At 68.6% G+C, this 56108-nt stretch carries 55 protein-coding genes, 1 tRNA gene and 1 pseudogene (1 of these 57 running past the window's edge); 35 read left to right on the top strand and 22 right to left on the bottom strand.

Features of this window, described 5'->3' with window-relative positions:
• Positions 1 to 173: 173 nt before the first annotated feature.
• The 11 genes and pseudogenes from AB0M95_RS06415 to AB0M95_RS06465 form a co-directional block, all read left to right on the top strand.
• Positions 174 to 1175 (top strand): LuxR C-terminal-related transcriptional regulator, encoded by a 1002-nt coding sequence (locus AB0M95_RS06415; RefSeq protein ID WP_363760341.1) that lies wholly within the window; start codon positions 174 to 176, stop codon positions 1173 to 1175.
• A gap of 19 nt (positions 1176 to 1194) precedes the next feature.
• The gene (locus AB0M95_RS06420; RefSeq protein WP_363760344.1) at positions 1195 to 3027 is read left to right on the top strand and encodes a S9 family peptidase; all 1833 of its coding nucleotides are present in this window, start codon (positions 1195 to 1197) and stop codon (positions 3025 to 3027) included.
• Between the two features lie 217 nt (positions 3028 to 3244).
• Complete coding sequence (locus tag AB0M95_RS06425; protein WP_363760347.1) at positions 3245 to 3784, top strand: hypothetical protein; 540 nt, start codon at positions 3245 to 3247, stop codon at positions 3782 to 3784.
• A 33-nt stretch (positions 3785 to 3817) separates the two neighbouring features.
• Complete coding sequence (locus AB0M95_RS06430) at positions 3818 to 4603, top strand: helix-turn-helix transcriptional regulator (protein WP_363760350.1); 786 nt, start codon at positions 3818 to 3820, stop codon at positions 4601 to 4603.
• Positions 4600 to 5802: a M20/M25/M40 family metallo-hydrolase gene (locus AB0M95_RS06435; RefSeq protein WP_363760353.1), complete on the top strand. Its 1203-nt coding sequence runs from the start codon at positions 4600 to 4602 to the stop codon at positions 5800 to 5802. The genes AB0M95_RS06430 and AB0M95_RS06435 overlap by 4 nt, the downstream gene beginning before the upstream one ends.
• A gap of 131 nt (positions 5803 to 5933) precedes the next feature.
• A complete protein-coding gene (locus tag AB0M95_RS06440) occupies positions 5934 to 7040 on the top strand; it encodes an NAD(P)-dependent oxidoreductase (protein ID WP_363760356.1) in 1107 nt (368 codons plus the stop codon).
• Positions 7037 to 7819, top strand: a complete 783-nt coding sequence (locus tag AB0M95_RS06445; RefSeq protein WP_363760359.1) for a methyltransferase domain-containing protein — start codon at positions 7037 to 7039, stop codon at positions 7817 to 7819. The genes AB0M95_RS06440 and AB0M95_RS06445 overlap by 4 nt, the downstream gene beginning before the upstream one ends.
• Entirely contained in the window at positions 7816 to 8487 is a 672-nt protein-coding gene (locus AB0M95_RS06450) for a class I SAM-dependent methyltransferase (RefSeq protein ID WP_363760362.1), read from the top strand. Before AB0M95_RS06445 ends, AB0M95_RS06450 begins: the two co-directional genes overlap by 4 nt.
• Positions 8484 to 9629, top strand: a complete 1146-nt coding sequence (locus tag AB0M95_RS06455) for a hypothetical protein (protein ID WP_363760365.1) — start codon at positions 8484 to 8486, stop codon at positions 9627 to 9629. Before AB0M95_RS06450 ends, AB0M95_RS06455 begins: the two co-directional genes overlap by 4 nt.
• Positions 9630 to 9641: 12 nt before the next feature.
• Positions 9642 to 10025, top strand: coding sequence for an S-adenosylmethionine decarboxylase (locus AB0M95_RS06460; protein ID WP_363760368.1), 384 nt, complete (start codon positions 9642 to 9644; stop codon positions 10023 to 10025).
• Between the two features lie 266 nt (positions 10026 to 10291).
• Positions 10292 to 11398 (top strand): annotated as a pseudogene (locus AB0M95_RS06465) (SUMF1/EgtB/PvdO family nonheme iron enzyme); the annotation flags it as partial.
• 354 nt (positions 11399 to 11752) lie between these two features.
• Here AB0M95_RS06465 and AB0M95_RS06470 read toward each other — a convergent pair.
• The 6 genes from AB0M95_RS06470 to AB0M95_RS06495 form a co-directional block, all read right to left on the bottom strand.
• Positions 11753 to 12190: an NUDIX hydrolase gene (locus AB0M95_RS06470; protein ID WP_363760806.1), complete on the bottom strand. Its 438-nt coding sequence runs from the start codon at positions 12188 to 12190 to the stop codon at positions 11753 to 11755.
• Between the two features lie 1269 nt (positions 12191 to 13459).
• Entirely contained in the window at positions 13460 to 15085 is a 1626-nt protein-coding gene (locus AB0M95_RS06475) for a serine/threonine-protein kinase (protein WP_363760371.1), read from the bottom strand.
• Between the two features lie 32 nt (positions 15086 to 15117).
• Entirely contained in the window at positions 15118 to 18258 is a 3141-nt protein-coding gene (locus AB0M95_RS06480; RefSeq protein WP_363760374.1) for a DEAD/DEAH box helicase family protein, read from the bottom strand.
• A complete protein-coding gene (locus tag AB0M95_RS06485) occupies positions 18255 to 19334 on the bottom strand; it encodes a restriction endonuclease subunit S (RefSeq protein ID WP_363760377.1) in 1080 nt (359 codons plus the stop codon). Before AB0M95_RS06485 ends, AB0M95_RS06480 begins: the two co-directional genes overlap by 4 nt.
• Positions 19335 to 19522: 188 nt before the next feature.
• Entirely contained in the window at positions 19523 to 21496 is a 1974-nt protein-coding gene (locus AB0M95_RS06490) for a class I SAM-dependent DNA methyltransferase (protein WP_363760380.1), read from the bottom strand.
• The gene (locus AB0M95_RS06495; protein ID WP_363760383.1) at positions 21493 to 23277 is read right to left on the bottom strand and encodes an N-6 DNA methylase; all 1785 of its coding nucleotides are present in this window, start codon (positions 23275 to 23277) and stop codon (positions 21493 to 21495) included. Before AB0M95_RS06495 ends, AB0M95_RS06490 begins: the two co-directional genes overlap by 4 nt.
• 457 nt (positions 23278 to 23734) lie before the next feature.
• Between AB0M95_RS06495 and AB0M95_RS06500 the strand changes: the two genes are divergently transcribed.
• The 4 genes from AB0M95_RS06500 to AB0M95_RS06515 all read left to right on the top strand — a co-directional run bounded on the left by AB0M95_RS06500 (position 23735) and on the right by AB0M95_RS06515 (position 27891).
• Positions 23735 to 25486 (top strand): DUF6119 family protein, encoded by a 1752-nt coding sequence (locus AB0M95_RS06500; protein WP_363760386.1) that lies wholly within the window; start codon positions 23735 to 23737, stop codon positions 25484 to 25486.
• A gap of 157 nt (positions 25487 to 25643) precedes the next feature.
• Positions 25644 to 25934 carry an ATP-binding protein gene (locus tag AB0M95_RS06505; protein WP_363760389.1) on the top strand — a complete coding sequence of 97 codons (291 nt, stop codon included), beginning with the start codon at positions 25644 to 25646 and terminating at the stop codon, positions 25932 to 25934.
• 637 nt (positions 25935 to 26571) lie between these two features.
• Positions 26572 to 27345 carry an endonuclease domain-containing protein gene (locus AB0M95_RS06510; protein WP_363760392.1) on the top strand — a complete coding sequence of 258 codons (774 nt, stop codon included), beginning with the start codon at positions 26572 to 26574 and terminating at the stop codon, positions 27343 to 27345.
• 276 nt (positions 27346 to 27621) lie between these two features.
• Positions 27622 to 27891, top strand: coding sequence for a hypothetical protein (locus AB0M95_RS06515; protein WP_363760395.1), 270 nt, complete (start codon positions 27622 to 27624; stop codon positions 27889 to 27891).
• An 88-nt stretch (positions 27892 to 27979) separates the two neighbouring features.
• Here AB0M95_RS06515 and AB0M95_RS06520 read toward each other — a convergent pair whose 3' ends face one another.
• A complete protein-coding gene (locus tag AB0M95_RS06520; protein ID WP_363760397.1) occupies positions 27980 to 29212 on the bottom strand; it encodes a hypothetical protein in 1233 nt (410 codons plus the stop codon).
• 221 nt (positions 29213 to 29433) lie between these two features.
• On the opposite strand from AB0M95_RS06520, the gene AB0M95_RS06525 reads away from it, so the two are divergent.
• On the top strand, positions 29434 to 29793 hold the full coding sequence (locus AB0M95_RS06525; RefSeq protein ID WP_363760400.1) for a hypothetical protein: 360 nt from the start codon (positions 29434 to 29436) through the stop codon (positions 29791 to 29793).
• A gap of 40 nt (positions 29794 to 29833) precedes the next feature.
• Here the strand turns inward: AB0M95_RS06525 and AB0M95_RS06530 are convergent, their stop codons facing one another.
• Positions 29834 to 30127, bottom strand: a complete 294-nt coding sequence (locus tag AB0M95_RS06530) for a hypothetical protein (RefSeq protein WP_363760403.1) — start codon at positions 30125 to 30127, stop codon at positions 29834 to 29836.
• Between the two features lie 402 nt (positions 30128 to 30529).
• Positions 30530 to 31177, bottom strand: coding sequence for an ATP-binding protein (locus AB0M95_RS06535; RefSeq protein ID WP_363760406.1), 648 nt, complete (start codon positions 31175 to 31177; stop codon positions 30530 to 30532).
• 160 nt (positions 31178 to 31337) lie between these two features.
• On the opposite strand from AB0M95_RS06535, the gene AB0M95_RS06540 reads away from it, so the two are divergent.
• Together AB0M95_RS06540 and AB0M95_RS06545 are read left to right on the top strand one after the other, a co-directional pair.
• On the top strand, positions 31338 to 32159 hold the full coding sequence (locus AB0M95_RS06540; protein ID WP_363760409.1) for a helix-turn-helix transcriptional regulator: 822 nt from the start codon (positions 31338 to 31340) through the stop codon (positions 32157 to 32159).
• Positions 32146 to 32373 carry a DUF397 domain-containing protein gene (locus AB0M95_RS06545; RefSeq protein WP_363760412.1) on the top strand — a complete coding sequence of 76 codons (228 nt, stop codon included), beginning with the start codon at positions 32146 to 32148 and terminating at the stop codon, positions 32371 to 32373. Before AB0M95_RS06540 ends, AB0M95_RS06545 begins: the two co-directional genes overlap by 14 nt.
• 315 nt (positions 32374 to 32688) lie before the next feature.
• Here AB0M95_RS06545 and AB0M95_RS06550 read toward each other — a convergent pair.
• Positions 32689 to 32762 (bottom strand) — tRNA-Lys (locus tag AB0M95_RS06550).
• Between the two features lie 98 nt (positions 32763 to 32860).
• Positions 32861 to 33463, bottom strand: coding sequence for a hypothetical protein (locus tag AB0M95_RS06555; protein ID WP_363760415.1), 603 nt, complete (start codon positions 33461 to 33463; stop codon positions 32861 to 32863).
• 106 nt (positions 33464 to 33569) lie between these two features.
• Between AB0M95_RS06555 and AB0M95_RS06560 the strand changes: the two genes are divergently transcribed.
• A complete protein-coding gene (locus AB0M95_RS06560; protein ID WP_363760418.1) occupies positions 33570 to 34112 on the top strand; it encodes a DUF1360 domain-containing protein in 543 nt (180 codons plus the stop codon).
• Positions 34113 to 34367: 255 nt separating this feature from the next.
• Positions 34368 to 34517, top strand: coding sequence for a GPGG-motif small membrane protein (locus tag AB0M95_RS06565; protein ID WP_358512255.1), 150 nt, complete (start codon positions 34368 to 34370; stop codon positions 34515 to 34517).
• Between the two features lie 181 nt (positions 34518 to 34698).
• On the opposite strand, the gene AB0M95_RS06570 is transcribed toward AB0M95_RS06565, so the two are convergent.
• Together AB0M95_RS06570 and AB0M95_RS06575 are read right to left on the bottom strand one after the other, a co-directional pair.
• The gene (locus AB0M95_RS06570; protein WP_363760421.1) at positions 34699 to 35433 is read right to left on the bottom strand and encodes a metallophosphoesterase; all 735 of its coding nucleotides are present in this window, start codon (positions 35431 to 35433) and stop codon (positions 34699 to 34701) included.
• On the bottom strand, positions 35430 to 35711 hold the full coding sequence (locus AB0M95_RS06575) for a BON domain-containing protein (protein WP_358512249.1): 282 nt from the start codon (positions 35709 to 35711) through the stop codon (positions 35430 to 35432). The genes AB0M95_RS06570 and AB0M95_RS06575 overlap by 4 nt, the downstream gene beginning before the upstream one ends.
• Positions 35712 to 36040: 329 nt before the next feature.
• On the opposite strand from AB0M95_RS06575, the gene AB0M95_RS06580 reads away from it, so the two are divergent.
• The 4 genes from AB0M95_RS06580 (at position 36041) to AB0M95_RS06595 (ending at position 40196) form a co-directional block, all read left to right on the top strand.
• Positions 36041 to 36337, top strand: a complete 297-nt coding sequence (locus tag AB0M95_RS06580) for a hypothetical protein (protein ID WP_363760424.1) — start codon at positions 36041 to 36043, stop codon at positions 36335 to 36337.
• Positions 36338 to 36369: 32 nt separating this feature from the next.
• Complete coding sequence (locus tag AB0M95_RS06585) at positions 36370 to 37368, top strand: SDR family oxidoreductase (protein WP_363760427.1); 999 nt, start codon at positions 36370 to 36372, stop codon at positions 37366 to 37368.
• A 262-nt stretch (positions 37369 to 37630) separates the two neighbouring features.
• The gene (locus AB0M95_RS06590; protein WP_363760430.1) at positions 37631 to 38809 is read left to right on the top strand and encodes an ROK family protein; all 1179 of its coding nucleotides are present in this window, start codon (positions 37631 to 37633) and stop codon (positions 38807 to 38809) included.
• A 229-nt stretch (positions 38810 to 39038) separates the two neighbouring features.
• A complete protein-coding gene (locus AB0M95_RS06595; RefSeq protein ID WP_363760433.1) occupies positions 39039 to 40196 on the top strand; it encodes a DUF5931 domain-containing protein in 1158 nt (385 codons plus the stop codon).
• Between the two features lie 151 nt (positions 40197 to 40347).
• On the opposite strand, the gene AB0M95_RS06600 is transcribed toward AB0M95_RS06595, so the two are convergent.
• Both AB0M95_RS06600 and AB0M95_RS06605 read right to left on the bottom strand, forming a co-directional pair.
• Complete coding sequence (locus AB0M95_RS06600; protein WP_363760436.1) at positions 40348 to 40932, bottom strand: transposase; 585 nt, start codon at positions 40930 to 40932, stop codon at positions 40348 to 40350.
• Positions 40907 to 41053, bottom strand: coding sequence for a hypothetical protein (locus tag AB0M95_RS06605; protein WP_363760438.1), 147 nt, complete (start codon positions 41051 to 41053; stop codon positions 40907 to 40909). The genes AB0M95_RS06600 and AB0M95_RS06605 overlap by 26 nt, the downstream gene beginning before the upstream one ends.
• Before the next feature lie 124 nt (positions 41054 to 41177).
• Here AB0M95_RS06605 and AB0M95_RS06610 point away from each other — a divergent pair, with 124 nt between their 5' ends.
• Positions 41178 to 41810 (top strand): response regulator transcription factor, encoded by a 633-nt coding sequence (locus AB0M95_RS06610; protein ID WP_358513022.1) that lies wholly within the window; start codon positions 41178 to 41180, stop codon positions 41808 to 41810.
• Between the two features lie 303 nt (positions 41811 to 42113).
• Here AB0M95_RS06610 and AB0M95_RS06615 read toward each other — a convergent pair whose 3' ends face one another.
• Positions 42114 to 42278 carry a hypothetical protein gene (locus tag AB0M95_RS06615; RefSeq protein WP_363760441.1) on the bottom strand — a complete coding sequence of 55 codons (165 nt, stop codon included), beginning with the start codon at positions 42276 to 42278 and terminating at the stop codon, positions 42114 to 42116.
• Positions 42279 to 42481: 203 nt separating this feature from the next.
• Positions 42482 to 43771 (bottom strand): PP2C family protein-serine/threonine phosphatase, encoded by a 1290-nt coding sequence (locus AB0M95_RS06620; RefSeq protein WP_363760444.1) that lies wholly within the window; start codon positions 43769 to 43771, stop codon positions 42482 to 42484.
• A 362-nt stretch (positions 43772 to 44133) separates the two neighbouring features.
• Here AB0M95_RS06620 and AB0M95_RS06625 point away from each other — a divergent pair, with 362 nt between their 5' ends.
• From AB0M95_RS06625 to AB0M95_RS06635, 3 genes are all read left to right on the top strand, one after another.
• Complete coding sequence (locus AB0M95_RS06625; protein WP_363760447.1) at positions 44134 to 44484, top strand: type II toxin-antitoxin system RelE/ParE family toxin; 351 nt, start codon at positions 44134 to 44136, stop codon at positions 44482 to 44484.
• A 2-nt stretch (positions 44485 to 44486) separates the two neighbouring features.
• On the top strand, positions 44487 to 44834 hold the full coding sequence (locus AB0M95_RS06630; protein WP_358512224.1) for a helix-turn-helix transcriptional regulator: 348 nt from the start codon (positions 44487 to 44489) through the stop codon (positions 44832 to 44834).
• A 70-nt stretch (positions 44835 to 44904) separates the two neighbouring features.
• Positions 44905 to 45216 (top strand): type II toxin-antitoxin system Phd/YefM family antitoxin, encoded by a 312-nt coding sequence (locus AB0M95_RS06635; protein ID WP_363760450.1) that lies wholly within the window; start codon positions 44905 to 44907, stop codon positions 45214 to 45216.
• Positions 45217 to 45232: 16 nt separating this feature from the next.
• Here the strand turns inward: AB0M95_RS06635 and AB0M95_RS06640 are convergent, their stop codons facing one another.
• Positions 45233 to 46882, bottom strand: a complete 1650-nt coding sequence (locus AB0M95_RS06640; protein WP_363760453.1) for an ABC-F family ATP-binding cassette domain-containing protein — start codon at positions 46880 to 46882, stop codon at positions 45233 to 45235.
• Between the two features lie 149 nt (positions 46883 to 47031).
• On the opposite strand from AB0M95_RS06640, the gene AB0M95_RS06645 reads away from it, so the two are divergent.
• From AB0M95_RS06645 to AB0M95_RS06660, 4 genes are all read left to right on the top strand, one after another.
• Positions 47032 to 47883, top strand: coding sequence for a metallophosphoesterase (locus AB0M95_RS06645; RefSeq protein ID WP_363760809.1), 852 nt, complete (start codon positions 47032 to 47034; stop codon positions 47881 to 47883).
• Complete coding sequence (locus tag AB0M95_RS06650; RefSeq protein WP_363760456.1) at positions 47880 to 48569, top strand: 4'-phosphopantetheinyl transferase superfamily protein; 690 nt, start codon at positions 47880 to 47882, stop codon at positions 48567 to 48569. Before AB0M95_RS06645 ends, AB0M95_RS06650 begins: the two co-directional genes overlap by 4 nt.
• Before the next feature lie 124 nt (positions 48570 to 48693).
• On the top strand, positions 48694 to 49023 hold the full coding sequence (locus tag AB0M95_RS06655) for an antibiotic biosynthesis monooxygenase (protein WP_358512212.1): 330 nt from the start codon (positions 48694 to 48696) through the stop codon (positions 49021 to 49023).
• A gap of 61 nt (positions 49024 to 49084) precedes the next feature.
• Complete coding sequence (locus AB0M95_RS06660) at positions 49085 to 49444, top strand: hypothetical protein (protein ID WP_363760459.1); 360 nt, start codon at positions 49085 to 49087, stop codon at positions 49442 to 49444.
• A gap of 81 nt (positions 49445 to 49525) precedes the next feature.
• Here the strand turns inward: AB0M95_RS06660 and AB0M95_RS06665 are convergent, their stop codons facing one another.
• The 4 genes from AB0M95_RS06665 to AB0M95_RS06680 form a co-directional block, all read right to left on the bottom strand.
• The gene (locus AB0M95_RS06665) at positions 49526 to 49675 is read right to left on the bottom strand and encodes a hypothetical protein (RefSeq protein WP_363760462.1); all 150 of its coding nucleotides are present in this window, start codon (positions 49673 to 49675) and stop codon (positions 49526 to 49528) included.
• Between the two features lie 168 nt (positions 49676 to 49843).
• Positions 49844 to 50887, bottom strand: a complete 1044-nt coding sequence (locus AB0M95_RS06670; RefSeq protein ID WP_358512200.1) for an SAM-dependent methyltransferase — start codon at positions 50885 to 50887, stop codon at positions 49844 to 49846.
• Positions 50888 to 50972: 85 nt separating this feature from the next.
• Entirely contained in the window at positions 50973 to 51569 is a 597-nt protein-coding gene (locus AB0M95_RS06675; RefSeq protein WP_363760465.1) for a DUF305 domain-containing protein, read from the bottom strand.
• A 247-nt stretch (positions 51570 to 51816) separates the two neighbouring features.
• Positions 51817 to 52542, bottom strand: a complete 726-nt coding sequence (locus AB0M95_RS06680) for a lytic polysaccharide monooxygenase (protein WP_363760468.1) — start codon at positions 52540 to 52542, stop codon at positions 51817 to 51819.
• Between the two features lie 379 nt (positions 52543 to 52921).
• On the opposite strand from AB0M95_RS06680, the gene AB0M95_RS06685 reads away from it, so the two are divergent.
• The 3 genes from AB0M95_RS06685 to AB0M95_RS06695 form a co-directional block, all read left to right on the top strand.
• On the top strand, positions 52922 to 54157 hold the full coding sequence (locus AB0M95_RS06685; RefSeq protein WP_363760471.1) for a hypothetical protein: 1236 nt from the start codon (positions 52922 to 52924) through the stop codon (positions 54155 to 54157).
• The gene (locus AB0M95_RS06690; protein WP_363760473.1) at positions 54154 to 55377 is read left to right on the top strand and encodes a pitrilysin family protein; all 1224 of its coding nucleotides are present in this window, start codon (positions 54154 to 54156) and stop codon (positions 55375 to 55377) included. The genes AB0M95_RS06685 and AB0M95_RS06690 overlap by 4 nt, the downstream gene beginning before the upstream one ends.
• A 703-nt stretch (positions 55378 to 56080) precedes the next feature.
• Positions 56081 to 56108: the beginning of a nucleoside-diphosphate kinase gene (locus tag AB0M95_RS06695; RefSeq protein ID WP_358512186.1), read on the top strand. Its footprint extends 839 nt past the window's final position; only the first 28 of its 867 coding nucleotides appear in the window; the start codon lies at positions 56081 to 56083; the stop codon falls past the right edge of the window.

Consider the following 56108-nt stretch of genomic DNA (forward strand, 5'->3'; position numbering starts at 1 on the left):
CACGCACGCCCTGAACAGGGTCAATTACGTGATCGGCATGCTCAATTACGTGATTGCAACCGCCTCACCGCTGCGCAATTCCGTGATCGTCGACAAACCACTCATCGCCCGACACGGCAAGAGAGGCCATCACAATGCGCGTTCGGCCCACTACTCTCTGATCGGAGGTGACGATGGACGGACAGGATCAGGTCAAAGCGCAGCGCCTATTGGAGGGCGTCGTCCCAGAAGAGATCTTCGTGTCGTACTCCATGCTGCTCACGGAGGGCGGCTGCCCTGAGGACGACGCCGCGTCCCTGCTTGGAAGCAGTGAGCAGGTCGCGGAACTTACGGCCCGCGGGATGGCGCATCGCCGGCCGGATGGCCCCTTGATGCCGCCGCGTCTCGTGCCCGCTCCCCCAGAACTCGCACTCCAGGGTGTCTTGACGGACCTTTCACGCCGTCTCGTCAGCGATCAGGAGCGGTTGCTGGCTGGACACAAGCGACTGAGGGAGTTCCACCAGACGCCGGCCGCGGCGTCCTCGAACTCTGCGATGGACCGGCTCGTACAGATCGTCACCGATCGGGACGAGATCAGCCGCCTGTCCTACGCACTCATCAACGCCGCGCGGCACGACTGGCTCACGTTGGACAACTACGTCCTGGAGGCGCCCGTCGAGGACTCCACCGGGTACGTACCGCTACCAGTCTTCGAGGGCCAGGTTCAATGCCGGGCGATCTACGAGACCCGCTGCGCAGAGCACCCGATCGGTGCGAAGACGATCGAGGCTGCAGTGGAAGCCGGAGAACAGGCGCGGCTGCTGCCTCGCATCGGGATGAAGATGAAGCTCGCAGACGAGGCCGTCGCGCTCCTTCCGCTGACGCCCACAGGGATGGGCGGGGCTCTGCTCGTACGCTCGCCCGTCATCGTCGGTGCGCTGCGCGAGTACTTCGAACTGCTCTGGGAGAAGGCGATCCCGTTCGGAAGCACGGAAGCCGTCGGGCCACTCACCCCTGCGCAGTCGCAGGTGCTGCAGTTGCTCAATCAAGGACTATCCGACGAGGCGATTGCCCGGCGGATGGACATCAGCGTCAACACCATGCGCAGACACTGGACCGCCATCCGCGATGCGCTGGACGTGGAGACCCGCTTCGCCGCCGGAGCCGCAGCAGCGCGCCGCGGCTGGATCAACTGAACCCGAGAGGCCCTGTCACATGCCCGAATACCTGGACTTCGTTCCCCAGCAACGCTTCCAGCCGACCCTTGCGCTGTCCCCGGACGGCCAACTGGTCGCCTACTCCAGCCACGCCTCCGGACACTACGACCTGTGGGTCGTTCCCGTCACCGGCGGCGAACCGCGCCGCGTGGCGGGCTTCGACGACCGGACAGTCCGCCAGATCGCCTGGACCCCCTCCGGCGGCCGGCTGGTCTTCACGGCCGACGAGAACGGGGACGAGCAGTTCCGCATCTACCTCGTCGCTCTGGATGGCAGCGACCTTACCGAGATCAGCTCCGGTCCGGACTGTCAGCGTGTCCTGGCCACGTCGCCATTCGACCCAACCGGCCGCTTCCTGGCCTACACCGCCAATAACCGCGACCCCGCCGCTCAGGACCTCATCGTCCACGATCTAGGGAGCAGCGAACTCCGCCGCTTCACGCCCCCGCAAGGGGTCGCGTTCGAGGCCGTCAGCCTCTCCCCCAACGGCCGCTGGCTGCTGGCGACCGGGTTCCGTTCCAACACCGACATAGCCATCTATCTCACCGACCTGAGCGGCCCGGACGCCACGCCGATCTGCATGACATCCCCCCTGGGCGAGGGTCTCTTCGAGCCCGGAGTCTGGGCGGCGGACTCCAGCGGCTTCCACCTGCTCACCGACCATTGGAGCGAGTTCACCGCCGCCGCCTTCTACGACCTCGCAGCCAGCTCCCTGCAGGCGATCGCGCGCCCGAGTTGGGACGTCGAGGTCCTCGACGCCGCCGCGGGAGTCCGCATCTGGTCAGTCAACGAGGGCGGCAGCTCCCGCCTGCACGCCGACCGCGACGGCAGCCCCATCTCGCTGCCCGGCATCCCGCCCGGCGTCATCTCCGCGCTGTCCCTGGCGCCTGACGCCTCCTTCGCGGTCGTCCTGATCAACTCCGCGGCGAGGCCGGCGGAAATAGCGGTCCTGGACCTGGCCCGCCACGAGTTCCGCTACCTCACCGACACCCGCCCTCCGGCACTGCACGTCATCGACCCCGTCGCCCCCGAGCTGATCACCTACCCGGCTCGCGACGGACGCGACGTCCACGCTCTGCTCTATCGCCCGAACGGCCCCGGCCCTCACCCGGTCCTGCTGTCCATCCACGGCGGTCCGGAATCCCAGGAACGCCCGCTCTACGCCCGCTCTGGTCTCTATCAGCATCTTCTCCATCAGGGCATCGCCATCCTGGCCCCCAACTTCGCCGGATCCACCGGCTACGGCACCGCCCACCAAAAGCTCATCTACTGCGACTGGGGCGGCATCGACCTCGACGACCTGGACCACGCCGTCAAGTACCTCCGCACCCTCGACTGGACCGACCCGAACCGCCTCGCCGTCATGGGCGCTTCCTACGGTGGTTTCGCTGCTCTGTCCTGCCTGGCCCGTCTCCCCTACCCCTGGGCTGCGGGCGTCTCCCTGTGCGGTCCGAGTAACCTGCTCACCTTGGCGAAGGCGTCGCCCCCCACCTGGAAGACCTTTGTCGCCACAGTCCTCGGCGACCCTGACACGCGCGCCGAACACCTCCTGGCACGCAGTCCCGTCACCCACGCCGACGGCATCAACGCTCCCCTGTTCGTCCTGCAGGGAGCCCATGACCCACGCGTCCCCCAAGCCGAATCCGACCAGATCGTCGCCCGGCTGCGCGAACGCGGCGTCGAAGTGCGCTACGACATCTACCCCGACGAAGGACACGGCTTCACCAACCGCGCCAACGAACTGACCGCGTACGAGGCCATCAGCGCGTTCCTCCACAACCATTTGATCGCCACTACGGCCGACCGCCCCGAACCGCTCCATGTGGGCTGAAAGTTCCAGATAGAACAGTGCCCACCCGTAAGACCGGATGGGCACCGCCGAGATCCCATCTCACGCGATGTAGCGGGACCGAGCCGGGTCAGCTGCCGTACTCGCGCGGTTACAGCCACGTCTGCGGTAGTTCCTAGGCGTCTTCGTCCACACCCCGGTACCGAGTACCCGTGCTGTTTGGCTGATCCGCCTGAAAGACGCGGACGGTGAGGGCACGATGGGTCTCTCACCCGCTGGCCAACTCGTGGAGGAGAAGGTGCAGGACGCCTTGTTCAGCGGCCCGTCCGCCGAGCCGGACCCGATCGTGATGACCCTGTACGCCGAGTATTACGAGCTGATGTGGCAGGGGCTCAAGACGCACGAATTCCGGCGCAGGTTCCTGCGTGACCAGCCGGCGAGGTGGTGGGTGTACCTGAACGCGCCCGTCTCCCGGCTGATGGCAGTCATCGACCTGGGACCGGCAATCGTGGGCAGCCCGCAGGAGATCGCCGCGATCGCCGAGCGAGTGCGGCCCGGCAACGGGGCCAGCGTCCTGGAGTACATCCAGGACTTGGAGCAGGCGTACGCGATTCCGATCCTGCGGGTGCGCGAGTTCGAGGGCCTGTCGGCGGAGGAGCTGCGCGAACATCTCGGCTCGTGGCACCCGCCGCAGGGCTATCTACGTCTGCGCAACCCGGGAAACCTGGACATGTTGCGCATCTGCGAGAAGATCGCAGGCGGGGAGCCGATCCGGCAGATGACCGTGCACCATCCGTAAGCTGCCGCACCGCGGCCAGGAGGTGAAGGGCCGATGGCCCGCCGTACGGAAGCACAGGCAGAGCCGTCGCCGCTGCGCCGGGCGCGCCTGGCGCGCAACTGGACGCTGGAAGACGTCGTCGAACAGATGGACCGGCGCAGCCCAGGCGGCCACTCGGGAGTGACACCGAGCATGGTGAGCAGCTGGGAGCTGGGCCGCCACACCACGAGTATCGGCCACCGCAAGACCCTGTGCGAGATCTACCGGCTGCCGCCCGAGACGCTGTTCGCTCACCAGGACGCCGGGCTGGGCCAGCGGGCGGCGCCGCGGCTGCTGGCCGGCTACCGCGACCTGCAGCGGGCAATGCTAGCTACCGTCGCAGGGGCGCGCGAGTGCCTGGTGGTGATGGGCTCCAGGTCGCGGGATGTGGACTATCTGCGAGCGATCGAGACGGCGTTGGAGCAGCACCCGGCGCTGATCTACTACCGGGTGCTGTACGGGCCGCCACATCACCAGGTGCTCACCGCGCATCTGCTGCGGCTGCTGGAGCTGCGTGATCCCGAAGACCGTAGTCTGGGGGTCAAACGGCTGCATCTGGGGGTGGTGGAGGACCCGATGGCGCCCGAGCGGTTTTTCGTGGCCAGCGAGCGCCAGGCGGTCGTGCCTATCCCCAGCCTGACCTCGCATGAGGCGTTCGACTCCGGCGTGGAGCTGGGCGCGGCCGAGGCACGACGGCTGTTGGACCACGGTCGGCAGGCGTACGCGGCTTCGCGCCGGGTCGAGACACGCCAGCAGGTGAGCGGCCTGCCGGTGCTGCGAATGCGAGAGGACTGCCCATGAACGCCACCATGCACACGATCGCGCTTCACGGCGCCCACGCCGATCATCAGGCGGTGGTGAAGCTGACCCGCGAGCTGGTGCGCATCCCCAGCCGCGGTGGCGTTGACTCCTACGATCCGGTGCTGGACTACACCGCGGCGTGGCTGGCCGGGCACGGCCTGCACCCGCGCCGGCTGACCGGGTCCGGGGCGACGGTTGCGTTGATATGCGAGGTTGCGGGCGCCCACCCTGGCCCCCGCTACGTGCTGGACGCGTGCTTGGACACCGCGCCGTACGGTGACGAGGCGGCGTGGTCGTACCCGCCGGCCTCCGGCGAGATCATCGGTGGGTGGTTGCATGGGCGAGGCAGCGCCGACTCCAAAGCGGGTGCGGCGATCTTCGCGCATGTTCTGGCCAGGCTCCAGCAGGCACGACACGATCTGCATGGCAGTGCGGTGCTGCTGCTGGACGTGGACGAGCACACCGGCCGATTCGGCGGCGCGAAAACCTACTTCGAGGGACCCGCCGCGCCCGACCGTGTAGACGGCGTCATGATCGGTTACCCGGGCATCGACCACCTGGTGATCGGCGGGCGGGGGGTACTGCGCGCCCGCGTGCACGTGCATGGGGTGGCAAGCCATTCCGGTGGCAGCAGAACCACTCCGTCTGCCATCGCCAAGGCCGCCGAACTGGTCAGCGCGCTGGGCCAGGTCCCCCTGCCCGCTGGAGACGGGGAAGGATTCCCGCCGGCTGCGAAGCTGACGGTGACTGCGATCCGCGGTGGTGAGGGCTATTCGGTCACGCCGGACCTGTGCACACTCAGTGTGGATATCCGGCTCACCCCGTCCCTGGACGACAGCGCCGCAGAGGATCTGCTGCGCGGCTGCGTGACCCGGGTGGACGCCGGGTGGTCGGGCACTCAGCCGTCCCACGTGGAGATCACCACCCGCTGGCCGCCGTATCGGCTGAGCGACGCGTCGCCGCTGAAGGCCGCGCTGCTGGAGGCGGCCTCGGCCGCCGGGCTGGCCACCGAAGCGAAAGTGGCCGGCCCGTCGAACATCGGCAACTACCTGGCAGGCCTCGGGATCGAGGCTACTGCCGGGTTCGGCGTCGACTACATCGGGCTGCACGCCACCGACGAACGTGTCCGGCTCGACTCGATCCCGCCGGTCCAAGCCGCCTACCATCACGCGCTGCTCACCCTCCTGCGTCCCGCCTGAACTGGGACGACGCGCTCCGCGTCGACAGCTGGCCGACAAGTGGCAGACAAGCGGCCACCAACCGGTGCGCTGGTCGGCCGCCATGCTCCGGGCGATGGTGCAAGCAACACCACCATCACCTGGGAGGTCGCGTGGAGCATCGTTCCCCTGATCTGACGATCGGGTTCCCGCGTGAAACGGGACCTGAACGTCGCACCATATGCACGCCCGCGCTCGCCGCCGACCTGGCGCGCGCCGGATTCGGTCTCATCGCCGAGCCCGGTATCGGAGCGGGCGTCGGCATCACCGATGACGCCTACACCTCGGCTGGAGTCCGACTGGTCGGAGCCGACCGGGTGTGGTCGGCGCCGCTGGTGCTGCGTTACAAGTCGCCCGACCCTGCCGATCTGGCTCGCCTCAGTCCGGGGCAGCACATCGGCGCGCTCTTCCACGCCGAGGGTGACGCCGACCTGCTGGCCGCTCTGCAGGCGCGCAAGGTGACCGCGTGGAGCTACGAGTTCATGGCCGAGGGCGGCCGCTTCCCGCTCGGCAAGGCCGGCGGGCAGATCGCCGGTATCCAGGCGGTGCTGGCCGGCGCCCAGGCGCTGCAGCACCCGGCCGGGCGCGGCGTCTTGCTCGGCGGCGTGGACGGCGCCGAGGCGGCCCGCGTCGTTGTTATCGGCAGCGGCAACGTGGGTGCTGCCGCTGCTCGCACCGCCGCCGCGCTCGGCGCGCAGGTCGTTGTGCTACCCAGATGCGAAGCCTCACGCGCCGGCTACGAGCGGAGGGCCCCGGCCGGGGTCCGGGTGCTGGTCAACTGCCGTGACGTGCTTCTGGAGCAGTTGAAGGACGCCGACCTGCTGGTGGGCGCGGTCCTGGTCTCCACCTACGACACCTCTCCCATGATCACTGACGCGGATTTGGGGCTGATGCGGCCCGGCGCGGTCATCGTCGACGCCACCTGCGGCTACGGGCCCGGCTACCTGCCTACCGCGGGGCCGGTCCAGCAGGCTGGCGATGAACCACGCTTGGCGGGAGGCATCCTCCACATCAAGGTCGACATGTGGCCGGCGCTGGTGCCGGCGACGGCGACGGCCGCCTACACCAGCAACGCTGCCCCATACCTGGTGAGGCTCGCCCGTGTTGCGCTCCTGGGGGAGGAGGATCCGGTCGTCCAGGCCGCGCAGATCTCCCGAGCCGGGCAGCTGACGCACCCGGTGCTCCTCCAGCACGCCCGCTTCTACGGGATGCAGCCATGACTGCCACCAGCACCGCCCCCGCCGTTAGGGCCGGTCGGCGGCCGGCCGAGAGCGGTTATGAGGAACGGGCCGCCACCTACGCGGCGGAGATTGCGTCGCTAGCGCCGCCGCGCCTGCTGGACGGGCTCCTGCACCCGGGGACGACGGTGGCTGAGATGCCGTCCGGCACAGGCCACTTCCTGCGTACCTACGCCGCCGCGGGCGCGCACACGGTCCTTGTCGACTCCAACCCGGCCATGCTGGCCGCTGCCCGGCCTGCGGTGCGCGGGCAGCACCTGCACACCGTGTGCTCCCCCATCCAGAACGTGCAGCAGGCCCAGACGGGGCCGGTCGGGCTGGTGGTGATCCCGAACGGTGCGCTCAACCAGCTGGCCGCCGACTGCGGGTGTGAAGGCGTGCTGGCCGGGATGAGCCGGGTGCTGGCGCCCGGCGGGCTGCTCCTGGCCCAGCTGGTCGACGAGGTGGGCGGCTGCGGCTTCTACGATCCGGGGCTGCCGAACGGGCAGTGGACGATCGACCGGCGCATGCGCGGCCTGCACGGAGAAGAGCTCGTGCGGATGCGTCGCCAGCGCCACCATGGCGACCTGGTCAGCATCGACCTCACCCTCGCCGCTACCGGAAGTGTGCGATACGACCACCAGGTGTGCATCCGGCTTCTGGGCGCGGACGGGCTGCGCGAGCTGCTGACCGCCGCGCGCCTCGAGGTCGTACATGAGCTGGCCGGCGACGACGACCACCTCACCGAGCTGCTGATGCGCCCCGCCGTGGAGGGGCGGTGAACTCGACCGTCGCAGAAGCCGGCCAGTATTGGGACCGCTACTACAACCAGGCGTTCGTGCCGGGCCAGGGCCTGGAAGAGCTCCTCGACACCCTGAAAGCTCTGCCACCGGTTCGGACGTGGCTGGACGCCGGCGCGGGGTCGGAGTCGCTGCTGTGGTCGATACCGCTTCGCGCCGAACGGCTCGTCGCCGTCGACATCGACGCCGACCGGCTGGCGCTGCTGCGCGCCTACGCCGACACCGGCCGGCCCCGCCCCGCCTATCAGACCGTCCTCGACCTGTGCGGCCGCAGCCAGCGGGACTTCGCCGTACGCTGCCGGTCGCTGGCCGCCACCGTGCGCGCCGACTGCCTGACCGGGCCGCTTCCGGTCGCCGACGGCAGCGCGGACCTGCTCACTCAGGTCGGGCTGCTCGGCCTGACCTCCACCCCGGCGGCGTTCACGACGGCGTGGGAGCACCTGCACCGAGCGGTCGCGCCGGGCGGCTGGTGCGCGGGCGCCAACTGGGTCGCCGCCGACCCCGCTCCGGGCCGCGTCCGCCTCACCGCCGGTCTCTACCAGCGGGCCTGCACCGCCAGCGGGATCATCCCGCATCTGCTCACCAGGGTCCCCATCAGCGGCGACCCGGACTTTACCGCCGTCTGGATCTACGCAGGGAGGGCATCATGACACGCCAGCACCCCAGCGACAGCCTGATCTTCGCCCCCGTCGGCATCGCGCACCTGACCGCAGACAACGCCGACCTGCTGCGCTCGGCCGCCGCAGGCCGCTCGCAGCTGCGCATCACCACCGCCGCCCAGCTCAACGGCGTCCCCCACTTCGGCACCGTCGTCACGATGCTGACAGTGTTCGCCGTCGCCGCCCACGCTTCGCAGGTCCTCAACCTCCCCGCCATAGTGATCTTCGATGCGTTGGAGAACGCCCCGGCGGAGCACATCACCCTCGACGATGAGGACTACACCCGCAACGTCGGCGACCTCATCGACGCCGGCCGCCTCGACGCCGGCGAACGCACCGCCGCATTCGAGCGGCTGCTGGCCTGGGCCGCGGACCGATCCGGCATCAGCTACGAGGTCCGCCCCTACGACGCCTACCAGGGGCTGCGACCTGTGCGCGAGTGCCTGCACCACATCGCCTCCCGTCTGGAGGACTTCCGGCCGATCGTCGCCCCCGCAGACGGGATCGTGCGGATCCGGCCCCGCTGCCCCACCTGCAGGCTGATGCGCAAGTCCGCGAAAGGCCTGCAGATCACCGCCCTGTCGGGGGCGGTCCGCCTCGACAGCACCTGCCCGCTCCACGGCCCCTACAGCGAGACCGTGCACATCGACGGCGGGGGCTGGTACGACGCCAACACGCCGGTCCGCTCCATCCAGAAGGGCTACCTCCTGGCCGCCGAACGTGACATGTACGAGGCGTGCTCGGTGTCGGTGGATGGTGCCGACTGGGGCGGCGCCTGGCACGCGCACGTCCTGGCGCCCGGCCTGGCCGCGCTCGGCGTCCCACCACCCGCCTGGCCGGTTTCGATCTTCACACCGCTCATCGTGGACCGCACCGGCGGAAAACTGTCCAAGAGCCTGTACGTAGCGCGCGGAGCCTACGCCGACCTGCCGGCACAGTTCCTCGACCTGAACGTGCTCCTCGACACCCACGGCGAGGACGTCTTCGACGTGGTGTGGACCGAGGTCACCCGGTGGGCCGCCGAACCCCGGCGGCTGCACCGCTCCTACACCGTCGACTACCTGCGCGCGCTGCTGGAAACGGGCTTGCCCGTCCCCTTCGAGCAGACCGGGCAGGCTTCCCGCATCGCCTGAAACGAGCGCCCCATGACCATGACTCATGTCGTCTATGACATCACCGGCTGCCCCGGACTCGATCAGTTGTCCGGCGACGAGCTGATCGACGCGATGCGGCAGACCGCGCACCGGCTCGGCTGCACACCCCGCACCTCTCTCATCGACCCGTTCGAACCGTTCGGGCACACGTGCGTGCTGGTGCTCTCCGAGTCCCACATCACCGTCTCCACGTGGCCTGAGAGCGGCCTGGCGCACATCGACGTGTTCACCTGCCGGGCACAGGTAGAGCCCGGCGAGGCGATTGGCCCGCTGTTGCGGCTGCTCGGCGGCCAGATCGCCAACACCCAGCAGGTCCCGCGCCTGCCCCCCGACAACGCGCTGCACGCTGCACAAGCAGGCGAGGCGAGGCGATGAGCGTGATAACCGGCGCAGGCATCCTGCGCGAGATCAGCGCCCGCCTGCAGAACAGACGCCGCGACAGCGAAGCCGGCGGCTCACCGCCGCCGCTGCCGCCGCTACTGATGCTCGGCTGCATGGAACGGGTCGGCTCGAACTGGCTGTCCGACAGCCTGCGCCCCCTCATGAGCCAGCATAACGAGCCGCTCCGACAACAGCTCGGACCAGATCACCCGCTGTCGGCGCTCAACACGCACCCGGTCGGGCTGGGCAACCCTGACCAGATGCTCACGCCCTACGCGCGACACTGGCTGACAGCGTTCGCCGTCACCAAGTACACCCCCACCCGCCAGGTGATCAAGGAGACCAATCTGTTCGCTGCGGTTGAGCACGTCCTGACGCTATTCCCCGACGCGCCTGCCGTGGTGCTCACTCGCAGCCCGCTCGGCGTCGCCAGCTCCTTTCGGCGCGGCGATCTGTTCACGCGCTGGCGCTACCCAGACCGCTACCGGCAGATCGCCGCCACGGCGTCGGGCACCGGCCTGGCCCACCTCGTGCCTGACGACGATCCACCCGAGGCGGTGGCCCTCACGCGCCTGCACGTACTGAACACGCTCTATCTGGCCGCTGCCCTCGACCGCCGCCGCGACGGCCGGCCACTCGCCGTGATCTCCTACGAGCAGGCAGTCCTCGACCCACCTGCGTCCTGGGCCCGGCTGGCTCACATCGTGCCCGAGCTGGACGGCGTACCACGCCCGAGCACGACGCCACCGGGCAGCTGCCACCCTGTCAGCGACAACACCTTCGCCACCACCACGGCGAAGACCAGCCTCCTCGCCCACCTCGACAGCCGATCCGCCGAACTGGTGGGCGAGACCGCAGACCAGACACTCCTCGCGGCCGGGCGCGTCTTCCGCGCACCGGTCACGGCGCTGGCCACACGGTGGCTGACGGGAGAAAGCCTGTACACGCTCGCCCCACCGCCTGCCCGCCGCCCGCCCACACCCTGCCCCGGCATCAGCCCGTCCAACACTCCGACCACATACGTTGCTCGTTGCGGTCTGTACTGGCGCAACCTGCTGGTATCGAACAGCGAGTTCGCCGCGCTCCTCAACGAGCTCGCCGACCACGGCCTGCACAACACCTCCGGCGGCGCCTACCTGCTGTGCTGCGAGATGCCGCACGAGCGCGGAGGCCGCCTGCACCGCGACCCCGTCAGCGGCCGGTGGACGGTCAGCCCCGGTTTCGAAAACCATCCGGCGTACTGGGTGACATGGATCGGCGCCGCCGCGTTCGCGGCCCGCCACGGCGCCCGCCTGCCGCAGTTGGCCGAGATGGCTGACCTGATGGCCGGCGCACAGGCCACCAACACCGACTACGCCGTGGGCGACACCGTGACGGTCGTTCAAGACGACGTACCAGCCGGCGCCATCCACCACCTGCTCGGCAACGTGCAAGTGTGGTGCCTCGACGGACCCGACCCGGCCGACGGGCCCATGGGCAGGTGGCTGACCGGAGCCGCATGGAACACCCCGTCGACGTGGGAGGAGGTTATCCGGCCGCGGCACCGCCACCTTGCGGGCAGCTCCCGCGGCGTCGGCATCCGCCTCATCGCCGATGATCCGGACCGCCCGATGCCGGTCGACCTGGTGGCCAGGCTGCTGGGCGAATGGATGAGCGGGCTGGCCGAGCGCAGCCTGCCCTTGAGCGTGCTCGACGGTCGCCTGGTGGCGGCGTTCACACAGTCACAGGCCGATGTTGGACTTGGCGCCCATGTAGGAACCGGCACCGGGCCATCCAGCCTGAGCCAGCTCGACGAACCGCGGAGAGAAGCCGATCGCCGGCAGGTCGGCCAGTGCCACGAACCGGACGCCGCGGATCGGTGTAGTGTCGGCGCCCTCGGCGACCGCGCCCACGCTGCCGCCGACCCGGGTGACCTCGAACGTCAAGTGCACGACGTGGGTACCGCCACCGGGCAGGTGGTCACACACGTACAGGAGCCGGCCGACCTCCACGTCGATGCCGGTCTCCTCGCGCATCTCCCGCACCAGGGCGTCGCCGATGGGCTCGCCCGGCTCGACCTTCCCGCCGGGCAACGACCAGGAGCGGCCGGTGCCGGTGTCCTGGTCCAGGAGCAGAATCTGGCCGTCCTCGATCACGACGCCCGTGACACGTACCTTCACCCGGGCACCGTACCCCGGCAAGCTGCGGCCGGGGTGGGGAATGGGCGGTCACAGGTGGTGATCGCCGCTGGAGGGCTGGGCACGAGAGTCCACGGATGGGCCCGGTACCTGCCTAAGGAGTGGCAGCCGGTGGACGGCCGGCCCGGCATCGTCCACATCCTGAAGGAAATCGCCGACCTCGGCCCTGCCCACGTCGTCATCGTCTACCACCCCTACTACGAGCCGTTCGTCGCCTGGGCCAGCCAGGCCCTGAGCCTCGATGGGCACGATCGCTACCTGCGGTCTGCCGGCCGCGCTATGCGCGGTGACCCCCTGTCCCATGAGCTGATTCTTGAGTGGGTGCCGCAACGCGGTAGTTACGGCGACCTCACGTCCGTCCTCAACGGCGCCGACCACTTCGCCGGTCGGCGGGCATTCAGCACTGGCGAGCTGTGGGTGGCGTTCGGTGACAATCTGTACCCGGCGTTCAACCCGCTGGCCGCGCTGCGGCAACCTACGGCCGGTGCAGTCGTCCTTGCGCGCCCATACCAGCCCGAACTGGCCCAGGACCGCGGCGTGATCGCCACCGAGCGCTGTGCCGGCGGCACCCTGATGGTGGAACTCGTGGAAAAGCCGGGACGGTGCGCCGCGCGAGCGCTGGAAGAACGCTACGGCCCGGACAACCTGATGCTGCTGGAGGGCCGGGCCCGCGTCGACGGCGACTTCATCGACTACGCCCGCACGTACCTGTCCGAGCCCAGCGGCGAGCCGAGGCTGTCGCTGGCCCTTGCCGCATACGCCCACAAGCGTCCTGTCCACGTCGTATGCACGACCAGCGAGGTCGTGGACCTCGGCACCCCTACGGCTTGAAGCGGCCGGGGAAGCAGGACTGCCCGCCGTGGTGGCGGATTCGAGATCAACAGGCAGGCCGGCCAGGCCGCAGCGATCGGCGGCGGCGTCCTGCGCCTGCTCCCGACTCAACCCGGCCTACCGACAACAGGGCAGACCAGGGAGGATAACTGTGACTCCATCACCCGCCGTTTTGCCGCAGCGCACTCTCGGCCGGTGCAAGACGGATCGTCCAACCATGTACCGCTCGAATATTGAGTTACGCGCACTGAGCTGCGGATAAGCGGCGGGGTGGTATTCGCTGATCGTGCCTGCGACGACGGGTTTTCGCGGATGGATCGCAGGCGATGCGACTCGGAGAACAGAAAGACCGAATGCAGCCGGTGTCGCGCCACACTGCCGATCCCGAACGAGCACGACATGATTGCTTAGTCACGAACATCATTCGAGGAAAGGCGGCCCTCCTTGGACAGATCTCAGTCGCCCGATCTGCTTGTCGAGATTCCGTATCTGGGTCGAGCCAACGCCGAACGCCTCCGCTAGAAGCGGACGGACGGCTTCGAACTCCGCTATCGCTTCGTCCGGGTATCCGGACGCTGCAAGCATCTGTGCGATGACGAAGCGTGATTCTCGGATCCGCTCTCCAGTGTCGTCGTCCTCCGCCGAGTTGGCGTTGGCGGCGTTGCCCACGTAGAAGCGTAGGTGCGGCAGGGCCTTGTCCGGCTTGCCGATCTCGGCGTAGGCGTGACCCGCGTGATATGAGCAGTCGAGGACGTAAAAGTCGTTCTGGGAAAGCCGCTTGCGGTAGTCGCGTCCGACGACGTCGAACAGCGACGCCGCCCGGGTGTACTCCCCGGCGTAGAAGTGCGCCGCGGCCAGGAAGTGTCGCAGCCGCAATTCCAGGAACGAGTTCTCGGCGCGGGCGACACCATCCTCCAGGAGACGGATCGCCTCGGATGGATGGTCGTTGTCCAGGAGCACCTGGACGTTGGACCGCAACTCCTCGAATTCGTCTTCGGTGAGCTTTCCCCGGCCGGTGCCCTGCTCCTGACGCTTGGCCGGAGCCAGTAGCGGCCGCCGGAACGGACGGGTCGGGTCGCGGTTCTCGTCGAGGTTCCCCGTCCCACCGGCCGATCCGCCCGGCACCGTCACGAACGGGAGGAGTTCCTCGTAGACGGCCTCCGCCGAGGGCCGAACCGCTGGCTGCTTCGCCATCATCGCCGACACCAGTGCATCGAGCTCCGCCGGGACGTCCGGGCGGCGCGCCCGCACCGACGGCGCCGCCGACTGGAGGTGATGGAAGCGCATGGGCCTGTCGGTCGTCCCGTGGAAAGGCACATCACCGGTAAGCAGTTCGAACAGCAGGCAGCCGAGCGAGTAAACATCCGAGGCGGAGGCCACCGCCTGGCCGATGCACTGCTCTGGCGACATGTACGGCGGGGTGCCGACGGTCCGATCCACCTGGGTGAGCCTCGGCAGCGCCCCCGCACCGCGCAGGATCGCGATGCCGAAGTCCAGCACCTTCACCAGGCCGCCGTCCACGAGCATCACGTTGGCAGGCTTGATGTCCCGGTGGACGATATCGACCCGGTGCACGTCCACCAGGACCGCCGCGATCTGCGCGGCGATCGACGCTGCCCAGGACACGCTCGGCGGCGCGCCGACATAGTCCGCCCTGTCCAGCAGCGACTCCAGCGTCGAACCGCGCAGCAGCTGCATGACGAGCCACAGCTGCGTCCTCCCGGCGGGGGCCGTCTCAACACCCGTGTCGTAGACCGCCGGAATGCCAGGATGCTCCAGCTGGGCGGTGGTGCGGATCTCCCGCAGAAACCGCCTCCGGTCCCGGTCCAGAGCGTCGAGGATCTCCGCCGCCTCCGGGCTGTCCGGCCCGGCCGGGATCGCACCCGACGAGGAGGTCCGGAGCATCTTGATCGCGATCCGCCGGTCTAGCCGCTCGTCGTAGCCGTGGAAGACCTCGCTCATGCCGCCCTTGCCGAGAGACCCGTCCACGCGGTAGCGCCCCGCCAGTAGCCGTCTCTCGGCCGGTTGTCCGGCCCCGTCCCCCACGTCCCATCACCTCTATCTCGAGATCGGAACTCCTACCCGGCCAGGCCGCCGGTTTCCCGTTGCATTTCTGCGCGGAGCTTGGCCAGCGCCTCATCCCGTGCGGGTTCGGTGATGATCCGGTAAGCGCGCTTGCGGGCAGCCTCTTTGATCGCCTTCTGGAACTCGTTGTTATCGAAATACAACTTCATGAAGGCGGTGTTACGTTCGGCGTTCTCCGCGACGATGTCGTCGAGCCGGTCGTCGGCAACCTGTCCGAACCGGGCCTCGTCGTTCATAAGCGCGATCTGCTGCATTCCGGTGTCCTCGACCAGGCCGACGACCTGCTGGTAGATCAGGATCTGGTCGGCGGTTCCCAGGCCGAGGCCGAACCGGTCGTTCAGCTCCTCGATCACCTCCGACAGCGGCTTGACCTCCGGCTCCCGGTAGCCGCCGCCGTCAGCGGCGTGGCCCCGCACGGCCCGGTCGCCGACCGCCGACAGCGACACGTTGTGCCGCCCGGTGTGCTCCAACCGGAAATGGCTCAGGTCCGCGTCGCCTATGTCGATGGAGGTCGAGGGCCGTCCGGGCAGCCGGAGCAGCAGGATCCGGCCGTACTGGTAGAGACGTTCGAGGTCCCGGTCGCCCCAGTCGACGATCTGCGCGATGAGGCTGTAGGCGCGCACGTAGTCCTGAAGCGCGCCCCGGAAGCCCTCCCGCTCGTCGTCAGTGTCCAGCGCGTCGAAGCGGTCCAACGCGGGCTTGAGGTATTCGTGCAGCTCAGCGTGGAGCTTCCGCTCGGCCGCCTCGGGCAAGCGGCCCGGTCCGGCTGCCGCCAGGACCCGGATGAACGCCTCCATCTCCGAGGCGACCAGCAGCTCGTACTCCATCACCTCGCGCTGCTTGGTGTAGAGCAGGTTCGGGTCGCTGGGCTCGGTGATCGTCGTCTCGAACCAATCCCAGAACGCGGCCTGGATGTCGGCCGCCTGGTTGACGAAGTCCAGGACGTGCACGTCGTCCTGCGACTTCAGCGGGTGGATTCGGTTCAGCCGGGAGAGCGTCTGCACTGCGGTGACCCCGGTCAGCGGCTTGTCGACGTACATCCCGCAGAGCAACGGCTGGTCGAACCCGGTCTGGTACTTGTCCGCGACGACCAGCAGGCGGTATTCGTCCTGGTTGCGCGCGGCAGCCTGCGGGTCGTCGGCCTTGGTGTACGCGAACCGGTCCGGCAGCTGCCCCTCAGGAAAGCCGTTGAGCTGCGACTCGGTGAACTCCAGGCCGGCGTCATCCTTCAGATGCCCGGAGAACGCGACGAGGGTGCCGCAGTCGGTGTATCCGCGCAGGGAGACGTAGTTGCGGATCGCCTGGTACAAATCGAGCGCGTGCTGCCGCCCGCTGGTGATCACCATGGCCCGGGCCCGCCCACCGAGCCGCCCGGCGAGGTTCTCCCGGAAGTCGTCGACGATCAACCGGGCCTTCTGCTCCAGCGACTTGGGGTGCAGTTCCGCGAGACGGACCAGTCGTGCCTTCGCCTTGCCGGCGTCGACCTCCGGGTTGGCGATCTGGGATTCGTTCTGCTCGACGGCCGCGTTCCGTAGCCGCCACTTCGTGTCGTAGGTGATGTAGTTGGCCAGCACGTCCAGGATGTAGCCCTCGTCGATGGCCTGCCGCATCGAGTAGATGTGGAAGGGGACGTACATCCCGACCTCGCCGGTGCGGGGGTTCGGCCGCTCGGGGTCGAAGGTTCCGAACAGCTTCAGCGTCGGTGACTTCGGCGTGGCGGTGAACGCGAAGTACGACAGGTTCGGCTGTCTGCCGCGCACCCGTGTCATGTACGTCGCGTCGTCCTCATCCTCCTCCCGCAGCGTCGCGTTCGCCCCGAGCGCCTGCTTGAGCTGGATCGCGGACTCCCCACCCTGTGAGGAGTGCGCCTCATCGATAATGACGGCGTATCGCTTGCCCGACAGCCCCATGTCGACGATCTTCTTCAGCAGAAAAGGATACATCTGCAGCGTACTGATAACGATCTTCGAGGTGGCGTCACCGAGGGCTGCCGCGAGCTGCGTCGAATCCACATCGATCTTCTTGACGACTCCGGGCGTGTGGTCGAACTGGAAGATGGTTTTCTGCAGCTGCCGGTCGAGCACCACCCGGTCGGTGATCACAATGATCTTGTCGAACACCGGCTGGTTGTCCGTGTCGAAGAGGTTCGAGAGCTGGTGTGACAGCCAGGCGATCGTGTTCGACTTCCCTGAGCCCGCCGAGTGCTGGATCAGGTAATGATGCCCGGCCCCGTTCTCTCGCGCGTGGTCGACCATCTTCTGCACCGCGTGCCACTGGTGGTAGCGCGGGAACACCTTCGGCGATGTGTGCGGGTTCTCCTTCACGCCCTTTCGGTCGGGCACCTGGATGTGCACGAACCGGTGCAGGATCTCCAGCCAGTTGTCGCGCTGCCAGATCTCCTCCCACAGGTAGTCCACGCTGTACGACCCCGGCTTGGCCTCCGGGTTCCCCGCCCCGCCGGACCGACCAGGTCCGTTGGAACCGATGTTGAACGGCAGGAACTGCGTGTCGGCCCCACGTAGCCGCGTGGTGATGAAGGCCCGGTCGGGGTCCACCGCGAAGTGGACCAGCGCCCGCTTGGAGAGGAACACGTCGTTCGGGTCCCGGTTTCGCCGGTACTGCGCAATGGCGTGGTCGGCGTTCTGCCCGGTGTTCGGGTTCTTCAGCTCGACCGTTGCGGTCGGGAGCCCGTTGACGAAGAGCGCCATATCGATCGAGCGCTTGGGGTGCCGCACGCTGTAATGTACCTGCCGGGCAACCGTCAGCACGTTCGCGTTGTACTCCGCGAGGGCGTCGGCGGCCAGGGTGTGGCCCGGGCGGAAGTACGCCAGGTCGATCTGCACCCCCCGGTCCCGCACCCCCTGCCGCAGCACGTCCAATACCCCGCGCGCGTCGACTTCGGCAGCCACCCGCTGCGCGAACTGCCGCTGCGCCGCAGTCTGGTCACCCCCGTAGAACCCGACCAGCCGGTCCCACTTCTTCTCCTGCGTCGCGCCAATGAACCGGAACATCTCCCCGCTTTCGAGCCCCAGGTCGACGTTGAACGTCCCCAGCGTCCGCGACCAACCACGGTCGAGCAGCTCCATCTCGACCCGATCCTCGAACGTCCGCTCGCCGTGCACACCAGGCGTCATACCGACGCACCTCCAGCCAGGGGGAGACCGGACGTGTCGGCTCCACGCGCAGTCGTGACATCGATCTGCCCGGTGACGGCAGCGGTGATGAGCGCCCGGCGACGCTCGGCGAGAAGGGCATTTGCGGCTGTCATCTCTGCCTGAGTCTTGTGAATAGCAGCGATCTCAGAATTCAGCACGGCAACCCGACGGCGACCGTCGCACGGAATGGGAATTCTATATGCCGCCAACTGTTCGCCGGTCAGATGTGGAATTGTTGCCAGATTCCCATCAGCGTCGAACACGCCAGCCGCCTTTGAAAAACGCAGCCAGTACATGAGCCATTCGACGGGAACATTGCTGATAGCTCGAACGCGGTGAAGCGACTTCTGATAGAAGACTTCTGGAGTTTGACCATCCCAGACAGCAGCTTCCGCTACACCAGCTCCGCCCTCGCACACCAAGAGGTCACCTTTCTTGACCCCGTATCGGCTTCTTTCGCCTGGCTCGAACGCCATTGTTGCCAAGTCGAATGTGCTGACCTCGTACCAATGAACATTCGCGTTGCGAAGGTAAGGCTGCTGGCCCTCTCCAGACGCGCGATCCGTGTTCAACATCTTGCCGAGCTGAACATCAAAATAGGCGTATACGGGCCCAACACTCCAATCACCTGGAATCGTTGGCAACCATTCCCAGCCGGTCCGCATGCGTCCCATGCGGCTACGGTCAGAGCCGCAGAGCTGCGCGCCAATTCGGGCCAGCTCAAGTTCACCGAGAGATGCGACCTGCGCAAGCCGCCTAGTCGTGAGCGCATCGATGCGGGCCGTCTCGGCGTCGAGGAAGTCAGCGATCCGCCGCTGCTCATCGAGTGGCGGCAACGAAACGGAAATCTCCGCAAGATCCTCCCAGTACAGCCTCCACTGCGCAGGCCGGATACCCTTGGATCGAATCCCGAACTGGGTCACGAGTGGCCCGGATCGCAGCAAGTGATGGAAGAAACGCGACTCCACCGATGCATCTACAGAACAAACTAGATAATCCGGACTCACTATTCCGTGATAATCCGATATTCCCACCGACCCCTGCCACGCCTTCATCTTGTTGACTACAAGATCTCCGACGCGCACTTCTTGGTACCGAGTGATATCTTCTGGCGTCTTGTTGAAATTATCAGATCTGGAGTCCTTTGGAATTACTCCATGATCACGATAGACCGATAGAACCTGCAGATCCGTTCTATTGTTTACCTCGCGAGGACGGAGGAGGTATCTCAATCGCATAATACTCACCCCGTCACCTCCCCGAGGAGCTTCTGGATCTGGGTCTCCAGTTCGCGTAGCTCGGCGTCGATCTCGGCCAGCGGCCTCGGCGGTGTGTACACGTAGAAGTGCCGGGTGAACGGGATCTCGTAGCCGACCTTTGTCTTGTCGTGGTCAATCCAGGCGTCAGGGACGTGCGGGGCTACTTCCTTGGCGAAGTAGGTCTCGATGTCCTCGTCGAGGGGGATGTTCTCGTAGTCGCGCAGGTCCGGGTCGGGCAGGACCGTGCCGTCCTTGTCCTTCTGGACCTCGCCCTCGGGGTCGGAGGCCGCGACCGCGGCCCAGACCGCCTTCTTCAGCGCGGCGGTGCCGGGCCATTGGGCTCCGCTGTCGACGACGGCCTTGTGCAGGGCGTCCGTTGCGTCCTTCTTTGTCCACCAGACCGAGCCGACCAGGCCGCGCAGCGCCTCGATCAGCGCGTTGCGTCCGTCCCATTTGGTCAGGGCTTTCGCGCTACCCAGCGCCACCAGAGTGTCCTCGGTGATTTCGAAGCGGAGCTTGAGCGGGCGCTCTACGGTGATGCGGTGGTAGCCGAAGTCACGGGTGCCGAAGATCTTCACCTTGGCGTGGTCGGGGTGCTCAGCGTCCGCCGCGACCTTCACCGCGTCGACGTACAGCTCGGTGATGTGCTTGATCTGGTCGTCGCTGATCTGCTTACGCTTGTCCCCGAGGGACTTGCGCATCTTCTCCCACTGGTCACGGGCGTCGAGCAGGATCACTTTGTCGCGCAGCTTCTCGGTCTTCCGGTTGGAGAGAATCCAGAAGTAGGTGGAGATGCCGGTGTTGTAGAAGAGCTGGTCCGGCAGGGCGACGATGCCCTCCAGCCAGTCGTTCTCCAGGATCCATTGGCGGATCTTCGACTCACCAGACTCGGCAGCGCCGGTGAAGAGCGGGGAGCCGTTGAAGACGATCGCCAGGCGCGACCCCTTGCCCTCGACCGGGTCCATCTTGTCGAGCATGTGCTGCAGGAAGAGGAACGAACCGTCGTTGATGCGCGGCAGCCCCGCGCCGAAGCGGCCCGCGTGACCGAGCGTGGCCTCATCCTCGACCGCGTCCTTGACCTTCTTCCACTCCACGCCGAAGGGCGGGTTGGCCAGCATGTAGTCGAACGTCCGGCCTCGGTGGCCGTCATCGCTGAAGGAGTTGCCGAAGTGGATGGTGCCGCGCTGCTCGCGCATGAGCATGTCTGCCTCACAGATCGCCCACGACTCCGCGTTGAGCTCCTGGCCGAAGAGGTAGACCTTGGCGTTCGGGTTGAGCGACTTGACGTGCTCCTCTGCGGCGGTCAGCATTCCGCCGGTGCCACAGGCCGGGTCGAGGATGTTGATGACCTGACCGTCCGCGGCGAGGGCGTCCTTGTCGGGGGCGATCAGCAGGTTGACCATCAACTTGATGACCTCGCGCGGCGTGTAGTGCTCACCGGCGGTCTCGTTGGAGTCTTCGGCGAACTTCCGGATCAGATGCTCGAAGACGTAGCCCATGTCGTGGTTGCTGAGCCGGTCGAGGTCGCGCATCGTGGCGAACTTCCCGACTACCGCGTAGAGGATCTTCGCGCCCGCCAGGCGGGTGATCTCGTTGTCCAGATCGAACCGGCTCAGGATCGTCCGGACGTTCGGGGAGAATCCGTTGATGTAGTCACGCAGGTTCTTCGCGACGTTCTGCGGGTCACCCGCGATGGTCGAGAAGTCCTGCAGGGACGTGTTGTAGAACGGCAGCTTCGCCGCGAGTTCCAGCAGCTTCTGCTTGTTCTGAATGGTGAGTGCGGCGTCGCTGTCGCGTACGGCCTGGCGGGTCGGGGCCATCACCGCGTCGAGGCGGCGCAGTAGTGTGAACGGCAGGATCACCCCGCCGTACTCGTGGCGCTTGTAGTCGCCGCGCAGCAGATCGGCCACCGACCAGATGTCGGCCGCCATCTTGGTATGACTGGGTCCCGAGGTCACAGTTCTCTCTTCTCCTCATCAGCGGCACTCGTGTCATCAGTGTTCTTCATCAGCGTGAACTCGGGTGCCAGAACGCCGGCGATCAGTCCGTACACGGTCTGTTCAATCACGTGTGCGCTCGCTCTCCCCAGCGCCGCGAGCACGTCCTCCAGCTCCCTCAGGTGGCGGAACGCATCGCCGTAGCGCCGCTGCTCGGCCAGGGGCAGGCGAGGGACACGGCAGCGACGAAGGTCTTCACGGTTGAGCGCGCCCAGGGTATTGGTCACCGGGAGCGCCCCAGTGTCGGCCCGCAGGAAGGTCGCCAGGAAGTGCGCGTCCAGCCGGGCGGGGTCGATCTCGATGATCTGCGCGACCCCGGTGTCGTCCTCGGCGGTGCCGGTCGCGACGACCGGCGGGCGGCCGAAAGTCCGCAGCAGCACGTCCCCAGCACGCGGGGTGTCGTCGCGGGCCTTGACGGTCAGCACCCCGGCGCGTTCCAGCTCGCCGAGGGTGACGGACGAGTGGCGGGTCGGCGCCGTCGGCGCGGTGAAGCGCGGCAGGCCCTGGACCGCTCGCAGATGGAGGGCGTGCAGCCGGTCGGTGACGCGGGCGAAGTCATCCACGCTCGCCTCGACCCGCGTGGTGACGTGGCGGGATGGCAGCAGGTTCGCATCGCCGTCGAGGAGCTCCAAGCGCGGGACCGCACGAGACACCGTCGGGTCGGCGTCGCCGAACAGCCGCTCCCAGGCGGCGAACTCGTGCGGGACGTCCGCGGCGTCGCCCAGTCCCGACAGGTCGACCATGCGGACTTCTCGATAGTCGGGAGCTCCGTAGGGCCGCCGCAGGACCCAGAGGTAGACGTCGGTGTCGGGGGCGGAGCCCATCCCTTTCGGCAGCGCGATCACGTCGCGGAGCGCGCCGGTGCGCACCAGTGCCGCGCGGATCTGCTGGCCCGACGGCTGCATGCAGGTGCGCGGCGTCACCGCGACGACAGCCACGCCGCGCGGCCGCAGGTGCGCGTAGCAGTGCTGGACCCAAGCCAGTTCCCCGTCGCGCGGGGCCGGGGTGCCGAACTCCCAGCGCGGATCGGTCGCCAACTCGGCCGAGGGCCACTGCGGCAGGTCGAAGGGCGGCTCGCAGACGACGGCCGCCGCCGCGCCCAGATACCCGCTGAGCCGGTTATCCAGCAGGGAGTCTCCGGTGTGGATCTCGTACAACGTGCCGAGGGGATTGTCGCTCAACCGCTGCACGGCCGCCTCGGTAGCCGACAGCCGGACATCCTGCCCAGCCAGCCGGACCCCGGTGCCGAAGCGGTCGGCGACGGCCAGCAGAAGCGTCGCCTCCGCGCAAGCGGGATCCAGCACGACGGGTACGTCCGCGTTCCAGTCGCCGGACGACCCGGCCGAAGCCGTTGAACGCGGCAGCAGCGACGCCATTACCCTGGCCAGCAGCTCACCCGAGGTCAAGTCAGCGATGCCGCGCTCCGGCCCCTGCTCTGGCAGCCGATCGAGATCGCTGCTCTCCCACGCGTGGGGCGAGCCGCTCGGGAACGGAGCAGGGCCGTCGACGCGCTGCGTCCCGGTCTCGGTCCGCCCGGCCGTCGACAACTGGTCGCCCTTCCCTGTCGCCTTCAGCCATACCTCGACCTCGTCCAGGGAGAACGTCGGGCTGTGCTCGCTGCCACCGACCGGCTTAGGGAACTCCGGATAGCGCCTGCGCCAGTTCGCTACGGCCGCACGGCTGACGCCGGCCAGCCGCGCGATCGCCGCCGCCGTCACCTCATCGTGCTCGCCAAGACCCATGGGGGCAACCATACAGCGCAACGCTGACCAATCCAAGGTTTGTTAGCACTCGTGAACATCGACACGAATGCTAACGATTGGTGGTATGTTCACACCTGCAAGAGTGAGTGGCAGTCGTCTTATCAACCGCCGTGAGCCACGGATGATGAGCGCGATGGGGTCCCCTGCCGGGCACCCAGGAGCGTCCTCAGTCAGCCGATCCGGGGCTGTGAACACCTGCTCCCCAGCCCTTTCAGGGAGCGCAGGCCGCCGCCCCACGTACAAGAAGCGCCGAATCGCGCCGGAGAGAAGCACGACCCTGTCTGGACATGGTTCGTCCGTGCAGGGGCTCCGGCCACGCCGACAACACACCCAGAACCGGTGCGCGCGCCGCATCGGACCTATGCCCGGCCAAGGCGCACCGCACTTCCCAGTTGTCTGGACCACCCTGGTCCCCATACCTCAGACGAGGACTGACATGAGCGCTGAGAACCACAACATCCCGGTCGCCGCCGTGAAGGCCACGACCCCGCCGACCACCCGTAAGACCTCCCTCTACCGCCTGCGCAGTGCAGACCCGCGCGCACACACGGACCTCCGCTCGTTCGTCCTCCCCCGCTACCTGGACCGCGAAGGCTTCCAGGCCCGCAAGGTCGACCACGAGGGCGTCTCTGGCCTCCTTGTCACTGGCACGATCGCCCCCGGTCCCGCCGATTGGTGCGACCCGCTCAGCGCCCTGAGCGGGCACCCCGTCGCCGAGGAGAACCGGACGACTCTCGCCCTCCTCCTGGTCCGCACCGGGCAGGCGATCTACGGCCTCACGTACGGCATGGGCCACCTGATGATCGACCCGGCCCGGATCGACCCCGGATTCGGCATCGAGCTCGCCATCCGCTGCCTGGACGCCGACCGCATCACCAAGGTCCGTCGCCAGGTCATGGACGCGCGGGGCCGGACCGACGAAAACTCCGCCACCGGCGGGGAGAACATCCGGGGCTTCGGCATTGAGCAGTTCGGAGAGATCGTCAGCCAGATCGCCGGCCAGATCGCCAACGTCCCGCTCACCTTCACCAAGGACCGCACCCGGCCCGCGCACATCACCGGCAACGACCGTTCGGTCAAACTGCCCCTCGGCAGCACACCCGCCTCTCTGCTCCACGATCTCCAGCGGATTGAGGAGGTCTGCGCCCAGCCGAGCCCGCTGCCGGAGTTTGAGTTCATCGCCCAGGTCCGGCCGCTCCTCCCGAAATCCGAGCAGGTCCAGCGCCTCGACGAACGCCTCGACGCCATGCTTGGGGGGGACGAGCCTGCCCTCCTCGCACTCGCCGTGCCCAGCGTCTGCCGGGACCGGTACGACTTCGCGGAGTCCTTCAAGGTGACGCTCGGGGGCCGCTCTCAGTACCGCACGGAGCTTGAGATCAACCAGTTCGTCGAAGCCGTCCGGCATCGGCAGCCGGGGAGCCGCCTGCGGGCCCTGCGTGATGGGCGCATCCAGATGTTCGCCGACGCTGAGGGAAACGAGCTGATCAGCAGTAAGGTCCCCGCCGACCACTGGCTCACCGCCGAGGTGTCCGAGGGGAGCTTCCACTACTTTTACTGGCAGCGGCGGTGGTACGAGATCGGCGCGGAGTACCTCGTCGTCATCGAGCAGCGGATCGCCGAACTCCTCGCTCGTCCCACCACGGTCACGATGCCGCCCTGGCCCAAAGGCAGCAAGCCCAAGGAGAACGACGAGGGCTGGTACAACCAGCAGGTCGCCGCTCGGGAGGGATACGTGCTGCTCGACAAGGACACCGTGCACACGGCACGTCTGCGCGGCGGCGGGCTCGAGATCTGCGACGAGCTCGGGCCTGACGGCCAGTTCATATGCGTGAAGAAGGCCGAAGCGACCGCCGAGCTGAACCACCTCTTCGCGCAGGGACGGGTGGCCATGGAAACCCTGCGCTTCGATGCCGAGGCTCAGGAGAAGTTCCTTGCCAAGATTGACGAGCTCGCCCCGGGCCACTCCATGGACAGGACGTTCAGGTCGCTGACCCTCGTCTACGGCATCCTGCTCAAGGACGGGGTGCCGCTGACCCCGGACTCCCTGTTCGCATTCGCGAAGGTCTCGCTGCTGCACGCGGTGACCGCTCTGGAGGGGATGGGCGTGCGCGTAGAGATCGTCTCCATCTCCCGGACCTCGGCCACCGGGATGGTCACGCCGGGGGGAGACGCAGACCCGTCTTCCTAACGGTCACCAACCCGACGATGCCGATTAATCATCCGAGGAAGTCAAGCTGCGTAGTGGTACCCCCTGAGCCCCTCACCAGCAGACGGGATTGGGTCCGCGAAGTGTCGACGATGTCGTCAGAGAATGGCATCGCCTCTGAGCCCCTGCCTAGGCCGGGGTGATCAAGGCCCACAGTGTCGCGATAGCTTCAAATGAGTCGTTTTCGGGATGGAACAAGACATTCACCGAGCCCCGGCTCTACGCCGCCCTCGTCGACCGGCTCACCTACGGCGGCAACATCATCGAGACCGTGAACGCCGTCTATCAGGACGGATACGCCCCGACCGCAGAGGACTTCGAGTCGTGTGAGCATTTCGTCATCACTCTGGGGATCAAGTCGGCGGAGATTCAGGCGAAGGTTGAGGAACCGGACTGGTTGCGACGACGGCCGTCTGGCCGATCGGCATAGTGCGGTCGCGCCATTTGCGAGCGGAAAGGCAGCGTCCCTTCTGGAGCGGCTCCCACTGATCGCGAACTGGACAAGTGGGCCGGCGCACGCCGTGGTTGAGCGCCGGATCTACCCCAGGTGGTTGGTGAAGCGAGAGGACAGGGGCCCACTCTCAGAGCTAAGGGCGCTCGCCAGCTCTACCGCCACAATGGGCCGGCCATCCCACCCCTGAGCATCTTCCTGTAGTCGGAGCCTCGAGCCGTCCCCGGAGGCCGGTGACGCTGGTGATGGCGTTTCTGGGCCGAGCCACCTCGCCAACAGCGCCGTGCACAGCCCGGCCACGCCACGCAAAGGTGGCAGCCGGCCCACAGCCGCCGCGCGCTACAACCGCACCACCACCGCCGGAGAACCAGGCCGCAGCGGTCCCCGCTGACGGCCAGCTTGTCGAGCGAGATCTGTCGGTGCGGAGAGCTACGGTTTGCTCACCCCCGATCCCTGTCCGAAGGGAGACCAGATGTCATACCGGGACCACCTGAGCGACATCACCGAGTTCGGCCCCTGCAGGTCCTGCGGCTGCACCCCCGAGACTCAGTGCGAGGGCGGGTGCCAACGTGACCAGAAGCGGTGGCGACCCAGCGTGGGCCTGTGCACGGCGTGTATGTCCAGTAGAGGCGCCGAGGGCTGCTACCCAGGCACCAAGTCCCACGCCAAGCGCGGTAACTCACTCTCTGAGGCCCAGATCGAACAGTTCGGCGGCAGAGTGTGCCACATCTGCGAGAACGGCGAGATGCTGGTGAGCGGCCTGGCGCCGGCGGACCAGCAGGGCTGGCGCGGGGTTCAGCCCTACCGCCACCTCTGGGACCCGAGCACCTGGGTCGGCATGATCTGCAGCATCACCAACGCTCGCGGCCGCGCGTTCGACGGCTGCTCCCGCTACCTCGGGTACGTAACCCGCGGAACCCCCAACGGATCCGTACGGCGCCTGCGTGCCCTCGCGCACTATCGCGACAACCGGCTGGACCTGATGCCCTACCTCGACACTCCGGTCACCCAATACGATCGGGACGAGGCCAAGCGACGCCGCAAGGACTTCGACATCTCGCCCGCCGAGGTCGCAGCCCTCCGTGCCGCAGCCGGGCACAAGTGCCAGATCTGCAACCGGCCCGAGGCCGAATCTGTCCCTGCGGACCGCCGGCACCGCATGGTGATCGACCACGACCACGAGGCCCACCTGTGGCGCGGGCTGCTCTGCCCCGAGTGCAACAGCAGCATGAAGTTCTTGGACTTCGGCCCTCGCGAAGATCGCGAGCGCTACTACAGCAACGCCCTGCAGCTGTTCAGCCGTGTCGACGGTGTGCGGGTCGAACCGAACTACAACAAGCTCCGTGCAGGCAACAAGGCCAGAGCGGAAGCCCGGCGCCTGGCGAGCTGAGCCGCCCGCTTACGGCCCGGCGCCCTACCCACTGCTCACGTCGCTAGGGTCTGCTGCGCTGGCCCCAGCCCTACGATCATGGCTGCAGTTCCTGAGTGTCCTGCCCCTGATCGCCATGGCCTCTCTGCGCCGCCCTCCCGGCGCCGAGGCATCCAGTTCCTGCCGCCCGCGACGCCATGGTGATGGCGTTCTGGGCCGAACGGCTGGCCTCCTCCAGCGTTCGCAACCCGGCCGCGCCCCGTCAGGGTGGCGGCAGACCTACGGCCGCTGCCCGGAATGGCCGGCTCGCCGCAGCCTCCCGATGAGGGGCCCGAACTGTGGCGGGCAGAGGCGCTGCACCGCCTGCGGTCTCTCAACGCCAACAGCATCGCCGCCTACCAGGTGATCGAGCACCCGCGGGCCCCAACGGATCCACCCGAAGGCGTGCTGCGTCTGGCGCTCGGCGCAAACTCGCATTCCAGCTGGTGGGACCGGGCCGCCGCCTACGTGGACAAGCGGATCAACGATACTGACGGTCTTGAAGAGTGGGGTCTGCACGGCTGGTAGCCCCCACGAGCTCCCGGACACAACGCGGGCAGCCCTATATATAGCTGTGCGCTTGACCGTCGCCTGGGGCGCGCGTGGTGGTGGCGGATTAGCGCCTAAAGCGGCTGGTGGCGTCGCCGGGCAGCGCGAAGGGCAATAGAGCCAGGTGGATCTCCTGGTCACGATCGCCGCGAGCGTGCATAACGAAGTCGGCCCGTTCGTCGCTGTCGTGCTGTCCCCGCCGCTTGTAGTTCGGGTGTGCCTCGACCGTCTCGATGGCAGAGCGGATGGCCGCGCTGACGTCCTTGTTCCTGATGAAGATCAACAGGGCCGCCTTGGTGTCCCGCCACACCAGGTAGCCCAGCAACTGGTCAAGGGCAGCTTCGACGGTCTTGGGCCCCGCCCAAATCTTGCACTCGCCGATGAAGACGTTCCGGTCACGCTCGCGGATCAGGATGTCGGTCTTGCCGTTGCCGTTGAACACCTCACCGCTGGCCGTGCCTTCGAACTGGGCGTTCAGCCCGACCAGGAGCAGGTTCCGGATCGTCTCCTCGTCCATCCCGGCTGCCAGGGACGGGGTGCGCTCCAGGGCGTCGCGTGAGTGACGCAGGACTTCGAGGGCGGCCTCGTGGTCCTCCTCGGCCAGGACGGGCTCAGGAACGAACCGCTCGCCCTGAGAGGCGGGTGCGCCCGCCGAAGGCCGGAGCGTGCGCCGCTTGACCGGAACGCTGTAGGCGGCGGCGTCCGCACGCTTGCGAATCGGGAACCCGACCGCGGCCTGCACGTCACGGACGGCTAGCAGCTCGGCGCGCCGGCGCGACACGAGGCTGGGCACGGACTCCCTGATCTTCGCGTTGTGGGGATCGATCTCTTCGCGCGCCCATCCCAGCCATCGCTCGATCTCGTTCAGCTGCTGATCGAACCGCTTACGAACCTGGGTGCCGTCAGTCAGCTCCCCTTCCACAGTGAGCCGCAGCTGGCTGTCGTCCAGATATTCGACAGAGGGCGGGGTTTTGGGGTATCGCGACGGCCTGGTGAAGAACAGGATGCGTTCGCCCTCGTACGGGACTACTAGCGTGAGGAGCGAAACGCGCCGTTCTACCCGGCGGCCGAACTTGCTGCTCTGCTGAATGGTTTCTGTCGGCTCCAGCATCCATGCCTCATGGCGGAGGAGGCGCGGGCAGTCCACAGTCCCGAGTTTGATCAGAGTTTCGATGACGTCGTGTTCTGGAGCCCGAAGTAATGCCTCCTGGTCCCACTTGTGCAGGAGGTTTTTCATATCGCGGATAACCATCGCCAGATGGGCGCGTAGCTGATGCTTTAGGAAAAGGTGAGCTGCCACACGCATACCTTGCCGTGCCGGACCGACAGAATCGAAACGGGCACGAAAGGCGGACCACCTGGCCGGACAACGTGATGAATGGCGCTGGATCGACAGCCTGGTGAAGCGCCACTCAAATATTGATCAAGCAATGCCACCAGGGATGCTGGGCTGCGGGACCCAGACACGCAGGAGGTTCACAGTAGCTCCGTTCTGATCTCCTCACCCGGAACGGATAGCCCATGAACCGTCGCATCGCCGTGCCAGCCGCCGCTCTTGCCGTCCTGCTGGCTCCCTCGTCGGCCACGGCCCAGACATCGGACGGCTGGCATGATGACGCCGGCTGGGGCTCGGTCACCGTCTCGGCCGACCGCCACCGCATCACCGTCTGCGACCTGAGCAACGACCGCCGTGCCGTCCGGGTCGAATACGCCACCTCCTACCTGCAGACATGGACCATCGTCGACTCCAACGGCGCCCGCTGGGGCTGCAAAACCGACTCCACCTTCTTCAGCCGCATCACCGCCTTCAAGCTCTGCGAAGGTCGTAAGTACGGCTCCTGCCGCCCCTCCACCTGGATCTCACGATCCGGCCTTGGGTAAGCGCGGCCAGTCCGCAATCTTGCGCGCGCGGCCGGGCGGTCTATGCGCTCCTTCTTCGGCGTCGCCCTGCCACGATCTGCGCGGCCGTCAGCCCGCACACGTGCTCTACGTGCCACCGGCGGCTGTTTGCCGCTTTCCGGCCATCCCACTCCTTGAAGTCCTCATTTGAAATATTGAGCGGCGGCTGCACTTCGACCGGCCGGTAGGCAGCACGCCAGATCTGCACGTCACACGCATAGGTGGGATTCCAAAACGTGTAGTCACCACCAACGACCGCCTCGGGATCGAGATCAATGGAGAGACCATTGCGCTCGAACAGGTGCACCTTGATCACGTCCCAGCCGCACTCGCGGCAGTATGCTCGTCCGGCGCTCATGCCGCATTGCCAGCGTGTGCGGATTGCGCTCCCAGCAGATGAGCAACAGGCCGCCCTACGGAGGCGTGCGGCCTCGCTGGGGGATGTGTGGGCTGCGTCAATGCCGCGCCTGCCACGAGCTCGGGGGTGAAGTGAGCACATCTCTGCTGCGAGGGTTCGTCGTGCCCTAGAGCGCCATCCCCGCCTTGCGCGGCGCATCGCAGGATACGAGTGATGTGCCCGCGTTGAGGATGCTCGTGTCCCGCTCCGCAGGCGCGTCCCTCACATCGCTGATCGATGCGTACGCCAAGATGGTGCCGTCGACCTACGAAGACCCCTCCGAGCCCGTAGGTGCGCGACCTATTGATCCTCTCGCCGTAATCATTGGCCATGGGCGATATCCCTACTGGTACGCCCGTGAGCCTGATCCGCTGTCCTCCGCCCGCCGATCGCGATACCCGCTGTTGGGGGTTGGGAAGGCTCAACCGGACCGTCGGCTCTCGCGTCGCCCGTCGCAGGCACGTCTTCCTCCAGCACCGCCCACACATTGCGGCGTCCGGCGTCGCAGATATAGGTGCCCCAGGCAGCGGCGTACTCCGCCACGATGCCTAGGCCGCGGCCGGTCTCCGAGGTGAAGGCCGGCAAATGCGGCTGCGGCAAGAAGAACCCGTTGAGGGTGCCGGGATCGATGACCTCCAACAGGAGGGAGCGACGGCCGCGGCTGACGCGGAGCACTATCGACTCACGGCCCAAGCCGTGGGCCGGGTGGATGACGGCGTTAGTGAGCAGTTCGCTGGCCACCTGGAGGACTGCGGGGAGCAACGGGTCGTCCTTGCCGATCCACTGGGCGACGACATACCGCCCCTGGCGAGGCGCCTTCGCGTTCCGAGACAGGCTGATCCGCGAAATCAGGATCACCGCTGCCGATGGACGAGATTCCTGCACCGGCATGGCTCTCACGGGCACGGGCACGGTTTCCTCTGGCATGGAAATCACCGACCATCTAGGGGCCTCGGCCTCAAGGTCCACAAGATCAACTTTCTTGTGAACCCCAGTTCGCCTGGTTCGTTGAACACACCCCCAGAGTGGCCCTCAGCCGTTACTTTTAGTAGTCAACCGGCGACACACTTGCTCCACACATCGAGTTCACGGATGTGTGTGTACTTGTGAACATGAGGGTGATGCATCCATGGCTGCAAGTGAACTTGACCCAGGAGCCAGTCCTCTCGCTCTCTTCGGAGCCGAGCTGAGAAGGCTGCGGGACGAAAAAGGCGTAACCCAGGAAGAGATCGCCGACTACACCCACGTCAGCAAGAGCCTGGTCAGCCAGATCGAGAACGCCAAGCGCACCCCACAGCGAGACTTCACCGAGCAGGTCGAAAGACTTCTCGGCGTCAGCGGGGACCTGCTCCGCCTCTTGCCCCTAGTGATCAAAACAGGACCGACCTGGTTCCGCCAATGGCCAAAGATCGAGGCCAATGCTCATACCCTGCGGACGTGGCAACCCCTCGTGATTCCCGGGCTGCTACAGACGCGCGACTACGCTCGCGCGATCCTGAGCGGGCAGCCGGGCATCAGCAGCGAACGCGTCGACGAAGAAGCTGAGGTACGCCTCGCCAGGCAGGTGGTGTTCGACCGTCCCGAGCCACCCGTGTACGCGGCGGTCATCGACGAAGGAGTCCTCCTACGCCCCATCGGAGGAGCCGAGGTGATGCGGCAACAGCTCGACCACCTCCTCAAACTCCTGGCTCACCCCTGCATCACCCTGCAGATCGTCCCGATGACCGCCGTACCCACGATCGGCCTGCTGGGCGGATTCGTTATCGCCCAACTCCTCCAGGGACCAGACGCCGTGTACTTGGACTCAGCCGCAGACGGCGAGGTAACAGATCGCGTGGACCGCGTGCGCACCGTTAGTGTCAGATTTGACGCCATCCGGTCATATGCCCGACCGGTCAACGAGACCGCAGACGCGATACGCGAGAAGATGGTGATGTATGAACGTAACTGACAAGCTGGCCGCCGAACTGGAGACAGCACAGTGGCGTAAGTCCTCCTTCAGCGGCGCCAACGGAGGCGACTGCATCGAGGTGGCCCAATTGAGCGGCGACCGCTTCGGCATCCGAGACACCGAACAGCCTGACGGCGTGCAGCCATGGATCGTACGGGGGAACGTCTTGCGCGCCTTCGTAGCCGGCGCCAAAGCCGGAGAATTCGACTTCTAGTGGCCGCACGGCCCTGATCGGTTCGACGCCGATCGGCCAGTGCCACTGCGGTGTCGTGGGCCAGTTCTCCGCGCCACAGCACGTGCATGCCAGACGCGTAGCCCAGCCCGGAAGGCCCCATTGGCGTTCTGCTGAACGTCTTCAGGGTCTGACCTGGCGAACGGGCGCAAGCCGGGTCCCGGAACACCCGGCCGCGTGCCGGAACCGTGCCGAAGAGCATCCACCGAGCAACCATGGGAGCGCCTCGGCTCGGCCAGAGCCGCTTGAAAAACGAGAAACCCCAGCTCAGCGCAACGAGCTGGGGTTTCTGTGCGGTGCGCCGCCAGGGACTCGAACCCCGGACCCGCTGATTAAGAGTCAGCTGCTCTAACCAACTGAGCTAGCGGCGCGTGACTCCATCTAGAGTAGCGGCACAAAGAGGGTGCCTGTGACATTGTTCCGGCATGTCCTGTGACCTGGGCTCTCGGCGAGGGGTGATGTGGGCTTTTCAGGGCCAGCGGATGTCGGCGTCCTCCGCGGGGGGCTTGGGGCAGGCCACGCCGAGGCGGTCCAGCAGGGTGAGGAAGGTGGAGGCGTACGGGGAGACCGAGACGACCTCGGCGACCCGGTCCCAGTTCACCTGCTCGCGCAGGGCGCGGACCTGCGGCAGCAGCGAGCCGTAGTCGCAACTGTGCTCCGACATCGGCATGATCCACGTGATGACCAGGTCGGTGGCGTCCAGGACCGGCAGGCTGAGGGCCGCCGTGTTGATCATGTGGGAACGGGAGATCATCTCAGGGGTGATCGGCCGCTCCTCGATCCTGAAGATGAGGTCGACGAGCCTGTCGTCCTCGTCGAAGGCCTTGACCAGCCAGTCCTCCGGCGGCTTGGCCGTGCGGAACCCGGCCTGCCTCAGGGTGTCCAGCGCGCGAGGCACGTCCTCCTCCACGAGCGCGAAGTCGACGTCGTGCAGCGACGGCGCCGCGCCGCGCGCGTAGGCGGCGCACCCGCCCGCCAGCGCGAACCGGATGCCCTCGGCCTTCAGCGCCGAGCCGGCCCGCTTGAGCGTGTCGATGATCGCGTCGGTGACCTCATGCGTGTGGCTGCCCAAGGCTCACCCCCCATGAAGAGCGATGGTCGAAGATCATCGCGACTACCCCCCTTTTTCCAGCCCAAACCCTGGGCATGGTCGTGCCCAGCGGGGGTACTCGCCGCCTATGACCCTTTCTGTGAAGAACAAGCTTCGTGAGGAGGAACGGGCCTACGAGAGCGGGACCGATCGTCCGCTCGGTTCCTACCTGCGCATTCTCACCGTCTACGGCGGTGCCGTCGCGGGCCTGGTGGGACTGGGCAGGATCACGGGCGTCAAGGCGCCGGAGCGGATCGCCCCGCTGGACCTCGTGCTCATGGGGCTGACCACGCATCGCGTGTCCCGCACCCTGACCAAGGACCCCGTCACGAGCCCGCTCCGTGCCCCCTTCACACGGTACGCCGGAGTGAGCGGTCCTGCGGAACTGAGGGAGGAGGTCCGGGGCCACGGCGTCCGGCACGCGGTCGGTGAGCTCCTGACCTGCCCGTTCTGCCTCGCGCAGTGGGTCGCGACCGCGTACGCCGCGGGCATGGTGTTCGCACCCGGCTTCACCCGGCTGGCCGGGGCGACCATGTCCGCCGTCGCCGTGTCCGACTGGCTGCAGCTCGCGTACGCGCGGCTGATGCAGGTGGCGGAGGGGGAACCGGAGAGGGAAGGGGACTCCGAGTGATGAGCGAACTCTCCCGGAACATCGCCCCCCGCCCGGACACGACGAGCCCCCGGGCGCTCCCCGGGCCCAGGTACGCCCTTCCTGTGTCCTAGCCGCGGCGGCTTTCGAGTTGCGCGGGACGGATGACGTGCGGGGCGGGGCGTTGTTTGCGCTGTTCAGGACGTTGGTTGGGGGTTACTTGCCCGTGAACCCTGCGAGGGGAAGAGTTGATCCGCAACCGCGTTAATGCCTGATTTGTCAGGGCAGTTGGTGCGCATGGGAACAATTCTCTGGATCATCGCAGTCATACTGGTCATCTCCGGGATCTACGTCATCCTGGCCCGTCGCGATCTCCTCTGGGGGATCGTCCTGATCGTCCTCGGCTTCCTCGTCGGCCCGGGCGGTGTGAGCATCTTTCACCCATAGCGGTACCACGACGACCGGCCCCGGATCCGGGGCCATGAGAACGCGGAAACGGCGGACCTGCGTACCCCGGTCCGCCGTCCGCGGTCGTGGTACCCCGGCGACCGGCCCGTGAGAACGGGCTCCACGAGAAACGGGCCTCGTCAAGGATCCTCGGCGGGGCCGGTGAACCGGTGGCGTGACCTCAGCAGCCCTCGGGGTCGTCGCCGCCCAGGCGGTACACCGCGTAGGCCCGGCGCAGCACCGGCAGGGCCACGTTGCGGACGCGGACGCCGCCCGGCGTCACGCCCTTCTCGACCCCGGCGTGCGCGTGGCCGTGGATGAAAAGATCGGCGCCCTCGGCGTCGACCGCCTCGGCCAGCAGGTAGCTGCCGAGGAACGGGTAGATCTCCGGCGGCTCGCCCGCCAGGGTGTCCTTGATCGGCGAATAGTGGCTCAGCACGACCCGGTGGTCGGTGTCGAGGCCCTTCAGCGCCTTGTGCCAAAGGTCGGCGATCTCGCGGGTGTGCCGGACGAACGCCTTCATCTCCGGCTCGCCGAACTCGCTGGCGCACTTCCCGGCGAACCCGCCGCAGAACCCCTTGCCCCCGACCACGCCGAGGCGCGCCTCCCCGCACGGGATGACCATGGAGTCGTCTTCGAGAACCTGGATGCCCGCGTCGCGCAGCACGGCGATGATCTCGTCCTCGGCGTCGGACTGGTGGTCGTGGTTGCCGAGCACGGCGACCACGGGGACGGGCAGGTCGCGGAACTCGTCCGCCACGATGCGGCCCTCCTCGGGCGTGCCGTGGCGGGTCAGGTCCCCGGCGAGCAGGAGCACGTCCGCGCGCTCCTCGATGCCCGTCAGCCGGGGCCGGTATCTGCCGCGGATGTCCTCGCCCAGATGGACGTCACCGACGGCGGCGACTCTGATCTTCACAGGGTCTCCTCCTCCCCCGGTTCCCGTACTTCGACGACGGTCACCTCGTTGCGCACCGTGAACCCCGGCGCGTTCTCGCCGGCGACGGCCGCGACGTGCGCGCGCCGCTCGGCGCCTTCCACCTGGCCGCGCAGGAAGAGCTGGTCGCCGCGGATGTCGACGCGGATGCCCAGCTCGTAGGTGCGCTCGTCCTCCGCGAGGGCGCGCTGGACGCGCGCGGCGACGTAGTGGGGAGCGTCGTGGTGCGAGGCGACGGAATGCGGAGCCTCGTGGGACATCTCTACCCCCTCCGATCGAGTCCTGGTCTCGCCGTGCCCGTGATGGCGCCGGTGAAACCGGGGATAGGTTTGGTCCTCGCCTTTCAGGATAGAACCGCGCCTTAGCAATGTGTCCAGGGCATACGCGCCTCCGGACACCGGCGGCGCGTGCGGGTCGTCCGACCTTCACCCCGAAGGCGCGAGCGCTCACGTCACCCGATCCGGCGCCCGGACGGGAACGGCGGGCCGTCCGTGGCACCGGGCGCTCGCGGGCGGAGGCGATCCCGCGGCGTGCAGGGAACGACGTGCGTGACCTGCGAAGACATGCGAGCGAAGACTCGGGAGCACACATGACGTCAGATTTGTCGGGTATGGGGAGTGTTCACCGGGAAGGAGGAGGCAAGGCGCAGGAAACTCCTGAACAGCGGTCCGAGACCGGCAAGCCGATGGCGGCCGCGACGCCCCGGGATGTCATCCACATACGCCTCGCGTCGTTCGTGCTGTTCGTCGCGATCGCCCTGGGCGTGCTCTCGCTGATCGCGGGGGCGACCGTCCCCGCCGTGATCCTCGGCGTGGTCGTGGTGGCCGCCGTCGTGGACGTCACCATGGCTCTCCGGCGGCAGCGCCGTCTCGGCACCGGACCCTGATCCACCGGCTGAAGGGCACGAACATGTCGAGCTTGAGCGGAAAGGTCGTCGTGGTGACCGGCGCCAGCGGTGGCGTCGGCCGCGCGGTGGCACGCATACTCGGAGAGCAGGGCGCCAGGGTCGCGCTCATCGCGCGAGGGGAGACGGGCCTCGCGACCGCCGCGGCCGAGATCGGCGGCGAGGGCGGGACCGCATTGGTCTTCCCCGCCGACGTGGCCGACCAGGAGCAGGTCGAGGCCGCCGCCGACGCCGTCGAGAAGGACCTCGGGCCCATCGACGTGTGGATCAACGTCGCGTTCTCCTCGGTGTTCGCGCCGTTCCTGGAGGTCGAACCCGAGGAGTTCGAACGGACGACCGCCGTCACCTACCTCGGGTACGTCTGGGGCACCCGCGCCGCGCTGCGGCGGATGCGGCCCAGGAACCGGGGCGTCATCGTCCAGACCGGGTCGGCGCTGGCGTACCGCGGCATTCCCCTGCAGTCGGCGTACTGCGGGGCCAAGCACGCCATCAAGGGCTTCACCGAGTCGATCCGCACCGAGCTGATGCACGACCACAGCGACGTGAAGATCACCATGGTGCAGTTGCCGGCCGTGAACACCCCGCAGTTCGACTGGGTGCTGTCCCGGCTGCGCCGCCACCCCCAGCCCGTGCCCCCGATCTTCCAGCCGGAGGTCGCCGCGCGGGCCATCGTCCACGCGGCGGAGCACCCCGCGCGGCGGGAGTACTGGGTGGGCGGCAGCACCGCCGCCACGATCATCGGCGAGCGGCTCGTACCGGGGCTGATCGACCGCTACCTGGGCAAGACGGGCTTCTCATCCCAGCAGACCGACGAGAAGAAGCCGACCGGTGTCGCCAATCTTTGGGAGCCCGCGGACCAGGACCGCGACTACGGCGCCCACGGCAGCTTCGACGCGCGCTCCAAGGACCGCAGCGTCCAGGTGTGGCTCTCCCAGAACCGCACCCGGCTGACGGCCGCCTTGGGCGGCGGCGCCGCGACGGCCCTCGCCGTCCGCGCCCTGCGCCGCCGCTGACCGACCCACGAGAACTCAAGCACCCGTGCGACGACGGACCCCGCCTCTGGCCGACCCGGCACGGGGCCGCCGTCCACAGGGTTTCCGCAGGTCACAGGGCTTCCCACCAAGTGGGGCGGTGTCGCCGTCCCCACGGCACCCCGGAACGCGCTCCGCCGGGAGGGTGATGGAAGGGCCGGTGCGGTCGCCGAAGACCCGGTCACGAAAAGTGGTGGGACGACCTGCTTTGACGTTCGCGAAGGGATCCGTGTTGACTGCGGGCATGTCGAGTGAACCGAGCGGGCCGGCCTTCGGCGCGGGGGCACTGCTGTCGATCCTGCGGGACGGCCAGGCCCGCACCCGTGCCGAGCTGATGCAGATGACCGGCCTGGCCCGATCCACGGTCTCACAGCGTCTGGACGCGCTGATGCACCACCGCCTGATCATGCCCGCCGGCGACGCCATCTTCTCCGGCGGCAGGCCCGCCACGGCGTTCGCCTTCAACAGCGGCGCCCGCGTCGTCCTCGCCGCCGACCTCGGCGCCACCCATGCCCGGATCGCTGTCACCGACCTCGGGACCGAGATCATCGCCGACCGGACGGCGGACCTGCCGATCGACCGCGGCCCCGAGCCCACGCTGAGCTGGCTCGTCGAGGCGTTCACCGAACTGCTCGCCGCCCACGACCTCACGCCCGACCAGATCGCCGGGGTCGGCGTCGGCCTTCCCGGCCCGGTGGAACACTCCTCCGGGCGGCCGGTGAACCCGCCCATCATGCCCGGCTGGGACGGCTTCCCCGTGCCGGAGTGGCTCGGCTCGCGGCTCGGCGCGCCGGTGCTGGTCGACAACGACGTGAACATCATGGCGCTCGGCGAGCACTGGGCGGGGCAGCCCGAGGTGGACCACCTCATCTTCGTCAAGATCGGCACGGGCATCGGCTGCGGCATCGTCTCCGAGCGCCGCCTCCACCGGGGCGCGCAGGGCGCGGCGGGCGACATCGGGCACATCCGGGTCACCACGGCCGACGACGTCGTCTGCCGGTGCGGGAACATCGGCTGCCTCGAAGCGCTCGCCAGCGGCTCCGCCCTCGCCGGGCAGCTCCGCGCGGCCGGGCTGCGGGCCGAGGGCAGCCGTGACGTGATGGAACTGGTGCGCGCGGGCAACGTCCGGGCTGTGCGGCTCGTCCGCCAGGCAGGGCGGGAGATCGGCGACGTCCTGGCGTCGATCGTCAACTTCTTCAACCCCGCGGTGATCGTCGTCGGCGGCGACGTCTCGGAGGCGGGCGAGCACGTGCTCGCCGGAGTGCGCGAGGTCATCTACAGCCGGTCGCTGCCGCTGGCCACGCACGACCTCAGCATCCGTTCGAGCCGCCTCGGCGACCGCGCGGGCGTGGTCGGGGCGGCCGTGATGGTGATCGACCACGTCCTGGCCCCCCATACGGTCGACCGGACGATCGCGGGCTGAGCCCGGCACTCGCGTCACCGGCAGGCCGCAGGCCTTCCGAAAGCCCGGTAGGGCACGGTAGTCAGGAAAGTCCCCTGAACGCGAACCTCCCCGATTCCCTGCGCTTCCCCACCGCGGTCGCCGCCACCGCGCTCATCCGGCTGCTGATGTGACCCCGCCACGACGGGGACACATCGCCCTATAGTCGGGTCGACCGGCGACCACGCCGTACGAGCGTGATGAGGCTTATATGGGGATCGAGCACTCGTTCTGGCGTGCCATCGCGGTCTACCGGATCGCCTCGCTCGCCTACGCGGCGCTGCTGCTGGCGAGCGCCGGAGGCTACGCGCGTCCCATGGTGGGATGGCTGATCATCGGCGTCATGGCGCTCTGGACGGCGGTCACGTCCCTCGCCTACGCGACCGCCAGGTCCCGGACGCTGCTGGTGCTCGACGTGCTGGTCACGCTGGGCTGCCTGCTCTCCTCCCCCTACATCCAGGGGCCCGGGGCCGGTCCGGCGGGGGTCATGCCGATCACCGCAACCTGGATCGGCGGCCCGGTGCTCGCCTGGGCGGTGCACGCGGGACGCCGGGCGGGCGCGGTGACGGCGATCATCCTGTCCCTCTGCGACATCTGGCTGCGGGGCTCGGGCGGGTTCGGCCATCTTTCCGTGCCGATCAATGGATCCGTCCTGCTCGTCCTGTCCGGCGCCGTGGTCGGGCACGTCGCCCGGCTCACCAAGCAGGCCGAGGAACGCCTGCAGCGGGCCACCGAGATGGAGGCGGCGGGCCGGGAGCGGGAACGGCTGGCCCGGGGCATCCACGACTCCGTCCTGCAGGTGCTCGTCCTGGTGAAGCGGCGGGGGCTGGAGATCGGCGGGGAGGCGGCGGAGCTGGGACGGCTCGCGGGCGAGCAGGAGGCGGCGCTGCGCGAGATGGTCCGCGGCGAACCCCCGGCGGCCGGGCCCGAGGAGAGCGGGCTCACGGACGTGGGCGCCCTGCTGCGCCGCTACGGCTCGGCGACCGTGACCGTCTCCACCCCCGCGACGCCGATCCCGATGCCGTCCAGGCGGGCGCGCGAGGTGGTGGCGGCCGTCGGCGCGGCGCTGGACAACGTCCGGGCGCACTGCGGGGACGACGCCCGGGCGTGGGTGCTCGCGGAGGCGGACGACGCGCGCGTCACCGTGACCGTGCGCGACGAGGGCCCCGGCATCCCCGCCGGGCGGCTCGCGGAGGCCGAGGCGGAGGGGCGGCTCGGCGTCGCGCAGTCCATCCGGGGGCGGATCGCCGGGCTGGGCGGCGTGGTCGGCATCGTGTCGACTCCGGGCCAGGGAACCGAGGTCGAGATGACCGTCCCCGTGCCCGGCCCCGGCCCCTCCCGCCGCCTCCGCGCCAGGCTCCGCCGCTGATCGCCGGCCCGTGGACACGCCCGCGCTCGAAGCCCACGCCCCAGGCACGTGTTCCAGGCCGTGATGACCTCCCGGTACAGTTACGGTCGTCAGCTTCTCGGCCCTGAAGGGACCGAGCTTGCAGCTCCTCACCGTGCATGGGGTGCACGGGTCAGGCCGCGTCGTCGGCAGCGTGACTCACTGCCCTGCGACCAATGTTGATCGCAGCGTTGTGGTCGCCCGGGCCAGCGAACCCGCACCAGACACACGAGAAGTCGTCCCGGGTGGGACGGTTGCGCTTGTCGCAGTGGCCGCACTGGTGGCAGGTCCGCGACGTGTTACGCGGGTCCACCAGCCGGACGGGGACTCCGGCGAGGGCGGCCTTGTAGGTGATGAACGTACGGAGCTGGTAGAAGCTCCACGAGTGCAGGTCGGCCCGCTGAGCCTTGGCAACCGTGACCCGGTCGCGGATGCCTTCGAGGTCTTCGAGGGCGATCCCCTGCCGGGTGTCTTCGGCTTTGCCGACCAGATGCTTGGAGATGCGGTGGTTGACGTCCCGGGCGAACCAGGACTCCTTGCGGCGGCGCGCCTTGAGCAGCCGCTTGGCCGCCTTGGTGCCCTTCGCCTGGAGGCGGGCACGCAGGCGGGCGTGACGCCGCCGTACCGCGCGCACACCCTTCCCCGTGTGGGCTTCGCCAGTGGAGTCGGTGGCCAGGTTGACGATGCCGAGGTCAACGCCCAGCCACTTGTCCGGCACGTCCCCCGAACGCGACCTCGGCGGCCCGGTTGACGGCGGCGTTGCAGGCCCGCATCGTCGCCAGCAGGCTCTTCACCTGCTCAGGGCTCGACGCGAGCTTCAACACCTCCGTCACCAACACGCCACTGAGCGTAACACTCAGTGGCCACGAAAGGATCAAATGTGCAGGACCGCTCCGCGCTTCCACCCGGCCCTGAAGGACCGGGCTTTCGCGCTGTAGGTGTCGGGTGAAGACGCTGCGGGTGATGGTGGTGGACGACCACCCGATGTGGCGCGACGCCGTCGCCCGGGATCTCGCCGAAGCAGACTACGAGGTGGTGGCGACCACCGGCGAGGGCCGTCAGGCGCTGCGCGTCGCCGCCGCCGTCCGTCCCGACGTGGTGATCCTCGACCTGCGCCTGCCCGACCTGCCCGGGGTGGAGGTCGCCCGCGGCCTCGCGGCCTGCGACCCTCCCCCGCGCGTGCTCGTCCTGTCGGCGAGCGCCGAGCAGGACGATGTCCTGGAGGCCGTCAAGGCGGGCGCCTCCGGCTACCTGGTCAAGTCGGCCGGGCGGGAGGAGTTCCTGGACGCCGTCCGGCGCACCGCCGAGGGCGAGCCGGTGTTCACGCCGGGCCTGGCGGGCCTGGTGCTCGGCGAGTACCGCCGCCTGGCCGGGCGCACCGGCCCCGACGCGGGCGGGCCGCGCCTGACCGACCGCGAGACCGAGGTGCTGCGGCTGGTCGCCAAGGGCCTGTCGTACAAGCAGATCGCCGAGCGCCTCGTGCTCTCCCACCGCACGGTGCAGAACCACGTCCAGAACACCCTGAACAAGCTTCAGCTCCACAACCGCGTCGAGCTGGTCCGCTACGCGATCGAGCGCGGTCTCGACGAGGAGTGACCCGCCGGGCCCGTCCGGCGGGTCACTCCTCGCCTCAGAGGTTTCGACCTTGCAGGGGTCGTGCTCGGACAACAGCGTCTCTGATTGGCTTAGCGATCCTGTGCGTTACACAGAATCAAGGCACAACGAGCTGCCCGGTATTCACCAATCGTCTTCGTGCCCTGGTGCCGGCAACTGGAGCCGCCAGCCCGTTGGGCACGTCCCTCCGGACGCTGACCGGTCAGGCGTGCACGGCCTGACCGGGGAGGGTGCCCGACGTCGCCTGGGCGCCGGGCGTGCTGATAACAGTATGCCACGACATGACTACGATTCGCTAATCGAATCAGAAAGCCTGTCCAGCCGCGCCTGGTCGACGCGGCTGGACATGGCGCCGAGTTCCTGCCGGTCGCGTACGCACTTGGCGAGCACGAAGGCGGAGGTGACGGTGTAGAGCACGGCGATGGCAGTGGGGTGAATCGGCTTGCTCATACCGTCGATGGTCCCGCTCCCCCGGCTGCCGCGGCCTGAGTACGCGTACCCGTCCACGCCTGAGTACGGCCCCGCCCTGCACCGGGCACTCGACTCAGCGGGCCCTGTCCCAGGCGGCCCAGGATGATGTAGCACCCCGGGGCCGCTAGGGGTGGGGTGCGAGGTGGCGGGACAGGCAGAGCCGCGTCAACCGCGGGCGCGGGTCACGCGGGGCGACTCTCCGCGCAACAGGACGCCCGCCGGACGTCCGTGCCCGTGACCATGTCCCCCAGCCCCCTGTGCCCGGAGTCCCCGTGCCACTCGGCCACCAGCACGGTCGCGTCGTCCTGCAGCCTGCCCTTGTGGTACTCCAGCACGCTACGGATCAACCGGCGGAGCGTCTCGGGGATCGGCAGGCCGTCGGCGCTGCGGCGGATGATGAAGTCGACGAACCGGGCGAGGCCGAACTCCTGGCCGTGCGGGCTGCGCGCCTCGGTGATGCCGTCGGTGTAGAGGAGCACCCGGTCGCCGGGCTCCAGTTGCTGCTCGCACACCGTGATCGGCATGCCGAGGTCGAGGCCCAGCGGGTGGCACGGCGGGCAGCGCAGGGTGAGCGTGTGGCGGCCCCCTCTGATCAGCACCGGCGGGTGGTGTCCGCGGTTGACCCAGCTCAGCATGCCGGTGGAGGCGTCCAGGTCGGCGAGGATGGCGGTGACGAAGCGGGTCTCCCTGCCGAACTCCTCCAGCAACGTCTGCTCGGCCGCCCTGCTGCTCTCGGCCAGGCCGTCCCCTTCCACGCGGCGGTTGCGGCAGACGGCCACCGCGAGGTTCGCGGTCAGCCCGGCGGACACGTCGTGGCCCATCGCGTCGAAGATCGCCAGATGCGCGGTGTTCCCCGCGATGGAGTAGTCGAAGGCGTCGCCGCCGATCTCGTATGCGGGTTCCAGCGCCCCGGCGATCACCACGTCCGCGTTGGCGAAGGTCAGCGGGGGCATCAGGTTCCACCGCATCTCGGCGGCCACGTTCATGCAACGGGTCCGGGCGAGGTGCGCGTGGGAGTCGCTGTACCGGCGGGTGCAGACGATCATCAGCGCGACCAGGGCCGACAGCGACCGCATCGCCTCCAGGTACGTCTCGTCGGCGTCCGGGGTGGTGATCCGGATCACGCCGAGGCGTTCGGTGCCGTTCAACAGCGGCACCCACCAGGAGATCGGACCGCCCTCCCCGCTCGCCACGGACAGGAACCGCACCTCCTGGAAGGCCCGCCCGGCCAGCGTGGCGTCGATCTTGAGCTCGCTGAGCTCCTCGGGCGTCCGGCCGCTCGTGGCCGGACCGGTGCCGATCATCGGGCGCAGGACGTCCTGCTGCAGGTCGGTGAGGAAGATCACCACATCCCGCAGCCCGGTGTGCGCGGCGTACTCGGCCGCCAGCGCAGGAATCTCGTCGAACCCGGCCAGGTGGCTCGCGTCCAGCAGTCCCGTCAGCATGCGCTCCATGCCGCGGTGGTCGCCCATCGAGCTCACCCCCCCGCCCGGGACATCGATGGACCTTCGGGACAATCTTTCCACTGGCCCATCCCGCTGGCGAGACATAAACCAAACCAGGGACGCCGCTTTACCGGGTAATGGCCATCTTTACCCTAACGCCGCTTGGACGCAGGGCGGGGGCCGACCCGCGTCGGAGGAGCGGCCTTCCTGGCAGGGTTGGTCCGCCACGGAGATAGCGCCTCTTCGGTTCCAGTGTGAGCTGAACTGACCAACATGTTCGGTTACCCAATGGAGTTGTTCAATTTCACGACGTCCTACTCGGACGGCGGTAGCCTACTGTCCATGTTAAGGCTATCCTTGATTTCGAGAGGGCTCTCTTGGCGTGGACGGTGAAGGTCACAGAGGAGTACGCCGCTTGGTTCAGGATGCTCCTCAAGGAAGAGTTCGACTCGGCGATTCAGGTCGCTCAGGCTGTAGCCGCTCTCCGGGAGGAGGGGCCGACGCTGGGCAGGCCGCTCGTCGACCGGCTCAAGGGAAGCTCTCTGCACCATCTCAAGGAACTGCGTCCGGGATCGCGGGGGCGATCGGAGATCAGGATCATCTTCGCCTTCGACCCCACTCGGGCGGCGCTGTTGTTGCTGGGCGGAGATAAGGCGGGCAACTGGGATCGGTGGTACAAGGAGAACATCCCCCTGGCCGTACAGCTCTACATCGAGTACACCAGCGACGAAGAGGAGTGAACATGCCGAAGAGGACTTTGGGGGACTGGGCCGACCTGGAGCGGGAACTGCACGAGGCCGGTGTCTCCCCTTCCGTGATCGAGGAGGGTGCCAGGAAGCTTCTCGCCGAGGCCCGCGGCCGTCAGCTTGCTGAGGTACGCAAGCAACTTGGGCTCGGACAAAAAAACGTCGCGACCGCCATGGGCGTGAGCGTTGCCCGTGTCTCCCAGATCGAGCACGGCGAGGTAGCATCCCTTGAGGTCATCGCTCGCTACGCAGAGGCGCTCGGGGCCCGCTTGGATCTGGTCGTCGACTTCGGCGATCGGACGGTACGCCTGCCTGTCAGCGAGAAGTCGCTGGATGCCGCTTGAGTGGGGCCCTGGTTCTGTCGCACGCAGCTCTCCACCTTCCTCCGGGAACACGGCGAGCCACACTCGACGTATGAAGGTCATCACTCGGTGTGAGCTCAGGAAGAGCTTCGCGGCCGTCATGGATGCCGTGGAGGCCGGCGAAACTTACCGCGTCACCCGCAACGGCATAGAAGTCGCCGAACTCCGGCCACTTCCGCGCAGGCAGCGCCTGACTGCAGAGGAACTGGTCGCCCGGCATCGCCGCCTGCCGCACGTGGACCACCAGCAGATGCGCCAGGAAGCCGACGAGCTCTTCGGCTCCGAGGACCGCGTCGGCGATGACGATCCCTGGGAGCGTCCCGGGCGGGAAAGCCGTCCGATTCCGGAGAGGGAGAGACGGTGAACGCGGGCGCGGATGGCTACCGTCCGGCCACGGCCTCCTCCACCCTGCCGTCCGCGACGGCGAGGTGGCGGGTCGTGTCGACCGCCTTCAGCATGCGGCGGTCGTGCGTGACCAGCAGCAGCGTGCCGGGGTAGGACGCCAGCGCCGACTCCAGCTGCTCGATCGCGGGCAGGTCGAGGTGGTTGGTCGGCTCGTCCAGGACGAGCAGGTTGACGCCGCGCCCCTGGAGCAGGGCGAGCGCCGCGCGCGTCCGCTCGCCCGGGGAGAGCGTGGCGGCGGGCCGCAGCACGTGGGCCGCCCTCAGCCCGAACTTGGCGAGCAGCGTGCGCACGTCGGCCGGGGGCATGTCCGGGACGGCGGCGCCGAAGGCGTCCAGCAGCGGCTCGTCGCCGAGGAACAGCGCGCGCGCCTGGTCGACCTCGCCGACGACCACGCCGGACCCGAGGGCTGCGTGCCCCTCGTCCAGGGAGACGCGGCCGAGGATCGCGGCCAGCAGCGTGGACTTGCCCGACCCGTTGGGCCCGGTGATCGCGACACGCTCGGCCCAGCCGATCTGCAGGTCCACGGGGCCGAGGACGAACGCGCCGCGCCGGACCACCGCGCCGCGCAGGGTGGAGACCACCGCGCCCGCCCGGGGCGCGACGGCGATCTCCATGCGCAGCTCCCACTCCTTGCGGGGCTCCTCCACGGCCTCCAGGCGCTCGATGAGCCGCTCGGTCTGGCGCGCCTTGGCGGCCTGCTTCTCGGTCGCCTCGCTGCGGAACTTACGCCCGATCTTGTCGTTGTCGGGAGCCTTGCGGCGGGCGTTCTTGACGCCCTTCTCCATCCAGGCCCGCTGCGTCCTGGCCCGCGCCTCCAGCGAGGCCCGCGTGTCGGCGTACTCCTCGTACTCTTCGCGGGAGTGGCGCCGGGCGACCTCCCGCTCGGTGAGGTACGCCTCGTAGCCGCCACCGTAGACGTTGACCTGCTGCTGGGCGAGGTCGAGCTCGACGACCCTGGTGACGGTCCTGGTGAGGAACTCGCGGTCGTGGCTGACGACGACCGTGCCGGCCCGCAGGCCGGTGACGAACCGCTCCAGCCGGTCCAGGCCGTCCAGGTCGAGGTCGTTGGTCGGCTCGTCGAGCAGGAAGACGTCGTACCGGCTGAGCAGCAGGGACGCGAGCCCGGCCCGCGCGGCCTGCCCGCCGGACAGCGCGGTCGTGGGCCGGCCGAGGTCGATGTCGAGGCCGAGGTCGGCGGCGACCTCTTCGGCGCGCTCGGCGAGGTCGGCGCCGCCGAGGTTGAGCCAGCGCTCGAGCCCGGCGGAGTACGCGTCGTCGGCGCCGGGCCGGCCTTCCACCAGGCCCTCGGTGGCGGCGTCCAGGTCGCGCTGCGCAGCGGCGACGCCCGTGCGGCGGCCCAGGAACTCGGCGATGGTCTCGCCGGGCCTGCGCTCGGGCTCCTGCGGGAGGTAGCCGATGGCCGCGGCCGGAGGGCTGGCCTGGACGGAGCCGCGCTCGGGGGCGGCGAGCCCGGCGAGGATGCGCAGCAGCGTGGACTTGCCCGCGCCGTTGACGCCGACCAGGCCGATGACGTCCTCGGGCGCGACGACGAGATCGAGCCCGGAGAACAGCACGCGCTCCCCGTGCCCGGCGGAGAGGTCCTTGGCGACGATCGTGGCGCTCATGCCCAAACGGTATCCGTCCCTGCGCGCCGGGGCACGCACACCCGGACCGTCCCGGCCCCCGTACGCCCGGCCAACGCCCCCGTACGCCCGTCCGGCGCGCCCGGGCACGACTGCGGGAAGGCAGCGCCGGTTACGATCTCCTTGTGACGATGAGCGGCATGGCCAACGGCAAGCTCATGGCGATCAGCGATCTGCACGTCGCCTATTCGGAGAACCGCGAGATCGTCGAGAAGCTGCGGCCGGAGTCGGACTCCGACTGGCTGCTCGTGGCCGGCGACGTCGGCGAGTTCGTCGCCGACGTCGAGTGGGCGCTCGGCCTTCTCAAGGAGCGTTTCGCCACCGTCGTGTGGGCGCCCGGCAACCACGAGCTGTGGACGCCCAAGGACGACCCGGTGACGCTGCGCGGCGAGGCCCGGTACCGCCACCTGGTGGAGGTCTGCCGTGGCCTCGGCGTGCTCACCCCCGAGGATCCCTACGCGGTCTGGAGGGGCCCGGGCGGTCCGGTGACGATCGCGCCGCTGTTCGTGCTGTACGACTACACGTTCCGGCCGCCGGACACCACCAAGGAAGAGGCGATGGCGTGGGCGCACGAGACCGGGGTGGTGTGCACCGACGAGTTCCTGCTGCACCCGGACCCGTACCCGAGCCGGGACGCCTGGTGCCGGGCCCGGCTGCGCGAGACGAGGGCCCGGCTGGACGCGCGTGACCCGGACATTCCCACGGTCTTGGTGAACCACTTCCCGCTCGTCCGGCAGCCGACGGACATCCTGCGCTATCCGCAGTTCGCGCAGTGGTGCGGCACGGTCGAGACCGCCGACTGGCACCTGAAGTACAACGCGGCCACGGTGGTGTACGGCCACCTGCACATTCCGCGTACGACCTGGTACGACGGCGTCCGGTTCCAGGAGGTCTCGCTCGGGTACCCGCGCGAGCGGCGCATGTACGGCCGGGAGGACGCCCCGCCGCTGCGCGAGGTCTTCCCCTCCGGGGACGCCTCGTGATCGAGCGCATCCTCCCCCCGTACGTGGCGTACGCGGAGCTCTTCCACGACCCCCCGGACGTGACGCTGTTCCCGGAGGAGGAGCTGGCCATCAGCCAGGCGGTCGACAAGCGCCGCAGGGAGTTCACGACGGCGCGGGCGTGCGTCCGGCGGGCCCTGGCCGGGCTGGGCCTGCCCCCGGTCCCGGTGGTGCCCGGCGAGCGGGGGCAGCCCGGGTGGCCGAGCGGCGTCGTCGGCAGCATCACCCACTGCCAGGGGTACCGCGGCGCGGTCCTCGGCCGCGCCGGGGAGGTCACCGCGATCGGCATCGACGCCGAGCCCAACGGCCCGCTGCCCGAGGGCGTCCTGAAAGTGATCTCCCTGCCGGAGGAGCGCGGCCACCTGCGCGACCTGTCCCGGCACGGGGGCACGGCCTGCTGGGAGCGGGCGCTGTTCTGCGCCAAGGAGTCGGTCTACAAGGCCTGGTTCCCGCTGACCCGGAAGTGGCTGGACTTCGAGGAGGCATCGGTCGAGATCGACCCCGAGAACGGGACGTTCGCGGCGCGGCTGCTCGTCCCCGGGCCCGTGGTGGACGGGGTGGAGATCAAGGGCTTCTCCGGGCGGGTGCTGGTGGAGGACGGGTTGATCATCACCGCGATCGTCGTCCCGGGCCCCGAGGCGCCGACCGTGGACGCGCCGCTCCCGTAGGCGTCCCCCGATCCCACCAAGGCGGCGTAACTTCGGATCCATCCGAGTTCGCGCAGGTCAGGAGCCGGGTAGGGAACGTTGTTGGCGTTCCGCGTCTCCGGGCCGCCGAGGGGAGGGATCAGCGATGATCAGCGTCGGTCTGCTGGTGCGCGTGCACGCCCGGCCGGGCAGGGAGCACGACGTCGAGGACTTCCTGCGGGACGGGCTGGCCCTGATCGAGAACGAGGGGCGGTGCCCCGCCTGGGTGGCGCTTCGGATCAACTGCACGACCTTCGGGCTGTTCAACGCCTTCGGGGAGGAATGCGACCGGCGGGCGTACCTGGCGGGACGGCTGGTCGAGGCGTTGCGGGACCGGTCGGACGAGCTGTTCATCCGGCCGCCGACGGTCGAGCGGGTGGACGTGCTCGCCGCCAAGCTGCCGGGCGAGCGCGCCCCGGCCTCACCGCCGGTTTAGGCATTGAACAAGAAAGTTTCCTATTGAATACTGCGCTCAGCAGGCGTTCAAAGGAGACAACGTGCCCCGTCGTGCCATCACCCTGTTATCCCGCTCCTCCGCCCTCCTCGCCGGATCCGTCCTGGCGGGCGCGGCGGTGCTCGCCACCACCGCCCCCGCGCAGGCCCGGACCCTGGCCACGATCGACATCGTCATGAGCCCGGTCCGCCTCGGCGACTACTGCATGGCCAAGGTCCACCCCGAGTCGCTCATCGGCCTCTACCAGTCGACCCTCGGCTGCTACAAGCGCGGCCCCGGCAGCTCCGTCACCTACGTCGGCCAGGGCGACCCGTACCAGGCCTGCCAGTACCTCACGAACGACGTCGTCGTGAGCACCAGGCGCGGCCCGAGCGACTCGCTCGTCTGCACCGTCAACCACTGATCTGGCGCGCCGGCCAGGCCGGCGAGAGCGGATAGCGGTAGTCGATGGCGCCGTGGCCCGCGTCGAACAGCTCGAAACGGATCACGTCCGGGAGACCCCGGTGTCGAGCAGTGAGCGGCGGAAGGCCTCGGCGCCGAGATCCAGGTAGTACTCGTCCCTGGTCCCCGCGTCGATCCAGATCGCGCGCGTGCTCCGCATGGCGTCGGCGCACTCCGGCACCATGCGGACCATGCGGACCGGGTCCCAGTCCAGCCGGCGCCGCCACGGCTCGGGGCGGATGCAGCGCCTCGCTGTCGATCACATGCTCGTCCACGCATCCTTCGAGATCGGCCTGCCCGCAGCACGGTCATCCTCCTGATGGTGGGCGCGGCCTTCGGAAAACCGGGATCCGGGATCGTTTCACGGCTTTCGCGCGACGATGACGTCCCGGATGATCGCCTGGTCCACGCGGTGCCGGAACCGGCGGTACGGCCCGTCGTTCAGGACCTCCAGGCCGTTCTTGGCGAAGACCTCGGCGACGTCGTCGCGGCCCGCGACGTAGGTGTTCCACGAGATGCCGACGGCCCCGCCCGGGCGCAGCAGGCCCGTCCACTCGGGGAGCGCCGCCTCGAGCAGGTCCAGCGGGCGCCGGCTGAGGTGCTGCTGCTTGTCGCGGCTGCCATGCTGCACGCCGTACGGCGCGTCGGCGACGATCACGTCGAAGGAGGCGCGGGGGAAGAACGCGCCGGCGGCGGTGGTGTCGGCGTTGACGACGGTCAGCCTGCGCTTCTCGCCGGACTTGTACTCCTCCTTCGACAGCCCGATCGAGACCTCCAGCCTGCGCGCCACCAGCTTGCGGTCGCGCCGCACCGGCACGGTCTCGGCGGTGTGCTTCATGCGCTTGCGCTTGAGGTAGGTGCGGATGAACGCGGAGTACGCCTCGAAGTCCTTGCCGTCGACATCCAGCCCCGCCGCGTCGTAGCCGTACATCAGGGCCTGGTTGAGGGTGGTGCCCCGGCCGCACAGCGGGTCCAGGACGGCGAAGGGCCTGTCGACCATCTCGCCGGCGAAACGCGAGGACAGGATGGTCGCGTTCAGCAGCATCTTGGTGAAGTGCTCGTTGGTCTTGCCCGCGTACTTCTGGATGGTGATCAGGTCGTCGTCGAAGCGGTCGAGCGGGCGCAGCGGGACGGGCGCGAGCGTGCCGTCCGCGTTCAGCCCGAACAGCGCGTAGAGCGACGACAGGTTGGACAGGAACCTGATCTCACGCTCGGACAGTTCCGGCGCGGCGAACGTGATGTACGGGACGCCGCCGATCGTCTCGGGCGCGATGTCCTCCAGCCGCCCGCCCAGGACCGCCCGGTCGAAGACCTCCAGCTCGGCCTCCATCAGCTCGACCGAGGCCTCGGCGTAGACCCGGTTGGCGGCCGGCATGATCAGGATCCCGTAGCGGCGTGTCGTCACCGGCCAATTCTAAGGACGTCTACGGACGCCGCCGCGCCGCCCGCGATTCACGGCGAGATCAGCGCCGGTCCGGCTCGAAACGGGCTCAGGACGGGTTCAGCTCGCCGAGCATCTGCTTGATCTGCGCCGTGCGGGACAGGTCGATGCGGTGGGCCAGGTTGCGGGCGTCGGTGTTCTTCCCGTCGCCGTACTCCTCGCGGGCCATCTCGATGGCGTTGTGCTGGTGGCCGATCAGCATGTTGAGGAACGCGGTCTCGAACCGGGCGCCCTCCATCCTGCCGAGTTCGGCGATGTCGGACGGCCGGGTCTCGTGGTGGTCGTGCTCGCTCTTGGTGCGCCGGTCCCCGGTGAGGGGCTTCTTCCACTCCAGCAGCCAGGCGGTCATGGTCCGCATCTCGTAGGTCTGGGTGACCGCGATGGCGTTGGCGAGATCCCTGACCTCCTGGCGGACGGCCCGCGTGCGCGCGAGCTCGGCCATCTCGATGGCCTGGCGGTGGTGCGGGATCATCATCTGCAGGAATTCGACGTCGACGTCGTTCTTGGCGCCGGTCGCGGGAGGGTACGGCGGCAGGGAGGCCGGCGTGGGGTAGGCGGTCGACTCGGGGGCCGCCGTGGCGGCGCCGCAGGCGGGGAGCGTCAGCAGGCTCAGGGCGGCGGCGAGGGCGAGTGCGGCGCGTTTCATCGGTGACCGGCTTCCCTTGGCGGATGCGGCGTGCGCGGATTCTGCGTGCGCGGATGCGGCGTGCGGAGACACGGGCGGGAGCGAGGCGCCCTCCGGGGCCGTGGCGGCCGGGGAGGGGACGGCCTCGCTCCCGCGTTACTTCTCGGGGCCCGCTCCGTCAATGCCGTGACGGCAGCTCCATGTCGTCAGCGACGTGTAGCGGTCGCCAAGGGCACGGGCGACGGGGCCGGGCCGTGCGGGAACCGGCTCAGACGACCGCCCACAGTGCGGGGACGTTCGGCGGCTCCCAGCCCTGGAGGGCGGTGTGCGGCTGGATGCAGCGGTACCGCACGCCGTTGTACGTCACCTGGTCGCCGGCCTTGTAGGTCGTGCCCGCCGCCCACGTGCCGCTCGGGACGGTGGGGGTGGGGGTGGGGGTCGGGGTGCGCGTCGGGGTCGGAGTGGGGGTCGGATTGCCGCCGCCACCGCCGATCTGCAGGTCGACGCAGGAGTAGAAGGCGTTCGGCGTGTCCGCGATGTTCCAGATGGCCAGAACCTTCTGCCTGCCGCTGAAGCCGGACAGGCTCACGTCGTGCGTGACCGTCGCGCCGGGCTGCCTGCCCCCGTCGTTGAACACGGCCACGCGGGTGCCACCGATGTAGTACTCCCACGTGCTGGTGGCGTGCCGGGCGGTGAGCGTCCAGTTGAAGGTCACCGAGGTGCCGACGGACGTGGCCGGCCAGGGCCTGCTCTCGTCCGCGAGCTGGGCGAAGCGGCCCACGCCGCCGTTGCAGCTCCACTGGCCCTTGGGGGCCTCGACGCTCTGCGGCTCCCAGATGATCTCGCCGCAGTCGGGCACCTTGCCCTGGGCGCAGAACGCCTGCCGGCTCGGCGGGGAGGAGATGTAGCCGTGGGCGAGCGCCGGCGAGGCGGCGAACACCGTGGCACCGGCGGTGAGCAAGGCCGTTGCAGTAAACATGATCGTTCTTCGCATACCACGCTCCTTTGCTGGGGGGATGCCTGGAATATAAAGGAAAGTTTCTTAACGGTAAAGGGCGCGGAACGGCTGTAAGGCCTGTCGTCAAGACCACATCCGCGTTCCGCTCACCTGGCGCCACCGCCGCCACTCCGACCCCCCGCCAGACGGCGAACACGGGTCGCGAGGCAGCCCAGTCAGGAACGATCCACGCCTATTTCCTGTAACCCATCCATAAGGCAGGAAAGCGGGGTAATTCACCAACTGGTCGCCTGTTCCAGTCCGTCCTCCGGCGTGGACGCGATCCCGGGGCGCGTCTTGTGGGGAGGGGTGGGATCTGTCAGAGTCGTGCAAAGATCCTTACCCCCTGTCGACGCATGCCGGAGGACAGAACCAGGTGATCGGGCTGACGTCGGGCGAGCTGGAGGAGATCCTGGCCACGGTGACGGGCCAGGACATGGAGACCCCGGGCGAGGTGCTGTACGTCGCCCGCACGGATCAGCCGTCCTTCGTCGCCACCCTGCTGAGCGCCTGGGAGCGGGACGGGCGCGAGCTCGGCCCGGGCCTGGCCCACGACCTCGCCCAGTACCGCGGGCGGGTCGCGTTCTACCGGGACCTGCACGCGCGGATCGGCGCGACCTTCGGTAACCCGGTCACGTTCAAGGGCCTGGAGGTCGCCGCCCGCTACCCCGAGCCCCTCGTGCGCACGATGAACGACCTGGACTACTGGATCCCCGAGCAGGACCGGGTCTGGAGCATGGTCTCCTGGCTGGTCGAGGACGGCTGGGGCGTCCACAGCGCCACGTTCCTGAAGTTCGAGGGCCGGCTGGAGTTCATGGTCAGCATGCGCCGCCTGCCCGACGACCCGTACGGGCTGCCGTACACCGTCGAGTTGAGCACGCTGGCGATGCTGGGCGACCGGGTCGGCATCCCCGCCCGCCGCACGCTGCCTCCCCCGTGCGAGGAGCCGGTGGCCAAGAACCTCGTCGCGCTGCTGCTGGAGCGGTTCGAGCAGCCGTTCCGCGCCCGCGATCTGGTGGACGCCGCGCTGCAACTGACCGGCGCGCCCAAGAATGTGCTGAACGCGTGCGCCCTCGCCGTCCACGAGGTCGGGCTGTGGCCCGAGTACGCCGAGTTGGCGTCGCTGCTGGAGGCCGCCTCCCTGGACGTGCCCCCGCTGCCCGGCGACCTGCGCGCGCTCACCCGGATCGGCCGGGCGCGGCGCCGCGTCACGGCGGCGCGCGGCCTGCGGCGCCCGATCGACCTGGCGCTGCTGGAGCTGCAGAACCGCATGATGGCGGGGCGCTCCGGCGCGCTCGGGCGGCGCGCCTGGCAGCTCACCGAGCGCAAGGTGGACAGCAGGACCGCGCTGGAGGCGGGCCTGGTGCTGTTCGCCCTGCCCGTCGCGGGCGACCACTACGCCGAGACGGCCACCCTGCGCGAGCGCGGCGGCACGCTGTGGGCCGACACGCCGGTGGGCGGGTTCGTGCTCGTCCACGGCGACGAGATCGACGAGGCGGCGCTGGAGGGCGCGGAGGCCACGGGCGGCCTGGACGCCAAGGACTCCGGCATCGGCGACGACGACTTCGAAGCGGCAGCCGGCGAGGACGCCGCGAAGGGGGAGGACACGTGAGGGCTCCGGTGCGCGTGGCGCTCGGCAACGGCATCCCCGTGTGGGTCCTGCACCGGCCGGGCGCGACCGCGACCACGGTGTCGCTGTGGCTGCTCACCGGCTCGCGCTACGAGCCGGAGGCCGTGGCGGGCGGCACCCACCTGCTGGAGCACATCCTCATGCAGGCGCCCCTGCCCGGCGGCGGGCGTCCGATCGACCTGTTGGAGGGGCTCGGCGGCGAGGGCAACGCCATCACCAGCCGCGACCACCTCGTGCTGTACGCCCGGGTGCCCTCGCCGGAGGCGCCGGCCGCGCTGGAGATCCTCGCCCGCGCCATGGCCGAGCCGGACCTCGGCGAGGAGATCCTGGAGTCCGAGCGCAAGGTCGTGCAGGAGGAGCTGCGGCTGGCCGCCGGCGACCCCTTCGACATCGTCCACGACGTGTTCTACGACGTCGCGTTCGCGGGCCACCCGCTCGCCCGGCCCGTCGGCGGGACCGCCGAGAGCGTCGGCCGGGTGAATCTGGACGACCTGCGCGCCTTCCACACGCGGTGGGTGCGCGCCTCGTCCGCCGCCCTGATCGTCTGCGGCGACCTGACCGCCGAGGCCGTGCTGAAGGTCCTGGAGTCGGGGCCGCTGACCGCGCTGCCGCCCGGCGGCGACCCGCCGGACCACGGCCTGCCGAGCGTCAGCGGCGGGCGGCGCAACCATCCGCTGAACAACGACTCGGCCGGGGTCGTGCTGGGCGGGCCCGCCGTGCCGTACGGCCACCGCCTGCTGCCGGCCTGGCAGGTGCTGATGGACCTGATCGGCGGGGCCAGCTCGGCGCTGCTGTTCGAGGAGATCCGGAACCGGCGCGGGCTGGCGTACGACATGTGGGCCTTCACCAACGCCTACCGCGACACCGGGGTGTGGCGTGCGTTCATCGCCACCGCACCCGAGCACGTCGGCGAGGTCGTGGAGACGGCCACCGCGCTGCTGACCGAGCGCGCCGAGCGGGGCTGGACGGCGGCGGAGGTCGAGCTGGCCACGCGGCGCACGGCGGGGCTGCTCCAGTTGGAGACCGAGCAGTCCTTCGAGGAGGCGCTGCTGTACGGCCGATATGGGCTCATTCCCGGGCACGGCGACTGGACTCTGGCCGGTCAGATCGAGGCGATCCGAGCTGTCACGGCCGACGACGTGCTGCTCAGCCTGCGGACGGCGCTGGAGCCGATGGTGATCACCGTCGCCGGTATTGACTAACCACTAGGACACCCGAAAACTCGGTAAATAGCGATTTGTTCGCTGGGAGTGCACCCAGTGTTCGCACTCCTCGCTACCCGATCGACCGAACGAAGGAGAGCACATGGACCGTCGCGCCAAGGCGATGCGCCGCCCGAAGGTGTCCAAGCCCGCCAAGGGCTGAACGTGGACCGCGAGGACAAGGCCGTACGCCGGCCCAAGATCCGCACGATGAAGAGGGGCTGAGGGTGGACCGCAAGTACCAAGCCCTACGCCGCCCGAAGATCCGCAAGCCGAAGAAGGGATGACCATGGACCGCAGAGCTATGGCCGCACGCCGCCCCAAGGTCTCCAAGCCCAAGAAGGGCTGACCATGGACCGCGGAAGGTCGGTGTCACGTCGTCCGAGAATCTCCAAGTCGAAGTAGGGGGGGACCAATGGACCGCATGATGCTCCAGTCACGCCGCCCCAAGATCAACAAGCCGAAGAAGGGATGACCATGGACCGAGCCATGGTGACGCTGCGCCGCCCGCGCGTGCGTCCGAAGAAAGGCTGATCATGGACCGTCGCAAGATGGCGTTACGCCGTCCGAAGATCAGCGCGAAGAAGGGCTGACGACATGGACCGCAACCGCAGAGCCGCCCGCCGGCCGCGCGTGACGCGTTCCCGCTAGTCCCGGACCCGACCCCCACAAGACCGGTCAGTAACCTTCCAAGGAGTGATGGGTGACAGCGATCGACTGGCAGCGGACCG

The organism is Sphaerisporangium sp. NPDC051017, assembly GCF_040683095.1.
GTDB lineage: Bacteria > Actinomycetota > Actinomycetes > Streptosporangiales > Streptosporangiaceae > Sphaerisporangium.

What these genes read in the sequence shown, in the direction of transcription:
- AB0M95_RS06415 (WP_363760341.1), top strand. Translation starts at nt 174, where the DNA reads ATGGACGGACAGGATCAGGTCAAAGCGCAGCGCCTATTGGAGGGCGTC.
- AB0M95_RS06420 (WP_363760344.1), top strand. Translation starts at nt 1,195, where the DNA reads ATGCCCGAATACCTGGACTTCGTTCCCCAGCAACGCTTCCAGCCGACC.
- AB0M95_RS06425 (WP_363760347.1), top strand. Translation starts at nt 3,245, where the DNA reads ATGGGTCTCTCACCCGCTGGCCAACTCGTGGAGGAGAAGGTGCAGGAC.
- AB0M95_RS06430 (WP_363760350.1), top strand. Translation starts at nt 3,818, where the DNA reads ATGGCCCGCCGTACGGAAGCACAGGCAGAGCCGTCGCCGCTGCGCCGG.
- AB0M95_RS06435 (WP_363760353.1), top strand. Translation starts at nt 4,600, where the DNA reads ATGAACGCCACCATGCACACGATCGCGCTTCACGGCGCCCACGCCGAT.
- AB0M95_RS06445 (WP_363760359.1), top strand. Translation starts at nt 7,037, where the DNA reads ATGACTGCCACCAGCACCGCCCCCGCCGTTAGGGCCGGTCGGCGGCCG.
- AB0M95_RS06455 (WP_363760365.1), top strand. Translation starts at nt 8,484, where the DNA reads ATGACACGCCAGCACCCCAGCGACAGCCTGATCTTCGCCCCCGTCGGC.
- AB0M95_RS06460 (WP_363760368.1), top strand. Translation starts at nt 9,642, where the DNA reads ATGACCATGACTCATGTCGTCTATGACATCACCGGCTGCCCCGGACTC.
- AB0M95_RS06480 (WP_363760374.1), bottom strand. Translation starts at nt 18,258, where the DNA reads ATGACGCCTGGTGTGCACGGCGAGCGGACGTTCGAGGATCGGGTCGAG.
- AB0M95_RS06485 (WP_363760377.1), bottom strand. Translation starts at nt 19,334, where the DNA reads ATGAAGGCGTGGCAGGGGTCGGTGGGAATATCGGATTATCACGGAATA.
- AB0M95_RS06495 (WP_363760383.1), bottom strand. Translation starts at nt 23,277, where the DNA reads ATGGGTCTTGGCGAGCACGATGAGGTGACGGCGGCGGCGATCGCGCGG.
- AB0M95_RS06500 (WP_363760386.1), top strand. Translation starts at nt 23,735, where the DNA reads ATGAGCGCTGAGAACCACAACATCCCGGTCGCCGCCGTGAAGGCCACG.
- AB0M95_RS06510 (WP_363760392.1), top strand. Translation starts at nt 26,572, where the DNA reads ATGTCCAGTAGAGGCGCCGAGGGCTGCTACCCAGGCACCAAGTCCCAC.
- AB0M95_RS06515 (WP_363760395.1), top strand. Translation starts at nt 27,622, where the DNA reads ATGGCCGGCTCGCCGCAGCCTCCCGATGAGGGGCCCGAACTGTGGCGG.
- AB0M95_RS06525 (WP_363760400.1), top strand. Translation starts at nt 29,434, where the DNA reads ATGAACCGTCGCATCGCCGTGCCAGCCGCCGCTCTTGCCGTCCTGCTG.
- AB0M95_RS06540 (WP_363760409.1), top strand. Translation starts at nt 31,338, where the DNA reads ATGGCTGCAAGTGAACTTGACCCAGGAGCCAGTCCTCTCGCTCTCTTC.
- AB0M95_RS06545 (WP_363760412.1), top strand. Translation starts at nt 32,146, where the DNA reads ATGAACGTAACTGACAAGCTGGCCGCCGAACTGGAGACAGCACAGTGG.
- AB0M95_RS06560 (WP_363760418.1), top strand. Translation starts at nt 33,570, where the DNA reads ATGACCCTTTCTGTGAAGAACAAGCTTCGTGAGGAGGAACGGGCCTAC.
- AB0M95_RS06565 (WP_358512255.1), top strand. Translation starts at nt 34,368, where the DNA reads ATGGGAACAATTCTCTGGATCATCGCAGTCATACTGGTCATCTCCGGG.
- AB0M95_RS06575 (WP_358512249.1), bottom strand. Translation starts at nt 35,711, where the DNA reads ATGTCCCACGAGGCTCCGCATTCCGTCGCCTCGCACCACGACGCTCCC.
- AB0M95_RS06580 (WP_363760424.1), top strand. Translation starts at nt 36,041, where the DNA reads ATGACGTCAGATTTGTCGGGTATGGGGAGTGTTCACCGGGAAGGAGGA.
- AB0M95_RS06590 (WP_363760430.1), top strand. Translation starts at nt 37,631, where the DNA reads ATGTCGAGTGAACCGAGCGGGCCGGCCTTCGGCGCGGGGGCACTGCTG.
- AB0M95_RS06595 (WP_363760433.1), top strand. Translation starts at nt 39,039, where the DNA reads ATGGGGATCGAGCACTCGTTCTGGCGTGCCATCGCGGTCTACCGGATC.
- AB0M95_RS06610 (WP_358513022.1), top strand. Translation starts at nt 41,178, where the DNA reads ATGGTGGTGGACGACCACCCGATGTGGCGCGACGCCGTCGCCCGGGAT.
- AB0M95_RS06615 (WP_363760441.1), bottom strand. Translation starts at nt 42,278, where the DNA reads ATGAGCAAGCCGATTCACCCCACTGCCATCGCCGTGCTCTACACCGTC.
- AB0M95_RS06620 (WP_363760444.1), bottom strand. Translation starts at nt 43,771, where the DNA reads ATGGGCGACCACCGCGGCATGGAGCGCATGCTGACGGGACTGCTGGAC.
- AB0M95_RS06630 (WP_358512224.1), top strand. Translation starts at nt 44,487, where the DNA reads ATGCCGAAGAGGACTTTGGGGGACTGGGCCGACCTGGAGCGGGAACTG.
- AB0M95_RS06635 (WP_363760450.1), top strand. Translation starts at nt 44,905, where the DNA reads ATGAAGGTCATCACTCGGTGTGAGCTCAGGAAGAGCTTCGCGGCCGTC.
- AB0M95_RS06640 (WP_363760453.1), bottom strand. Translation starts at nt 46,882, where the DNA reads ATGAGCGCCACGATCGTCGCCAAGGACCTCTCCGCCGGGCACGGGGAG.
- AB0M95_RS06645 (WP_363760809.1), top strand. Translation starts at nt 47,032, where the DNA reads ATGAGCGGCATGGCCAACGGCAAGCTCATGGCGATCAGCGATCTGCAC.
- AB0M95_RS06655 (WP_358512212.1), top strand. Translation starts at nt 48,694, where the DNA reads ATGATCAGCGTCGGTCTGCTGGTGCGCGTGCACGCCCGGCCGGGCAGG.
- AB0M95_RS06665 (WP_363760462.1), bottom strand. Translation starts at nt 49,675, where the DNA reads ATGGTCCGCATGGTGCCGGAGTGCGCCGACGCCATGCGGAGCACGCGC.
- AB0M95_RS06675 (WP_363760465.1), bottom strand. Translation starts at nt 51,569, where the DNA reads ATGAAACGCGCCGCACTCGCCCTCGCCGCCGCCCTGAGCCTGCTGACG.
- AB0M95_RS06680 (WP_363760468.1), bottom strand. Translation starts at nt 52,542, where the DNA reads ATGCGAAGAACGATCATGTTTACTGCAACGGCCTTGCTCACCGCCGGT.